Origin of the sequence: Kitasatospora sp. NPDC058184 (assembly GCF_042883725.1) — a bacterium.
Classification (GTDB): domain Bacteria; phylum Actinomycetota; class Actinomycetes; order Streptomycetales; family Streptomycetaceae; genus Kitasatospora.
Window position 1 is genome coordinate 54,974 of the sequence record NZ_JBHVVE010000003.1, and the last position, 53,517, is coordinate 108,490.

At 74.9% G+C, this 53,517-nt stretch carries 57 protein-coding genes (2 of these 57 only partly in view); 26 read left to right on the top strand and 31 right to left on the bottom strand.

What is annotated here, in order from left to right:
* The 3 genes in view from ACFVXH_RS06435 to ACFVXH_RS06445 are tightly spaced (each overlapping or abutting the next) and all read right to left on the bottom strand, a layout consistent with a single transcriptional unit that may run on beyond the window.
* Positions 1 to 472, bottom strand: partial view of a DUF6875 domain-containing protein gene (locus ACFVXH_RS06435; protein WP_387820731.1) — the 5' portion only. 218 nt of this gene lie to the left of the window's left edge; only the first 472 of its 690 coding nucleotides appear in the window; its start codon is at positions 470 to 472; its stop codon lies off the left edge, out of view.
* On the bottom strand, positions 469 to 1,197 hold the full coding sequence (locus ACFVXH_RS06440) for a hypothetical protein (RefSeq protein ID WP_387820734.1): 729 nt from the start codon (positions 1,195 to 1,197) through the stop codon (positions 469 to 471). Before ACFVXH_RS06440 ends, ACFVXH_RS06435 begins: the two co-directional genes overlap by 4 nt.
* Positions 1,194 to 2,693, bottom strand: coding sequence for a pyridoxal phosphate-dependent decarboxylase family protein (locus ACFVXH_RS06445; RefSeq protein WP_387820737.1), 1,500 nt, complete (start codon positions 2,691 to 2,693; stop codon positions 1,194 to 1,196). The genes ACFVXH_RS06440 and ACFVXH_RS06445 overlap by 4 nt, the downstream gene beginning before the upstream one ends.
* Before the next feature lie 379 nt (positions 2,694 to 3,072).
* On the opposite strand from ACFVXH_RS06445, the gene ACFVXH_RS06450 reads away from it, so the two are divergent.
* A complete protein-coding gene (locus ACFVXH_RS06450) occupies positions 3,073 to 4,581 on the top strand; it encodes a multicopper oxidase family protein (RefSeq protein WP_387820740.1) in 1,509 nt (502 codons plus the stop codon).
* Between the two features lie 68 nt (positions 4,582 to 4,649).
* Here ACFVXH_RS06450 and ACFVXH_RS06455 read toward each other — a convergent pair whose 3' ends face one another.
* On the bottom strand, positions 4,650 to 6,188 hold the full coding sequence (locus tag ACFVXH_RS06455; RefSeq protein ID WP_387820743.1) for an FAD-binding protein: 1,539 nt from the start codon (positions 6,186 to 6,188) through the stop codon (positions 4,650 to 4,652).
* Positions 6,189 to 6,251: 63 nt separating this feature from the next.
* Entirely contained in the window at positions 6,252 to 6,584 is a 333-nt protein-coding gene (locus tag ACFVXH_RS06460) for a hypothetical protein (protein ID WP_387820746.1), read from the bottom strand.
* A 252-nt stretch (positions 6,585 to 6,836) separates the two neighbouring features.
* On the opposite strand from ACFVXH_RS06460, the gene ACFVXH_RS06465 reads away from it, so the two are divergent.
* Both ACFVXH_RS06465 and pgm read left to right on the top strand, forming a co-directional pair.
* Positions 6,837 to 7,136, top strand: a complete 300-nt coding sequence (locus ACFVXH_RS06465; protein WP_387820749.1) for a YciI family protein — start codon at positions 6,837 to 6,839, stop codon at positions 7,134 to 7,136.
* Between the two features lie 144 nt (positions 7,137 to 7,280).
* Positions 7,281 to 8,921, top strand: a complete 1,641-nt coding sequence (gene pgm / locus ACFVXH_RS06470) for a phosphoglucomutase (alpha-D-glucose-1,6-bisphosphate-dependent) (protein ID WP_049656775.1) — start codon at positions 7,281 to 7,283, stop codon at positions 8,919 to 8,921.
* Between the two features lie 76 nt (positions 8,922 to 8,997).
* On the opposite strand, the gene ACFVXH_RS06475 is transcribed toward pgm, so the two are convergent.
* A complete protein-coding gene (locus ACFVXH_RS06475) occupies positions 8,998 to 10,185 on the bottom strand; it encodes an MFS transporter (protein ID WP_380781986.1) in 1,188 nt (395 codons plus the stop codon).
* Positions 10,186 to 10,319: 134 nt separating this feature from the next.
* On the opposite strand from ACFVXH_RS06475, the gene ACFVXH_RS06480 reads away from it, so the two are divergent.
* Together ACFVXH_RS06480 and ACFVXH_RS06485 are read left to right on the top strand one after the other, a co-directional pair.
* Positions 10,320 to 10,652: a helix-turn-helix transcriptional regulator gene (locus ACFVXH_RS06480; protein WP_049661305.1), complete on the top strand. Its 333-nt coding sequence runs from the start codon at positions 10,320 to 10,322 to the stop codon at positions 10,650 to 10,652.
* Positions 10,653 to 10,811: 159 nt separating this feature from the next.
* Positions 10,812 to 12,041, top strand: coding sequence for an alpha/beta hydrolase family protein (locus ACFVXH_RS06485; protein WP_387820754.1), 1,230 nt, complete (start codon positions 10,812 to 10,814; stop codon positions 12,039 to 12,041).
* A 127-nt stretch (positions 12,042 to 12,168) separates the two neighbouring features.
* On the opposite strand, the gene ACFVXH_RS06490 is transcribed toward ACFVXH_RS06485, so the two are convergent.
* Together ACFVXH_RS06490 and ACFVXH_RS06495 are read right to left on the bottom strand one after the other, a co-directional pair.
* Entirely contained in the window at positions 12,169 to 12,591 is a 423-nt protein-coding gene (locus ACFVXH_RS06490; protein ID WP_049655321.1) for a tautomerase family protein, read from the bottom strand.
* Between the two features lie 71 nt (positions 12,592 to 12,662).
* On the bottom strand, positions 12,663 to 13,364 hold the full coding sequence (locus ACFVXH_RS06495; protein WP_380744475.1) for an SDR family oxidoreductase: 702 nt from the start codon (positions 13,362 to 13,364) through the stop codon (positions 12,663 to 12,665).
* 160 nt (positions 13,365 to 13,524) lie between these two features.
* Here ACFVXH_RS06495 and ACFVXH_RS06500 point away from each other — a divergent pair, with 160 nt between their 5' ends.
* Together ACFVXH_RS06500 and ACFVXH_RS06505 are read left to right on the top strand one after the other, a co-directional pair.
* On the top strand, positions 13,525 to 14,160 hold the full coding sequence (locus ACFVXH_RS06500; protein WP_074006295.1) for a TetR/AcrR family transcriptional regulator: 636 nt from the start codon (positions 13,525 to 13,527) through the stop codon (positions 14,158 to 14,160).
* Positions 14,161 to 14,197: 37 nt separating this feature from the next.
* Positions 14,198 to 14,914 carry an HAD family hydrolase gene (locus ACFVXH_RS06505; RefSeq protein ID WP_074006296.1) on the top strand — a complete coding sequence of 239 codons (717 nt, stop codon included), beginning with the start codon at positions 14,198 to 14,200 and terminating at the stop codon, positions 14,912 to 14,914.
* Positions 14,915 to 15,023: 109 nt separating this feature from the next.
* Here the strand turns inward: ACFVXH_RS06505 and ACFVXH_RS06510 are convergent, their stop codons facing one another.
* On the bottom strand, positions 15,024 to 15,674 hold the full coding sequence (locus tag ACFVXH_RS06510) for a GNAT family N-acetyltransferase (RefSeq protein WP_074006297.1): 651 nt from the start codon (positions 15,672 to 15,674) through the stop codon (positions 15,024 to 15,026).
* Between the two features lie 138 nt (positions 15,675 to 15,812).
* On the opposite strand from ACFVXH_RS06510, the gene ACFVXH_RS06515 reads away from it, so the two are divergent.
* Positions 15,813 to 16,970, top strand: coding sequence for an acyltransferase family protein (locus tag ACFVXH_RS06515; RefSeq protein ID WP_387820761.1), 1,158 nt, complete (start codon positions 15,813 to 15,815; stop codon positions 16,968 to 16,970).
* 31 nt (positions 16,971 to 17,001) lie between these two features.
* On the opposite strand, the gene ACFVXH_RS06520 is transcribed toward ACFVXH_RS06515, so the two are convergent.
* The 3 genes from ACFVXH_RS06520 to ACFVXH_RS06530 are packed head-to-tail and all read right to left on the bottom strand — an operon-like array spanning position 17,002 to position 18,942.
* A complete protein-coding gene (locus tag ACFVXH_RS06520; protein WP_387820764.1) occupies positions 17,002 to 17,346 on the bottom strand; it encodes a hypothetical protein in 345 nt (114 codons plus the stop codon).
* 45 nt (positions 17,347 to 17,391) lie between these two features.
* The gene (locus ACFVXH_RS06525; protein WP_387820767.1) at positions 17,392 to 18,237 is read right to left on the bottom strand and encodes an alpha/beta fold hydrolase; all 846 of its coding nucleotides are present in this window, start codon (positions 18,235 to 18,237) and stop codon (positions 17,392 to 17,394) included.
* 39 nt (positions 18,238 to 18,276) lie between these two features.
* The gene (locus ACFVXH_RS06530) at positions 18,277 to 18,942 is read right to left on the bottom strand and encodes a DUF4097 family beta strand repeat-containing protein (RefSeq protein WP_387820770.1); all 666 of its coding nucleotides are present in this window, start codon (positions 18,940 to 18,942) and stop codon (positions 18,277 to 18,279) included.
* Between the two features lie 249 nt (positions 18,943 to 19,191).
* On the opposite strand from ACFVXH_RS06530, the gene ACFVXH_RS06535 reads away from it, so the two are divergent.
* Positions 19,192 to 19,935 carry a helix-turn-helix domain-containing protein gene (locus tag ACFVXH_RS06535; RefSeq protein ID WP_074006302.1) on the top strand — a complete coding sequence of 248 codons (744 nt, stop codon included), beginning with the start codon at positions 19,192 to 19,194 and terminating at the stop codon, positions 19,933 to 19,935.
* 31 nt (positions 19,936 to 19,966) lie between these two features.
* Here ACFVXH_RS06535 and ACFVXH_RS06540 read toward each other — a convergent pair whose 3' ends face one another.
* The 3 genes from ACFVXH_RS06540 to ACFVXH_RS06550 all read right to left on the bottom strand — a co-directional run bounded on the left by ACFVXH_RS06540 (position 19,967) and on the right by ACFVXH_RS06550 (position 22,259).
* Positions 19,967 to 20,530: a multiprotein-bridging factor 1 family protein gene (locus tag ACFVXH_RS06540; RefSeq protein ID WP_387820773.1), complete on the bottom strand. Its 564-nt coding sequence runs from the start codon at positions 20,528 to 20,530 to the stop codon at positions 19,967 to 19,969.
* Positions 20,531 to 20,592: 62 nt separating this feature from the next.
* Positions 20,593 to 20,820, bottom strand: a complete 228-nt coding sequence (locus ACFVXH_RS06545) for a hypothetical protein (RefSeq protein WP_387820776.1) — start codon at positions 20,818 to 20,820, stop codon at positions 20,593 to 20,595.
* A gap of 500 nt (positions 20,821 to 21,320) precedes the next feature.
* On the bottom strand, positions 21,321 to 22,259 hold the full coding sequence (locus tag ACFVXH_RS06550) for an NADP-dependent oxidoreductase (protein ID WP_387821632.1): 939 nt from the start codon (positions 22,257 to 22,259) through the stop codon (positions 21,321 to 21,323).
* A gap of 112 nt (positions 22,260 to 22,371) precedes the next feature.
* On the opposite strand from ACFVXH_RS06550, the gene ACFVXH_RS06555 reads away from it, so the two are divergent.
* Complete coding sequence (locus tag ACFVXH_RS06555) at positions 22,372 to 22,782, top strand: winged helix-turn-helix transcriptional regulator (protein WP_380744492.1); 411 nt, start codon at positions 22,372 to 22,374, stop codon at positions 22,780 to 22,782.
* Positions 22,783 to 22,902: 120 nt separating this feature from the next.
* Positions 22,903 to 23,298: a hypothetical protein gene (locus ACFVXH_RS06560; RefSeq protein ID WP_387820780.1), complete on the top strand. Its 396-nt coding sequence runs from the start codon at positions 22,903 to 22,905 to the stop codon at positions 23,296 to 23,298.
* A 25-nt stretch (positions 23,299 to 23,323) separates the two neighbouring features.
* On the opposite strand, the gene ACFVXH_RS06565 is transcribed toward ACFVXH_RS06560, so the two are convergent.
* The 3 genes from ACFVXH_RS06565 to ACFVXH_RS06575 all read right to left on the bottom strand — a co-directional run bounded on the left by ACFVXH_RS06565 (position 23,324) and on the right by ACFVXH_RS06575 (position 25,261).
* The gene (locus ACFVXH_RS06565) at positions 23,324 to 23,926 is read right to left on the bottom strand and encodes an AAA family ATPase (protein WP_074006308.1); all 603 of its coding nucleotides are present in this window, start codon (positions 23,924 to 23,926) and stop codon (positions 23,324 to 23,326) included.
* A gap of 201 nt (positions 23,927 to 24,127) precedes the next feature.
* On the bottom strand, positions 24,128 to 24,658 hold the full coding sequence (locus ACFVXH_RS06570; protein ID WP_380743006.1) for a DUF6328 family protein: 531 nt from the start codon (positions 24,656 to 24,658) through the stop codon (positions 24,128 to 24,130).
* Between the two features lie 24 nt (positions 24,659 to 24,682).
* Positions 24,683 to 25,261 carry a MarR family winged helix-turn-helix transcriptional regulator gene (locus tag ACFVXH_RS06575; RefSeq protein ID WP_380781977.1) on the bottom strand — a complete coding sequence of 193 codons (579 nt, stop codon included), beginning with the start codon at positions 25,259 to 25,261 and terminating at the stop codon, positions 24,683 to 24,685.
* Positions 25,262 to 25,310: 49 nt separating this feature from the next.
* Between ACFVXH_RS06575 and ACFVXH_RS06580 the strand changes: the two genes are divergently transcribed.
* The 4 genes from ACFVXH_RS06580 to fusA all read left to right on the top strand — a co-directional run bounded on the left by ACFVXH_RS06580 (position 25,311) and on the right by fusA (position 30,025).
* The gene (locus ACFVXH_RS06580; protein WP_387820784.1) at positions 25,311 to 26,252 is read left to right on the top strand and encodes a DMT family transporter; all 942 of its coding nucleotides are present in this window, start codon (positions 25,311 to 25,313) and stop codon (positions 26,250 to 26,252) included.
* 70 nt (positions 26,253 to 26,322) lie between these two features.
* Positions 26,323 to 26,916: a nuclear transport factor 2 family protein gene (locus tag ACFVXH_RS06585; RefSeq protein WP_387820787.1), complete on the top strand. Its 594-nt coding sequence runs from the start codon at positions 26,323 to 26,325 to the stop codon at positions 26,914 to 26,916.
* Between the two features lie 153 nt (positions 26,917 to 27,069).
* Positions 27,070 to 27,561, top strand: a complete 492-nt coding sequence (locus tag ACFVXH_RS06590; RefSeq protein ID WP_387820790.1) for a hemerythrin domain-containing protein — start codon at positions 27,070 to 27,072, stop codon at positions 27,559 to 27,561.
* A gap of 349 nt (positions 27,562 to 27,910) precedes the next feature.
* Positions 27,911 to 30,025, top strand: coding sequence for an elongation factor G (gene fusA, locus ACFVXH_RS06595; RefSeq protein ID WP_387820793.1), 2,115 nt, complete (start codon positions 27,911 to 27,913; stop codon positions 30,023 to 30,025).
* A gap of 69 nt (positions 30,026 to 30,094) precedes the next feature.
* On the opposite strand, the gene ACFVXH_RS06600 is transcribed toward fusA, so the two are convergent.
* Together ACFVXH_RS06600 and ACFVXH_RS06605 are read right to left on the bottom strand one after the other, a co-directional pair.
* Entirely contained in the window at positions 30,095 to 30,946 is an 852-nt protein-coding gene (locus ACFVXH_RS06600; RefSeq protein WP_387820796.1) for an NAD-dependent epimerase/dehydratase family protein, read from the bottom strand.
* Between the two features lie 200 nt (positions 30,947 to 31,146).
* Entirely contained in the window at positions 31,147 to 31,677 is a 531-nt protein-coding gene (locus tag ACFVXH_RS06605) for an EF-hand domain-containing protein (RefSeq protein ID WP_375874256.1), read from the bottom strand.
* A 161-nt stretch (positions 31,678 to 31,838) separates the two neighbouring features.
* Here ACFVXH_RS06605 and ACFVXH_RS06610 point away from each other — a divergent pair, with 161 nt between their 5' ends.
* Together ACFVXH_RS06610 and ACFVXH_RS06615 are read left to right on the top strand one after the other, a co-directional pair.
* Positions 31,839 to 32,675: a helix-turn-helix transcriptional regulator gene (locus ACFVXH_RS06610; RefSeq protein WP_049655543.1), complete on the top strand. Its 837-nt coding sequence runs from the start codon at positions 31,839 to 31,841 to the stop codon at positions 32,673 to 32,675.
* A 164-nt stretch (positions 32,676 to 32,839) separates the two neighbouring features.
* Positions 32,840 to 33,745 carry a neutral zinc metallopeptidase gene (locus ACFVXH_RS06615; protein ID WP_049655538.1) on the top strand — a complete coding sequence of 302 codons (906 nt, stop codon included), beginning with the start codon at positions 32,840 to 32,842 and terminating at the stop codon, positions 33,743 to 33,745.
* 49 nt (positions 33,746 to 33,794) lie between these two features.
* Here the strand turns inward: ACFVXH_RS06615 and ACFVXH_RS06620 are convergent, their stop codons facing one another.
* Positions 33,795 to 34,694 (bottom strand): LysR family transcriptional regulator, encoded by a 900-nt coding sequence (locus ACFVXH_RS06620; RefSeq protein ID WP_387820800.1) that lies wholly within the window; start codon positions 34,692 to 34,694, stop codon positions 33,795 to 33,797.
* A gap of 149 nt (positions 34,695 to 34,843) precedes the next feature.
* Between ACFVXH_RS06620 and ACFVXH_RS06625 the strand changes: the two genes are divergently transcribed.
* The 3 genes from ACFVXH_RS06625 to ACFVXH_RS06635 all read left to right on the top strand — a co-directional run bounded on the left by ACFVXH_RS06625 (position 34,844) and on the right by ACFVXH_RS06635 (position 38,790).
* On the top strand, positions 34,844 to 35,350 hold the full coding sequence (locus ACFVXH_RS06625; protein WP_387820803.1) for a hypothetical protein: 507 nt from the start codon (positions 34,844 to 34,846) through the stop codon (positions 35,348 to 35,350).
* A gap of 160 nt (positions 35,351 to 35,510) precedes the next feature.
* Positions 35,511 to 36,989 carry a multicopper oxidase family protein gene (locus ACFVXH_RS06630; protein WP_387820806.1) on the top strand — a complete coding sequence of 493 codons (1,479 nt, stop codon included), beginning with the start codon at positions 35,511 to 35,513 and terminating at the stop codon, positions 36,987 to 36,989.
* A gap of 163 nt (positions 36,990 to 37,152) precedes the next feature.
* Entirely contained in the window at positions 37,153 to 38,790 is a 1,638-nt protein-coding gene (locus tag ACFVXH_RS06635; RefSeq protein WP_387820809.1) for an alkaline phosphatase D family protein, read from the top strand.
* Between the two features lie 79 nt (positions 38,791 to 38,869).
* Here ACFVXH_RS06635 and ACFVXH_RS06640 read toward each other — a convergent pair whose 3' ends face one another.
* Positions 38,870 to 40,030, bottom strand: coding sequence for a DNA gyrase subunit B (locus ACFVXH_RS06640; protein WP_387820812.1), 1,161 nt, complete (start codon positions 40,028 to 40,030; stop codon positions 38,870 to 38,872).
* A gap of 260 nt (positions 40,031 to 40,290) precedes the next feature.
* Between ACFVXH_RS06640 and ACFVXH_RS06645 the strand changes: the two genes are divergently transcribed.
* Entirely contained in the window at positions 40,291 to 40,677 is a 387-nt protein-coding gene (locus tag ACFVXH_RS06645; protein ID WP_387820815.1) for a hypothetical protein, read from the top strand.
* Between the two features lie 149 nt (positions 40,678 to 40,826).
* Positions 40,827 to 41,099 carry a hypothetical protein gene (locus tag ACFVXH_RS06650; RefSeq protein WP_380779647.1) on the top strand — a complete coding sequence of 91 codons (273 nt, stop codon included), beginning with the start codon at positions 40,827 to 40,829 and terminating at the stop codon, positions 41,097 to 41,099.
* A 31-nt stretch (positions 41,100 to 41,130) separates the two neighbouring features.
* On the opposite strand, the gene ACFVXH_RS06655 is transcribed toward ACFVXH_RS06650, so the two are convergent.
* The 3 genes from ACFVXH_RS06655 to ACFVXH_RS06665 form a co-directional block, all read right to left on the bottom strand.
* Entirely contained in the window at positions 41,131 to 41,508 is a 378-nt protein-coding gene (locus ACFVXH_RS06655) for a nuclear transport factor 2 family protein (RefSeq protein ID WP_049660939.1), read from the bottom strand.
* Positions 41,509 to 41,853: 345 nt separating this feature from the next.
* Positions 41,854 to 42,777: a hypothetical protein gene (locus tag ACFVXH_RS06660; protein WP_387820818.1), complete on the bottom strand. Its 924-nt coding sequence runs from the start codon at positions 42,775 to 42,777 to the stop codon at positions 41,854 to 41,856.
* 153 nt (positions 42,778 to 42,930) lie between these two features.
* Positions 42,931 to 44,430: an alpha/beta hydrolase family protein gene (locus ACFVXH_RS06665; protein ID WP_387821636.1), complete on the bottom strand. Its 1,500-nt coding sequence runs from the start codon at positions 44,428 to 44,430 to the stop codon at positions 42,931 to 42,933.
* 356 nt (positions 44,431 to 44,786) lie between these two features.
* Between ACFVXH_RS06665 and ACFVXH_RS06670 the strand changes: the two genes are divergently transcribed.
* Positions 44,787 to 46,124, top strand: a complete 1,338-nt coding sequence (locus tag ACFVXH_RS06670) for a sensor histidine kinase (protein ID WP_387820821.1) — start codon at positions 44,787 to 44,789, stop codon at positions 46,122 to 46,124.
* On the top strand, positions 46,121 to 46,783 hold the full coding sequence (locus ACFVXH_RS06675; RefSeq protein ID WP_375874266.1) for a response regulator: 663 nt from the start codon (positions 46,121 to 46,123) through the stop codon (positions 46,781 to 46,783). The genes ACFVXH_RS06670 and ACFVXH_RS06675 overlap by 4 nt, the downstream gene beginning before the upstream one ends.
* 239 nt (positions 46,784 to 47,022) lie before the next feature.
* Here ACFVXH_RS06675 and ACFVXH_RS06680 read toward each other — a convergent pair whose 3' ends face one another.
* Both ACFVXH_RS06680 and ACFVXH_RS06685 read right to left on the bottom strand, forming a co-directional pair.
* The gene (locus ACFVXH_RS06680; protein ID WP_380779660.1) at positions 47,023 to 47,361 is read right to left on the bottom strand and encodes a hypothetical protein; all 339 of its coding nucleotides are present in this window, start codon (positions 47,359 to 47,361) and stop codon (positions 47,023 to 47,025) included.
* A 288-nt stretch (positions 47,362 to 47,649) separates the two neighbouring features.
* A complete protein-coding gene (locus ACFVXH_RS06685; protein WP_387820824.1) occupies positions 47,650 to 47,991 on the bottom strand; it encodes an ASCH domain-containing protein in 342 nt (113 codons plus the stop codon).
* Positions 47,992 to 48,172: 181 nt separating this feature from the next.
* Here ACFVXH_RS06685 and ACFVXH_RS06690 point away from each other — a divergent pair, with 181 nt between their 5' ends.
* Together ACFVXH_RS06690 and ACFVXH_RS06695 are read left to right on the top strand one after the other, a co-directional pair.
* On the top strand, positions 48,173 to 48,586 hold the full coding sequence (locus ACFVXH_RS06690; protein ID WP_387820827.1) for a hypothetical protein: 414 nt from the start codon (positions 48,173 to 48,175) through the stop codon (positions 48,584 to 48,586).
* A 129-nt stretch (positions 48,587 to 48,715) separates the two neighbouring features.
* Positions 48,716 to 48,901, top strand: a complete 186-nt coding sequence (locus tag ACFVXH_RS06695; RefSeq protein ID WP_387820829.1) for a hypothetical protein — start codon at positions 48,716 to 48,718, stop codon at positions 48,899 to 48,901.
* 51 nt (positions 48,902 to 48,952) lie between these two features.
* Here ACFVXH_RS06695 and dacB read toward each other — a convergent pair whose 3' ends face one another.
* From dacB to ACFVXH_RS06715, 4 genes are all read right to left on the bottom strand, one after another.
* Positions 48,953 to 50,599: a D-alanyl-D-alanine carboxypeptidase/D-alanyl-D-alanine-endopeptidase gene (dacB, locus tag ACFVXH_RS06700; protein ID WP_387820832.1), complete on the bottom strand. Its 1,647-nt coding sequence runs from the start codon at positions 50,597 to 50,599 to the stop codon at positions 48,953 to 48,955.
* A gap of 77 nt (positions 50,600 to 50,676) precedes the next feature.
* Entirely contained in the window at positions 50,677 to 51,444 is a 768-nt protein-coding gene (locus tag ACFVXH_RS06705; protein WP_387820835.1) for a DUF4097 family beta strand repeat-containing protein, read from the bottom strand.
* 72 nt (positions 51,445 to 51,516) lie between these two features.
* A complete protein-coding gene (locus ACFVXH_RS06710; protein WP_387820838.1) occupies positions 51,517 to 52,857 on the bottom strand; it encodes an FtsX-like permease family protein in 1,341 nt (446 codons plus the stop codon).
* A protein-coding gene (locus ACFVXH_RS06715) for an ABC transporter ATP-binding protein (RefSeq protein ID WP_079136449.1) crosses the window boundary here: on the bottom strand, positions 52,854 to 53,517 show its 3' portion. Its footprint extends 77 nt past the window's final position; the window shows 664 of its 741 coding nt (coding positions 78–741); its start codon lies beyond the right edge, outside the window; the stop codon is at positions 52,854 to 52,856. The genes ACFVXH_RS06710 and ACFVXH_RS06715 overlap by 4 nt, the downstream gene beginning before the upstream one ends.

Here is a 53,517-nt window from a genome sequence, read left to right on the forward strand (position 1 = left end):
CGCAGACCGGGTGGAACTGGCCGATCATCAGGCCCTGTTCGACGAACTCGTCCTTGGCCTTGCGCTGGAGCTCGTCCAGCACGGTGGAGTCCTCGCGGTCCAGTTGGGGCAGCACCAGCAGGACGGTCAGCAGCTCGCGGTCGGACTCCTCCGCCAGGTCGGCGAGCAACGCGTCGTAGTGGGCGCGCAGTTCGGCCACCAGCGCGGGCAGGTCCCCGCCGGGGGAGGTGTCGGCGACGGCGATGTGGAACAGGCCGCGGCGCAGCGAGGGCTGGGTGTAGGGGCAGACCGGGCCGCTGCGGCCGAGGTCGGGGTGGGCGGTGGTGAGGAAGGCGCGGGCCCAGGCGAGGGTCTCGGCGGCCTCGGGGCTCGCGGCGGCGCGGCCGGCGTCGATGTGCTCGGCGCTGTACACGCGCAGCGCCCCGGTGACGGCGGCGGGAGCGGTGGGGGCGACGGCGGCGGGGGCGGTCATCGGGGCCCCCGCCAGACCGGGGCCAGACGGGGTCCGCCGCCGGGCAGGGCGAGGGCCTCGCCGAAGCGGGCGAAGCCGCCGCGGGCGAGCAGGCGGGCGCCGGACGGGGAGCTGGTCTCGGCGTAGGCGGCCTGGCCGGCGGTGTCGACCTCGGTGAGGAAGGCGTGCAGCAGGGCCCGGCCGGCGCGGGTGCCGCGGGCGCCGGGGCGTACCCCGACGAAGGCGAGGTAGTGGTGGGAGCGGTGGCGCGGGTGGCGCAGGGTCTGCAGGCGGGTGATGGCGGCCAGGCGGCGGGCCGGTTCGCCGTGGCCGGCGGCGTCGATCGCCTCGGCCAGGGCGGCGGTGGCGGCGCCGTCGCGCGGGCCCGGGGCCTCCCAGTGGCCGGGCGGCAGGAACAGCAGCGCCCCCAGCGGTTCGCCGTCCGCGCCGTCGTCCGCGGCGCCGTCGCCGTCGGCCCGGTGGACGGCCAGCGCGCCCCCGTGGGCCAGGCACTGCTCGATGTGGACGCGGAAGAAGGCGGGCAGGACGCGGGCGCGGTGGCCGGGGTCGGGGAAGGCCCAGAGCATCAGCGCGTCGTCGGCGAAGGCGTCGGCGAGCGCGCGGGCCAGGGCGTCCTCCTCGCCCGGGCGGGCGGGGCGCACGACCGGCCGTACGGCGCTGTCGGCCGGCCCGGCGGGCGGTAAGGCGGTGCCCGCGGCGGCGGGCAGGGCGGTGGCGGTGGTCAACGGGCACTCTCCTCGAACGAGGGGGCGGACGAAGGGGAAGGAGCCGAAGGAGCGGACGGAACAGAGGGAGCAGAAGAAACGGAGGGAGCGGACGGAACGGAGGGAGCGGGGGCCCCGGTCGCCGAGGCGGCCAGCGCCGCCACCCGCGCGTGCAGCGGCGCCACCCACCCCTCCGCCTCCGGCTTGATCAGCACGCTGCGCAGCACCCGCGCCCCGTCCGCGTCCGCGCGCACCCCCGGGTGGCGGCGGGTGAAGTCGGCGGCGTCCACGCGCAGCACGCTCAGGTAGACGGGGTCGTGTTCGTCGGCCATGCCCTGGCGCAGCACCCGCTCGCTCGCGGCGTCGACCGCCGACAGCGCGGGCGGCCCGGCCGGGGTGGGGAAGTAGGTGACGATGTCCAGCTGCGGCCGCTGGTACAGCGTCAGCTCCGCGCTGTCCTCGATCCGCCGCGCCCAGGCGAGGGCGGCGCGCCGGCTCGCGGCCAGCCCCGCGCCCAGCCCCCGCGCGGTGAGCGGCAGCAGCTGCAGGGTCAGCCACAGGGCGGCGGCCGAGGCCCCGGCGCGCGAGCACTCCAGGCTGATCTCGCCCAGGTGCAGCTCGGCGTCGGTGAAGTAGGTGTACGGGGAGTCGTGGGCGAAGTGCCGCCCGATGTCCGGGTCGGCGAACAGCACCGCCCCGCAGCCGTACGGCTGCAGGCCGTGCTTGTGCGGGTCGACGGTCACCGAGTCGCAGCCGGCGATCGCCCGCCACGGCGCCGTGTCCACGTCGAGGGAAGCGGCCAGCGCGTCGTCGGCGGCCAGCAGCGCGAAGAACCCGCCGTAGGCGGCGTCCACGTGCACCCGCGCCCCGTAGCGGCGGGCCAGCGGAAGGATCTCGTGCACCGGGTCGACGGCGCCCGCCCCGGTGGTGCCGCAGGTGACCACCACCGTGCCGACCCGCCCGGTGCGCAGCAGCTCCTCCAGCGCGCCCACGTCCATCCGGCCCTCGGCGTCCGCCGCCACCGCGTGCCCCTGGACGCCCAGCACGTGGCACATCCGGCTGTGGGTGTAGTGGGCCTCGCGGCTGTACGCCACCCCCAGGCCCGGGTGGCTCTGGCGCGCCACGTACAGCGCCTCCAGGTTGGCGATGGTGCCGCTGCTGGTCAGGTGGCCCACGTGCGCGGGCAGGGCGAACATGGCGGCGAGGTGCGCGACGCACTCGCGTTCCATGTCGTTGGTGGCCGGCCCGCCCTCGTAGGCGTGGTTGTTGGGGTTGAAGCGCATCGCCGTCAGGTAGCCCACCACCGCCGCCGGGTGCGGCGGCTTGACCATCTGCCCGGCGTAGCGCGGATGGAAGAACGGGTAGTTGTGCTCCAGGCGCTCGGCGAAGCGCTCGAAGGCGGCCGCGAACGCCGCCTCGTCCACCAGGTGCGAGGGGTGCGGCTCCAGCGGCCCGAACCGCTCGCCCCACCGCTCGGCCACCTCGGCCGCCTTCGGCAGCCAGTACCGCAGGTCCACGCTCAGGCCCTTCCCCTCAAGTCCTTCGACAACGGGGGGCCGACGCGCGGGTGAGCAGCACGCCGGGCCCCTGGCGAGTACGAGCGTTCACCGCGTCCGAGTCCTTGAGCGTTCCTCGACCGCGTCCGCAGCCACCGTGGCCACCGCCCGCAAGGCGCCCGCAACACCCGCAGCTCACCCACCGCACCGCCCCCGGGCCCCACCCGCACCGCCCCGGCCCCCCGCCGCGGGCGGCCCCGCACCACCCCGTACGGCCGCGCGACGGCCCCAGCCGGACCCCACCGGGACCCGAGCCGCCGCTGCTGCAATCACCCCCGGACAAGGCCGCCCCACCCCACCCGGGCGAGGCCGGGGGAGCTCACGCGGGAGGAACGACGCGATGGTGACCAGACGCAGGATGATCGGCGCCGCCCTGGCGACCGGGGGAGGAGTCCTGCTCGTGCGCACCACGCTGCGCCCGGCCCCCTCCGCCGCCACCACCGCGGCCGCCGCCGCCAAGGACGCCGGCCACGCCCACCCGGCCGGCGCCGCCGTCCCCGACCCCGACGCCGGCCCCGCGCTCGCGGAGAAGTTCACCACCGCCCTGCCGCTGCCCCCGGTGCTCAGCCCCGTCTCCACCGACGGCGGCGCCGACACCTACGCGGTGACCATGCTGCGCTCCTACGCCCGTATCCTGCCCGGCCGCCGCACCGAGGTCCTCACCTACAACGGCGCCTTCCCCGGCCCCGTCATCCGCGCCCGCTCGGGGCGCCCGGTGGTCGTACGCCAGACCAACCTGCTCGACGACCCGGTCTCCGTCCACCTGCACGGCTCCGCCGTCCCCGTCGACAGCGACGGCGGCCCGATGAACCTGCTGGGCGCCGGCGCCACCCGCACCTACACCTACCCCAACGACCAGCCCCACGCGAGCCTGTGGTTCCACGACCACGCCCACCACCTGGAGTCCGAGCACGTCTACCGCGGCCTGGCCGGCACCTACCTGCTCACCGACGCCACCGAGGCCTCCCTGCCGCTGCCCGCCGGCCGCTACGACCTGCCCATCGCCCTGCGCGACGCCCGCTTCGACACCGCCGGCAACCTCGTCTACCGGATGGACGACGCCGAGGGCCGCGCCACCGTCCTCGCCAACGGCCGCCCCTGGCCCAAGGTCGACGTCGCCGCCCGCCGCTACCGCATCCGCCTGCTCAACTCCTCCAACCTGCGCTTCTTCTCCCTGCGCCTGGCCGACGGCGGCCCCATCACCCAGATCGGCTCCGACGGCGGCCTGCTGGAACGCCCCCACACCACCGACACCGTCGACCTGTCACCCGGCGAGCGCGCCGACGTCGTCATCGACTTCTCCCGCTACCGCCCCGGCACCAGCGTCGTGCTCACCAACTCCATGCCGCCCGGCCCCGCCGAACACATCGGCCAGGTCCTGCGCTTCGACGTCGGCCGCCCCGCCCCCGACCCCTCCAGCGTCCCCGACCGGCTGCGCACCCTGCCCCCGCTGGGCCCGGTGGCCCGCGAGCGCACCATCGTGCTGAAGGTCGAGGAGGGCGGCGCGGGCGTGGCCCCGCTCGGCCTGATCGACGGCCGGCAGTACGACCCCGCCCGCGTCGACGCCGCCGTCGCCTTCGGCACCTCGGAGATCTGGACGGTCCACAACGCCAACACCGACATCCCGCACAACTTCCACCTGCACCTGGTGCAGTTCCGCGTCCTGCAGCGCAACGGCGCGCCCCCCGGCCCCGAGGAGGGCGGCCTCAAGGACACCGTGCGCCTGATGCCCGGCGAGAGCGTGCGCCTGCAGGCCGCCTTCGACTCCTACCGCGGCCGCTACCCCTACCACTGCCACCTGCTGGACCACTCCGCGATGGGCATGATGGCCCAGATGGAGATCGCCTGACACCCCGGTCCCGGGGCCGCCCGCCGACACCGCGTCGGGCACGGGCGGTCCCGGGACCGGGGGAGCGGTCAGGACGCGTGGATGCCCTGCCCCGGCGTCAGGATCCCCGCCGGGTCCCAGCGGCGCTTGGCCCGCGCCACCGTCTCCCACAGCCCCCCGTAGTGGCGCCGCCAGTCCGCCCCCGTCATCCCCGGCACCGCCCCGATCAGGTACCGCTTGCCGCCCAGCTCCACCGCCAGGTCGTACAGCCGCCGGTTGCGCTCCAGCATCGCCGCCGTGTCCGAGCCCGGCCCCGGGAACGCCAGCAGGTCGAAGTGCCAGCCCACCTCCTGCCCGGGCAGCACCGCCAGCGGCGCCCGCACCTTCGAGCGCTGGTACGGGTAGAACAGCAGCAGCCCCGCCCCCAGGTCGGCGGTGGTCAGCACCTCCGCCGCCCGCGCCATGAACGCCCGCGCCGCGGACGCCGGCAGGAACACGCTCAGCCACGGCTTGGGCAGCGCCCACAGCCCCGACGCGCGCAGGTACCCGGCGAAGCCGTCCACCCGGAACGCGTACTCCCGCCAGCTCTGCTCCACCACCTCGCTCGACACCGGGCGCAGCCCCGCCAGCAGCGCCGCCCGGTCCACCGCGCCCCCGGCGTCCGCGAACGCCACCAGCTCCGCCTTGTACCGCCAGCGCGAACCGTCCTCGCTGCGCACCACGTCGCCGACCTGGAGGTCGAAGCGGCGCTCGGCCATGACCTTCTGCTGGTCGGCGAGGTAGGCGTCCAGGTCGTCGTAGTACAGCGAGAAGACGTGGGCGCGTTCGCGGACCTTCACCAGGGCGAGGGTGGCGCGCACGATGACGCCGGCCTGGCCGCCGCCGGCCAGCACGGCCTCGAACAGTTCCCGGTTGCGGGTGGGGGAGGCGGTGACCAGTTCGCCGGTGCCGGTGACGACGTCCAGTTCCAGCACGTTGTCGACCTGCATGCCGTGGCGCTGGACGCCGCCGCCGATGCCGCCGACGCTCAGCGTGCCGCCCACCGTCAGGTGCAGGTAGTCGGTGAGCACCGGCGGCACCCAGCCCGCGGCCAGGCCGGCCTCGGTGACCTGCGCCCAGGTGGCCCCGGCCTCGACGACGGCGCGCCCGGGGCGCACGGACAGGACCTTGGACAGGCCGCGGGCGTCGATGGCGACGCCGCCGCGGGGGTTGGCCTGGCCGTAGCTGGAGTGCGACTCCAGGCCGGCCTCGCCGAGCTGGGCGAGGTCGCCGCTCTGGCCGTTGACGGCCACCGGGATGCGGTGGCGGCGGGCGAAGGCGACCAGCTGCTGCACGTCGCGTACCGAGCCGGGGCGCAGGACGGCCCGGGGGGTGGCGGTGACGAGGTGGCCGAAGTCGGTGGCGAAGCGTTCCAGGCCGGCGCCCTGGAGGGTCACCGTGCCGTCCAGGGCGGGCAGTCGGGCGATGTCGGCGCCCGTGGCCGCCCCGGTCCCGGTCCCGGTCCCGGCGCCGGTGTCGGCTTCGGTGGCCCAGGCTTGGGTGGCGGTGTTCCAGCCGATGACGGCGCTGACGGCTCCGGCGCCGGTCGAGGCGAGGAGGGCGCGGCGTGACAGTCCTGACCTGCTCATATCAGAATTTCTCCGATCAGTCGTCAAATAGGGATTGTTGTACCGCAACCATCGGGTGATCACCTACTGCCCCGCACCGTCCAGCTGTTCGCGCAGGGCGGTGAGGCGGTGGAACACGGCGTTGACGAGCATCGGCCGGTACGGGTCCCGGTCGTCGTCCATCCAGGCGGTGGCCGTCGCGGCCTCCTCCAGCAGGGCCAGCCGGGCCCGGGGCAGGTCGGCCACCAGCGGGGAGCGGACCGCGTCCAGCAGGGCGTGGACGAGCCGGTGGGCGTGGACCCGCGGGTTGACCGCGAACAGCGTGCGGTAGACCCACAGCGCGTCCTCGCCGTACAGGATCCAGTCGTCGTTCAGCAGCAGCCGCACCCGTGCCCTCAGCACCAGGTCCTCGTTCATGTCGCGTGTCCCCCTTCGCCGTTCGTGAGCCGCCCACCGCCGCGTGCGGGCAGCACGCCGTGCGCGCCGGCCGCCCTGGGCAGGGCGGTGGGCGCGGGGTTCGCGGTGGGATGCGCACGAGTCTGCGGGCGCGGGGCGGGGCGCGGCAAGGCGGAAGAAGGGTGTGCTGCGTCCTACCGGAGCGTTGCCCTGAGCTGGCAGGATGGGGGTCGGCACCCTCCGGGCGCGGTGGCGGACGCTAGCCTGGGCGCCATGTTCGTACTGGAGTTGACGTACACCGCCGCCCTGGAGTCGATCGAGGAGGCGCTGCCGCGGCACATCGCGTGGCTTCAGGAGCACTACGCGTCGGGCACCTTCCTCGCCTCGGGGCGCAAGGTGCCGCGCGACGGCGGGGTGATCCTCGCGGTGGGCGGGGACCGGGCCCGGATCGAGGCGCTGGTGGCCACCGACCCGTTCGTGCGGGCCGGGTTGACGCAGTACCGGGTGACGGAGTTCCTCGCCACCACCACCGCCCCGGAGCTGGCGGCCCACCGCCAGCGGCTGCCCGGCTGAGGCCCTGCGCCCCCGTTGGTCCCCGTCCGTCCGTGGTGCCCCGGGCCGTTCGCGCGGTTCGGGGCACGGTCGCGTTCTGGCTACGATCGGTGAACACGGGGCGAGGACGTATCGCGAGTACCGACTTTCGGCGGGAGAAGACGGATGGCACACGCACGGGCCGGGCAGCCGGCGCAGCCCGGTGACCTGGTGGACGTGGCGCGGCTGGTGACGGCGTACTACGCGCTGAACCCGGATCCGCAGGAGCCCGGGCAGCGGGTGGCGTTCGGGACCTCGGGGCACCGGGGCTCGTCGCTGGACGGGGCCTTCAACGAGGACCACATCGCCGCGACCACGCAGGCGATCTGCGAGTACCGGGCCGAACAGGGCGTCGCGGGACCGGTGTTCCTGGGCGCGGACACCCACGCCCTGTCCGAGCCGGCCAAGGCCACCGCCCTGGAGGTGCTGGCCGCCAACGGCGTGCACGTGCTGATCGACGCCGCCGACGGCTACACCCCCACCCCGGCGGTCTCGCACGCGATCCTCGCCCACAACCGGCGCAGCCCGCGCGCGCTCGCCGACGGCATCGTGGTCACCCCCTCGCACAACCCGCCGCGCGACGGCGGCTTCAAGTACAACCCGCCCAGCGGCGGGCCGGCCGGCTCGCAGGCCACCAACCGGATCCAGGACCGCGCCAACGAGCTGATCCGCGAGGGCATGCGCGGCGTCAGGAAGGTCCCCTACGCGCGGGCGCTGGCGGCCGCCACCACCGGGCGCCACGACTACCTCACCGCCTACGTCGAGGACCTGCCCTCCGTCCTGGACCTGGACGCGGTGCGGGAGGCGGGCCTGCGCATCGGCGCCGACCCGCTGGGCGGCGCGTCGGTGGCCTACTGGGCGCGCATCGCCGAGACCCACCGCCTGGACCTGACCGTCGTCAACCCGCGGACCGACCCGACCTGGCGGTTCATGACGCTGGACTGGGACGGGAAGATCCGCATGGACTGCTCCTCCCCGGCCGCGATGGCCTCCCTCATCGGCCGCAAGGACGAGTACGCCATCGCCACCGGCAACGACGCCGACGCCGACCGGCACGGCATCGTCACCCCCGACGGCGGCCTGATGAACCCCAACCACTACCTGGCGGTGGCCGTCGACTACCTCTACCGCCACCGCGCCGACTGGCCCGGCGACGCGGGCGTCGGCAAGACCCTGGTCTCCTCCTCGATGCTCGACCGCGTCGCCGCCGACCTCGGCCGCGCCCTGGTCGAGGTCCCGGTCGGCTTCAAGTGGTTCGTCGACGGCCTGCTGGAGGGCTCGATCGGCTTCGGCGGCGAGGAGAGCGCCGGCGCCTCCTTCCTGCGCCGCGACGGCGGGGTGTGGACCACCGACAAGGACGGCATCCTGCTCGCCCTGCTGGCCGCCGAGATCACCGCCGTCACCGGCGAGACCCCCAGCGCCCGCTACCGCGACCTGACCGAGCGCCACGGCGCCCCCTCCTACGCCCGGGTGGACGCCCCCGCCGACCGCGAGCAGAAGGCCCGCCTGGCCCGGCTGTCCCCGGAGCGGGTCGGCGCCGGCGAGATCGCCGGGGAGAAGATCACCGCCGTCCTCGCCAAGGCCCCCGGCAACGGCGCCCTGATCGGCGGCATCAAGGTCTGTACGGAGAACGCCTGGTTCGCGGCCCGGCCCTCGGGCACCGAGGACGTGTACAAGATCTACGCCGAGTCCTTCCACGGCGACGAGCACCTCGCCCGGGTGCAGGACGAGGCCCGCGCCCTGGTCGGCGAGGTCCTGCGGGGCTGAACCCGGTACGCCCGTGCCCCGGTCCGGCGGCCTGCCGGACCGGGGCACGGGCCTCTGCCCGGGCGCAGGTCGTCCCTCAGGCGCGGGACGGCTCCTGCCGCGGGGCCGGGGCCGACGCGCGGGCGGCCCGCTCGTCGCGGGTGGTCGCCGCCGCGACCGCGCACGCGGCCAGCGCCAGCGCCGCCGCCGCGAACGGGAACCAGCGCCCGCCCAGCACCGCGATCGCCGCCGAGCCGGCCACGCCGCCGACCGCCGTCCCCAGGTACAGGGCGCTGCTGTTCAGCGAGATCAGCAGCGGCGCGTTGGCCGGGTCGATCGACGCCAGCCGGTGCGGCAGCGCCACCGACACCGCCCACCCGGCCAGCGGCACCACCACCGCGTAGGCCAGCGCCCCCGGCATGGTGAGCCCCAGCCAGGGCAGCGCGGCGAACGCGGCCGCGGCCACCGCCGAGCCGGTCAGCAGCACCCGCCGCACCCCGAGGCGGTCCACCAGGCGCCCGCCCAGCCAGCTGCCGGCCACCGACATCACGCCGCTGGTCAGCAGGACCAGGCTCAGCCGGTCGGCGTCGCCGCCGGTGGCGCCGGACACCGCGGTGGACAGGTAGATGTAGACGCTCTGGAAGGCGAGGAAGAACACCAGCGTGGTGGCGGCGGCGCCCAGCACCCGGCGCCGGCCCAGCGGCGCCAGGCGCGCCGCGAGGGTGGGGGCGGCGGCGGGGGCGGGCAGGTCGCGCAGCAGCGCCGCCAGGCCGGCGAAGGCGGCCACGCCCAGGGCGGTGACCAGCCACATCGTCATCCGCCAGTCGGCGCGCCCGATCCAGGTGCCCAGCGGCACCCCGAGGGCGGTGGCCACCGTCATGCCGCCGAGCACGGTGGCCAGCGCCCGGCCGCGCCGCTCGGGGGCGACCAGCGTGGTGGCCACCGCGTTGGCGGTCGGCGTGTAGAGGGCGGCGCCGGCCGCCGCCAGCACCCGGGTGGCCAGCAGCAGTTCGTAGGTGGGGGCGAGCGCGCTGAGCGCGTTGGCCGCGCTGAACACGACGAGCGCGGTCAGCAGCAGGCGCCGGCGCGGCCAGCGGGCGGTGAGCGTGGCCAGCACCGGGGCCAGCAGCGCGTAGCCGAGGGCGAAGACGGTGACCAGCTGGCCGGCGGCCGGCACCGACACCCCCAGGTCGGCGGAGATCGGGCCGAGGATGCCGGCGAAGACCATCGAGTCGGTGCCCATGGCGAAGGTGCCGAGGGCGAGCAGGAGCAGACGAACGGGCACGGGAGGGCCCCCCGGGACACAGGAACGGATTGTTTGATAAGCATGCAACAGTTGGACGCTCGTCAAACACTCGGGGATTGGTGGATGATTGTCAAACCATCTGTGTCCCCCAGGCGGCCCGAGGAGCGTGCGCCATGACCGACGACGAGCGGCTTCCCCAGCCCGCCACCGCCGACATCGACCTCGTCACCGTCCTGCACGCCCTGGGCGACCCCGTGCGCATGACCCTGCTGCTCAGCTACGCCGACGACGCCGAGCACTCCTGCGGCCCGCGCGACCTGGGCCTGGACCACCTCCACAAGTCGACCGTCTCCCACCACATGCGGGTGCTGCGCGAGGCCGGCGTCACCACCACCCGCGTCGCCGGGCGCAACCGCTTCGTCAGCCTGCGCCGCGCCGACCTCGACAGCCGCTTCCCCGGGCTGCTCGACGCGCTCCTGGCGGCCCAGGCGGCCCCCGCGCGGTAGGGGCCCGGCTCCGGGGAGTCGGCTGCCGCCGCGGGCCTATGTCCGCGGTCGTACGGCGCGGCGGCGGCTCCTGCCCCCGGCGGACGCGCCCGGGCGGGGCCCGGCGGCACGGTGGACGGGCACGCCGCCCGCCGACCCGATCGCCGCAGGAGCACGCCCGTGACCAGATCCCAGCCCGGCCTCCCGTCCGGCCTCCCGTCCGGCCTCCCGTCCGGCCGTCCGCTCAGCCGTCGGGGCGTGCTCGGGGCGCTCGCCCTGGGCGCCGCCGGCGCCGTCGCCGGCGGCGGGCCCGTGCGCGCCGACGCCGTACCGGCCGGCGCCGCGGGGCGGCCCTGCCTGAGCCTGCCCGCGCCCACCGGCCCCCGCCCCGTGGGCACCGCCCTGCTCTATCTGGACGACCCGGCCCGCACCGACGCCTGGGCCCCCGCGCCGTGCCCGCGCGAACTGCGCGCCCGCCTCTGGTACCCCGCCGCGCCGGGTGCCCGGGGCCCGTACGCGCCGTGGATGAGCCCCGCCGAGACCGCCCACCTGCAGGCCGACTACTTCGCCGTCCCCGGCGCCCGCGTCGCCTGGCCCGCCACCCACGCCCGCCCGGACGCCCCCGCCGACCGCACCCGCCGCCACCCCGTGGTCCTCAACTCCCACGGCTCCGGCGCCGACAGCGCCTTCAACACCGCGCTGGCCGAGGAGCTCGCCTCCCACGGCCACGTCGTCGCCGCCGTCGACCACACCTACGACGCCGGGGAGGTCGAGTTCCCCGGCCACCGCCTGGAGGTGCGCGACAAGGCCCGCGTCCAGGCGATGACCGACGCCGCGATCGTCGCCTACCGCGCCGCCGACGTGCGCTGCCTGCTCGACCGCCTGGCGGCCGGCCCGCTGCCCGCCGGCCTGGACGGCGCCCTCGACCTCGGCGCCGTCGGCATGTTCGGCCACTCCATGGGCGGCGCCACCACCGCCCACGCCCTGTATGAGGACCCGCGCATCCGCGCCGGCGCGGTCCTGGACGGCCCCCTGTTCGGCCCCGCCGCCACCGCCGACCAGACCCGCCCCCTGCTGCTGATGGCCTCCGCCTGGGACAGCCCCGCCCGCGACGCCATGTGGGACACCCTGTGGCCGCACCTGACCGGCTGGCGCCGGCGCCTGACCCTCACCCGCTCCGGCCACCTGTCCTACTGCGACCTTCAACTGCTCGTCCCCCAGGGGCAGTCCGTCTTCGCCTGGCCCGCCGACCGGCTGGAGCACTTCCTCGGCACCGGCGACCCCCAGCGCGCCGTCGCCGCCCAACGCGCCTACCTCACCGCCTACTTCGGCCTCCACCTGCGCGGCATCCCCGCCCCGCTGCTGGACGCCCCCGCGCCGCAGTGGCCCGAGATCCGCTTCGACGCGTGAACCCCCGCCGCCCGCAAGCCCGTTCGGCCCGCTGTGCGCCGCCCCGAGGCCCGGGACCGTGGCGTCTCGCGCCGACACCGCCACCGTCGGGGTCGACGGTGGCGGTGTCGGTGCGGGCGCGGACGCGTCAGTACGGGAGCGGGCGGTTCTCCCGGGCCCACAGCTTCTCGGTCTCGCTCTGCTCCGGGGGCGGGGTGAGGCCGTCGATCATCCACAGGTTCCGCGGCGTCTCGTCGACGTGGAACTCGCAGTACAGGCCGCGGTCGGTGGTGTGGGGCGCGAGGAGGGCGGCGAGCGCCTCGCGGGTGCGCCTGCGCAGGTCCGGGTCCTCGGTGTGGCGGGCGATGTGCTCGACCACAACCCGTACGGCCGCGCCGTGCGGTTCGCCGCCGACGTGGAAGGAGTCGGCGGCGACCTCGTGGAAGAGGACCACCACGTAGAACTTCGGCAGTCCGAAGCGGGTGTAGAAGCCCGTGATGTCGGTGGAGAGCTGCTTCTTCTGCCCGGGGTCATAGGTGCCGGGCGGGTGGTAGACGTGCCACAGGGGCATGGCGGTTCCTCCTGGTCGTCGGTCGGGTCGGGGCTTGCGGCGGCGGTCCTGCCGGTGGTCCTGCCGGGGTGTCAGCGGCGGCCGAGGACGGCCAGGTCGTCCACGGGGCCCGACAGGGCGGCCTTCAGGGCCCGGGTGGCGTCGTCGACCAGCACCTCGTGGTCGCCGCGCTCGACGCCGTCCAGGACGGCGCGGGCCACCTCGGCGGGCGGGATCTTGTCGACCGGGACGGCCGCGACCATCTCGGTGTCCGCGAAGCCCAGGTGCACGCCGACGACCTGCGTGCGCTGGGCGGCGAGCTCCAGGCGCAGCGAGTTGGTCAGGGACCACAGCGCGGCCTTGGAGGCCCCGTAGGCCCCGGCCCCGGCGCCCCAGGACAGCAGCGAGTGGATGTCGACCAGCGCGCCGCCGCCGCGGGCGGCCAGCACCGGGGCGAAGGCCTGGGCGATGCGCAGCGGGCCGAGCACGTTGGTCTCGAAGGTGTCCCGGACCAGCGCGAGGTCGGCGCTGAGCAGCGGCGCCGGGTACAGGACGCCGGCGTTGTTGAAGACGATGTCGACGTCGTCGGCGCGGGCCGCGAGGGCGGCCACCGAGGCGTCGTCGGTGACGTCCAGCGCGAGGACCTCCACGCGCGGGTCCTCGCTGGTGTCGGGGGTGCGGGCGGTGGCGTAGACCTTCTTCGCGCCGCGGGCCAGCAGCTCCGCGGTGAACGCCCGGCCCAGGCCCCGGCGACCTCCGGTGACCAGGGCGGTGGAGCCTTCGATCACGGTCATGGTGCATCTCCTCGCTCTCGGGGCGGCACCGGCCGTCGCCGGCGGGTGCCGCAGCATTTAGATTATTACCATCATCTAAAGGGGATGGGAAAGTGGACGCACCAAGTGGAAGCACCGACCGGACGCACCACGCGTCGTACGAGAGGGAAGGAGCCGCGGCATGCCCCGCGTGTCCCGCGCCGAGGCCGAACGCACCCGCAGCCGGGTCGTCGACCACACCGCCCGCCTGATCCGGGAGAAGGGCGCCGACCAGGTCAGCGTCCCCGAGGCGATGGCCGCCGCCGGACTCACCCACGGCGGCTTCTACCGGCACTTCGCCTCCAAGGACGACCTCCTCGCCGAGGCCCTCACCGCCGCCTTCACCGAACGGCGCGACGCCATGGAACAACTCGCCGACCAGCCGCCCGCCCGGCGCACCCCCCGCGCCGAGTTCCTCCACCGCTACCTGTCCGAACTCCACCGCGACCACCCCGGCCACGGCTGCGCCGCCGCCGCCCTCGCCGCCGACGCCGCCCGCACCGAACCCGGCACCCCGCTGCGCACCGCCTACACCGCCGGACTGCGCGACCTCGTCGACGCCCTGGCGGCCCTGCCCGAACCCGCCGAACGGCAGGAGGCGCTCGCCGACCTGTCCACCATGGTCGGAGCACTGCTGCTCGCCCGGGCGAGCCAGGACCCCGACCTGTCCGGGGAGTTCCTGGCCGCCGCCCGCCACCGCCTGGCCGTCGACGACGGATACGGGGACGGGGACGGGGACGGGGACGGAAACGGGAGCGGGGAGCCGGCGACCGCGTAGGGTCCGTACGTACGTGGACCTGGCGAAAGGACGGACCGTGCCGATCAGAGGCGTGCTCTTCGACGTCGACGACACCCTGTTCGACTACTCGGGCTCGGAACGGGCGGGCATCCTCGCCCACCTGCGCCACCTCGACCTCCTGCGCCGCGTCCCCGACCCGCAGACGGCGGTGGCGCTGTGGCGCGAGATCCTGGACGAGCAGTACGCCCGCTTCCTGGCCGGGGAGCTCACCTTCACCGGCCAGCAGCGCGAACGCGTCCGCCGCTTCCTCGCCCGCCTCGGCGAGGACACCGCCGCCATGCCCGACGAGGCCGCCACCGCCTGGTTCGCCGGCTACACCGCCCACCGCGACGCCGCCTGGACCGCCTTCCCCGACGCCGCCCCCGTCCTCGCCGCCCTCGCCCCCACCCACCGGCTCGGCATCGTCTCCAACGCCCCGATGGACCAGCAGCGCCCCAAACTCCACGCCACCGGCCTGCTGCACCACTTCGCCGACACCGCCCTCGTCGGCTCCGACCGGCCCGGCGAGGCCAAACCCGCCCCCGCCATCTTCCTGACCGGCTGCGCCCGCCTGGGCCTGCCCCCGCACGAGGTCGCCTACGTCGGCGACAGGTACGACCTGGACGCCCTCGGCGCCCGGGGCGCCGGCCTGCGCCCCTTCTGGCTCGACCGCGCCGCCTCCCGCACCCCGGTCGACGACGGCATCCACGTCCTGCACACCCTGGCCGAACTGCCCGCCGCCCTGCGGACCTGAGCCGGGGCCGCCCGGTCGCGCGGGAAGTCGGCCGGGCCGACTTCCCGCGTCGCGGGGGAGTGGGCGCGCTGCGCCGCTCGTCCCGCGCGCGGGCGTCCCGGTCGGGTGCTCAGTCGTCGAGGCCGAACAGGGCGCGGCAGCCCTCGTCCAGGCCGGTGACGGTGACCGGGGTGCGGGCGTGCCCGGCCCAGGCCTCGGGGGTCAGGCGCAGGCGCTGGGAGACCACCACCCGCCCGTCCAGGACGTCGCGGTCGATGCCGTCGCCGCGGTAGCCGAGCCGGCGCGAGACGGCCAGGGAGGAGTGGTTGTCGGCGAAGGACAGCGACCTCGCCGACCGCGTCCCCAGCTCCGCGAAGGCCAGGTGGAGCATCGCGGCGCGCATCTCGGTGCCCAGGCCCTTGCCCTGGAACTCCAGGCCGAGCCAGGAGCCCGAGACGATCTCGCGCCGCACGCCGAACTCCTTGGCGCGCATGTCCTGGATGCCCACCGGGCGCCCCTCGTGGAAGGCCACCAGGTTCAGCGCCCAGTCCTGGGCGCTCCAGCGCCCCAGCCGCCGCCAGTGCAACTGCACCACGTGCCGGGCCCGTTCGGCCGGCGGCAGCTCGCCCCACGGCGTCAGGAACGGGCGCTCCTCGGGCGGGTGGACGCCGCGGGCGGCGACGTCGGCCACCTCGGCGAGTTCGTCCTCGGTGGGCAGGCGCAGCTCCAGGCGGGGCGAGGACACGCGCAGCCCCCGCAGGGGCCAGTGGTCGATGATCATCGAGCCAGTGTGCCCAGCCCGACCGCGCCGCGCACCGCCATTTCCACCTCGCCTTCACGTCCGCCTCCGCCCCGAATCCACCTCCCGGGGGACAGCGGCGGCGGCCCGACTTGACGCGCCGTCACCTACAGTCGTGCGATGAGCGCACGAAGTGATACTCGGCTGGTCGGAGGACCGCCACCCCCGCACCGCCTGCCCACCCTCACCTCCCTGCGCTTCGCCGCCGCCCTCGCCGTCTTCCTCTTCCACGCCTTCCTCGTCGCCGACCCGCTGCACCCCGGCGCCCCGCTCGGCTTCTTCGCCGACCCCCGCCTCGCCGCCGCCCTCGCCCACGCCACCTCCAAGGCCGGCTACGTCGGGGTCTCGTTCTTCTTCGTCCTCAGCGGCTTCGTCCTGACCTGGTCCGCGCGCGAGCGCGAGCGCCCCGCCGCGTTCTGGCGCCGGCGCCTGGCCCGGATCTACCCCAGCCACCTGGCGATGTGGGCCGCCGCCGCCCTCCTGTTCGCCTGGGCCGCCCCGGTGCGCACCTGGCTGCCCAACCTCCTGCTCGTCCACGCCTACTCGCCCGACCCGGACATCAACTCCGGGATGAACATGCCCAGTTGGTCGCTGTGCTGCGAGGCCCTGTTCTACCTGCTCTTCCCGCTCCTGCACCGCGCCGTACGGTGCCTGCCCGCACGCGCCCTGCTCCCGGCCCTGGCCGCCGCCCTGCTGGCCGCCGCGGCCGTCGCGGGAGCCGACGCGGTCCTGCTGTCCGACCGGCCCCGGATCCCCCAACTGCCCGTCTCCCTCGACCAGCTGTGGTTCGGCTACCTCTTCCCGCCGGCCCGGCTGCCGGAGTTCGTCCTCGGCATGCTGCTGGCCCGCGCCGTCGCCGCCGGCCGCGCCCCGCGCGTCCCCCTGGCCGCCGCCGCCTTCCTGGTGGCGCCCGCCTACGCGCTCGCGCTCGCCGTCCCCTCGCCCTACGACTTCGTCCTGCCGATGGTCCTGCCGCTCGCGCTGGTCATCTGCGCCGCCGCCCAGCACGACCTGCGGCGCGGCGCCGGGGACCCGCCGCCGCGCCGCCCGGCCCAGTGGCTGGGCGCCGTCTCCTTCGGCTTCTACCTCTGCCAGGGCGTCGTCCTCTTCCACGGCCGCCCCCTGCTGTTCGGCGACCGCACCTACCCCGCGCCGCTCGCCGCCCTGCTGACCGTCGCCGCCTTCGGCGCGACCCTGGCCGCCGGGGCCCTCAGTCACGCCCTGGTCGAGCGCCCCGCGGTACGGCGCCTCGCCGGCCGGGCGGCGGGAGCCGGCTGAGGAGCGGCGGTACGGGCGAGGGGCGCGCCGTTCAGTCCGTCGGCCAGGCCCGCAGGTCGGCCAGGGTGAGTGTCCGGAAGCGGCCTTCGCCGTCCCCCATGACGAGCAGCTGGAACTGCTCGGGGTCCGACCAGGGGAGCCGCGCGGCGATCCGGGCGAACTCGGCGAACGGCAGGTGGTTCAGGGCGCCGCCGTAGAGGTGGGGAGGCCGCTTCGTGCCGCCCCAGGCGTGGCCCTCGGTGGAGATGTTCCGCAGGCTCCAGCGGCCGGGCAGGTCGGGGCTCAGCGGGGCGAGGCGCGCGTTGAGCTCGGCGACGACGTCGTCGTCGTCCGCCCAGCCGCCGGGGCTGAGCAGGATGGTCGTGATCGCTGACATGCCCCCATGATCGCCGCGACCACGGCAGGGCCGGCGGACGGGCCGTCAGCGGCCGGTGGCGGGGCGGTCGGGGGCGTTGAGGGCGTCGAGGGCGGTGACCTCGCGCACCGCGTCGGCGATGGCGCGGAAGTCCTTCTTCAGGATCGCGCCGTGGTTGCTGGGCACCTTCGCGCTGATCCGGATGTGCGGGTTGCGCGCGGTGACCGCCGGCAGGGCCGCGCGGATCAGCTCCTGCTCGTCGCCCTTGCTGCCCAGCGAGGTCCCCGAGGCGATCACGTACCGGGTCGGGACGGTGATGGCGTCCAGCACCGGGCCCAGTGCGGCGGCGCTGCCGATCCTGCCGAGTTCGATGTTGGACTCCGACATCTGCCGGTGGGTCATCCGCGGGGTCAGGCCGGTGGGGCGGGCCAGCGCCATGAGCGGCGCCCACCGCCGGAACTGCGTGCGGATGCGCCGCTCCAGCTCCTCGGTCAGCCAGTCGTAGGGCAGCGCGCCGTCCACCAGGACCGCGCCGACGGCGCGGCCCGGGTTGCGCGAGGCCCAGTGCGCGGCGACGAACGCCCCGTAGGACCAGCCCACCAGCAGGGCCCGCCGCACGCCGCGGGCCGCGAGGACGGCGTCGACGTCCCGGACGGCGGCCTCGAAGGAGTAGTCCGCGGAGCGCTTCGACGTCCGGCCGCGGGCCCGCTCGTCGTAGGTGATGTGCCGCAGGCCCGGGCCGAGGTCGGCGAGGACGCGCCGCCAGTAGCCCTGGGTGGCGAACTGGCCGTTGAGGTAGAGCACGGGCAGGCCGGGGCCGCCGGTGTCGGTGGCGGCCAGGGCGGTGTCGTCGACCGGCACCAGGCCGGTCCACGGGGCAGGGCCGGTCGCGGGTGCGGTGCTGTTCGTCATGGTGTCCCCCTTGGACGGGTGTCGGGCCCCGGGACGGGGTCAGAGGCTGCGGGCGGTGATGTCGCCGTGGGAGGTGGTGGCGCGGATGTCGAGCACGGTGGCGCCGTCGTTGCGCAGGGAGTTGGCGACGCGGCCGTGGCCGGTGCCGGCGTCCAGTGCGGCGCAGACCCCGGCGGCGGCGCCGACGGTGATGCTCCCGGACTGGGTGCTCAGCTCGACGGTGCCCCGGTGGGCCTCGGTGACGCGGATGTCGCCCCGGGTGGTGCTGATCCGGGCGGGCCCGCCGAGGCGGCCGACCTCGACGTCGCCGTCGACGGCGCTCAGGTGCAGGCTCGCCGCCTCGTCGACCTTGGTGTGGCGGTACGCGCCGTCGAAGGCGACGTCGCCCAGGCGGCCGACGACGCGCAGTTCGGCGGCCGCGGCCTTGCCCCGTACGGCGGAGCCGGCCGGCAGCTGGACGGTGACCTCCAGGGAGCCGGTGGGGCCGAGCAGCTGGCTTCCGGTCGCGGAGGTGACGATCCGCAGGACGCCGTCCTCGTAGGCGACGGCGGTCTGCTCGGCGGCCCGGACGTCGCGGCCCTTGCCGGGCTCGGCGGCCCGGACCTCGACGGTGGTGTCGACGCGCTCGGCGGCGATGAACCGCACGCGCCCGCCGGGGATGTCCAGGACGACGGTGACCGGGGCGGGGGTGGCGAACTTCTGCATGCTGCGCTCCTGTGCGGTTTCGTTCCATCGGTGTTTCCGACATTGGAAACGCTACGTTGCTTTCAAGATCTCGGCAACTAGTTCGTTGCGTCAAAGTAGCGTCATGGCAGGTGAATGGCGGGAAACTGTTGCAACGGACGCACAGGTAACGCAACGGACGCCACCCCGATCATTGCAATGGTCTGAAGGTGAACGCTAAGGTGGGGGCCGACCGGGAACCACACGGCCACCACCACCGAGGAGAACGCGATGCCGGGAGGCAGGCTCACCCAGCAGGAACGCCGGCAGATCGCACTGGGGCTGGCCGACAGCCTCCCCTACGCCGAGATCGCCCGACGCCTGGAACGCCCCACCTCGACCGTCACCCGCGAGGTCATGCGCAACGGCGGCCCCGTCGCCTACCGCGCCGACCTCGCCCACCGCGCCACCGAACACCGCGCCCAGCGCCGCCGCCCCGCCCCCACGGCCGGCCCACGGCCCGGCACCCACCCCCACGGCCGCGACGACGAGGCCGTGGCCGCCTACGAGGAACAGCTCACCACCGTCCTCATGGGCTCCGGCCTCAACCGGATGGGCGCCCGCGTGGTCACCTGCCTGTCCACCACCGACGCCGGCAGCCTCACCGCCGCCGAACTCGCCCAACGCCTCCAGGTCAGCCCCGCCTCCATCTCCAAGGCCATCGCCTTCCTGGAGAGCCAGAGCCTGGTACGCCGCGAACGCGACGAACGCCGCCGCGACCGCTACATCGTCGACGACGAGCTCTACTACCAGGCCGTCATCGCCAGCGCCCGCGCCAACGACAGGGTCATCGAGACCGCCCGCCAGGGCGTCGCCGTCCTCGGCCCCGGCACCCCCGCCGCCGTCCGCCTGGAGAACATCGCCCGCTTCCTCGACTTCATCAGCGAAAGCATCGTCCGCGCCGCCGAACAGGCCCGCGAAGTCCTCCACACCAAACCCGCGACGACCACCACCGGGGACGAGGCCCCGGAGTAGGACGTCGACCGCACTCCGGGGCCGTGAAGGGTCAGGCCGCCCGGCGCAGCGCGGCCTTCTCGATCGTCCGCACCCGCCGCCACGTGTACACCCACGCGTCGATGTCCCGCACCCCGCAGATCTGCAGGAAGTGCCGCACCTTCTCCATCTGCGGAAGGGACGTCGCGTTGAGCATGTCGGAGATCGTGCTGCGCCGCAGGACCTTGCCGTAGGCGGTCTGCCGCTGCTGGTGCAGCCGCGCGCTGCGCTCCTCCAGGTGGCGCAGTGACGGCTCGCCCGCCCAGACCCTGACGTCCTCCAGGCCCGCGACGAACTCCTGCACGGTGGAGAACAGCACGGGATCGGGTTCGCCGGCGGGCGGGACCGGTACGCGCCAGTCGGCGGCGGGCGGCGTCCTGGTGGGCATCCGCATACGGGTGCGGAGTTCCGCCATCGCTTCCTGGTGAAGGAGCAGCGCGCGCTGCTGGGCGCGAGCACCCACGTCCATCGCCTTCAGCAGCGCTCGCAGCTCTTCCTCCGAGGGCAGGAGGCGTCCCCGGATGATCTCGTACACGGTGGCGGCATCCATCTCGGCCCTGTGTGCGAGCTCTTCCATGGACCGCTCGGAAACGGATCGACGGTGTTTCTGCAGCTCGTGCGCGAGCTCCTCGCGTGCGGTCATCGCCGCCCCCGCACGGCCGTGCCGGAGGCCTCGACGGCGGCGGTGACGATGACGGTCACCAGCGCCTCGACGGCGTACCCGAGGACGATCAGGGCGATGACGCCGGCCAGGGCGACCGCGAGGAACGCCGCGGACAACGCGGCCCGCCGCAGGCCGGAGCCCTCGGCGGGCGGGGTGGCGGGCGGCGGCGTGCGCCGCACCGCGCATCGGAGTTCGAGCAGCACAGTGGTCCCTTCTGAACCCTCAACCCGGACGTGGGGATTGCCGTCCCCTGGGCCACCCGGCGGGTGGTTGGGCCAGATCATGCGCGGGCCGCGAGGCGTGGCGCAAGTTCCCGCCTGCGGCTCCTCCGGCGGCAACCAGGCATTGCAAGAGTCGATGTGACTGACTGTCGGGACAGATTCGGACACCATCGCCACGCCGCCGGCGCCCGCGTGTCCGAAGCCGTCCGGGACTGTCCGAGATCGTCCGGGCGCCGTCGGGCAGGCCGCCGGGATCACGCCTGCTCGGAGTGGTCCAGCGTCCGGGAGTGTCCGAAGCCGTCCGGCCGGCTTGGTCGCGGCGCCGCCGAATGCAAGAGTTGCGATCCGAGAGCCCTTCCCCTCAACCCGGACGGTCTCCCCGGGCGGAGCGCTGTTGCCGCAGCCCCGCCGTGACGCGGATCACATTGGAGAAGGCCTGCCCCCGTTCCGGGAGCAGGCCTTCTCCTCGTTCCCTCGGCCGGTCAGGGTGTCAGGAGCAGCCGCCCGCGCAGGCCTCCGGCCTCCAGGCGGCGGTGGGCGTCGGCGGCGTCGGCGAGCGGGAGGGTGTCGGCGACCCGCAGGGTGAGGTGGCCGTCGGCGGCGAGGCCGGACAGGCGGGCCAGCGCCGGGCCGTCGGCGGTGATCCACACGTTGGCGACCCGGATGCCGCGCAGGGGCACCGGGGCGCTGCCGGCCGCGACCGCGACGAAGGCGCCGCGGCCGCGTACCGCGCCCAGGGCCCGTATGCCCAGCAGAGCGGCGTCGACGGCGCCGTCGACCCCGCCGGGCACCGACTCCCGTACGGCGGCGGCCACATCGGGTGCCGTGCGCGGCACGAACCACTCGGCGCCCAGGTCGCGCACCAGCGGCTCGTCGTCCTGCCCGGCGAGCGCGACCACCCGCAGGCCGCGCAGGGCGGCCAGTTCGACGGCGAAGCCGCCGACGCCGCCCGCCGCGCCGGTGACCAGGACGGTGGAGCCGGCCGGCAGGTCGAGCAGGTCCAGGGCCTGTAGCGCGGTGAGGCCGTTGAGCGGCAGGGTCGCGGCCTGGGCGAGGGTGGCGCCGGCCGGGGCGGGGGCGAGGGCGTCCGCGTCCAGGACGACGTGCTCGGCGTAGGTGCCGAGGTCGGTGTCCAGGCGGTCGCGCAGGCCCACCACCCGCTGTCCGAGCGAGAATCGGGTCACCTCAGGTCCCACCGCGTCCACCGTGCCGGCCACGTCCCAGCCGATGCCGGTCACCGCGCGCGGGGCCATCAGCCCGGCCCCGGCGAGCACCCCGGAGCGGGTGACCGCGTCCACCGGGTTGACCCCGGCCGCCGCCACCCGCACCCGCACCTGCCCGCGGCCAGGCCGCGGCAGCGCCACCTCCACCAGCTCCAGCACCTCGGGACCGCCGAACTCCCGCACCACCACGGCACGCATCACGACACCCACCCCTCACGAATCGGCAACTCCACCCAACCTAAGGAGAGTTACTCTCCATGGGGAAGGACGCACCCGAAGGTGCGTACCGCACGGAAAGGAGAGTGGGCCGATGCCCACCACGACCGCCGCCCGGCGCCGCGCCGCCGAGGCCGCCGCCTACGACGCCTACCTCGCCTGGTGCCCGGCCCGCCAACTCCTGGACCGGATCGGCGACAAGTGGGTCAGCCTGCTCGTCTCCGCCCTCGCCGACGGGCCGCTGCGCTACAGCGACCTGCGCCGGCGCCTGGCCGGGGTGAGCGAGAAGATGCTCACCCAGACCCTGCGCGCCCTGGAACGCGACGGTCTGGTCAGCCGCACCGTCACCGCCGGGGTGCCCGCCCGCGTCGACTACGAGCTCACCGGGCTCGGGCGCGACCTGCTGCCGCTCGTCCGGCAGATCAAGGACTGGGCGGAGAGCCACATGCCCCAGGTGCTGGCGGCCCGCGCCGCGTACGACGAGGACCACCGGACACCGGAATGACCCGGGGAGACCGGGGACGGTCCGGGCGCAACCTCCGGCGGGGCGGCTCGTTGGGCGTACGGGTCGAACCGACCGGCCGGGGGCGGCAGTACGCCCCGGCCCTGACGGATGGGGACGTTCATGACCGACACCGACACCGACACTGCCGCGGACTCCGCGGTCCGCAGCGGCAGCCCGGACTCCGCGGTGGACCGGGTCGCCGACTTCTACGGCGCCTACATCGACGCCGTCTCCGACGGCACCGACGACCTGGGCGCCGAACTGCGCGCCCACTACCTCACCGAGGACTTCCGACAGCGGCTGGCGGCCTGGGAGGAGGCCAACCACGCCGACGGCGTGCTGCGCGCCCAGGACGTGCCCACCCGCTGGGAGGTGCGCTACCACGACTCCGGCGCCGGGCACCTGTTCACCACCGTCACGCTGACCTGGGGCACCGGCCCCGACGCCGGGCACACCCGGCTGGCGGTGCAGAGCGACCTGGGCACCAAGCTGATCTCGGACATCGAGGAGGGCTGACCCGCCGTCACGCCGCCCCCGGGGATCACGCCAGGGCTGCGGCCAGGCGCTCGGGCAGGGTGGCGTACGGACGGCACTCGACCACGGGCAGCGCGTGGGCGCGGGCCTGGTCGGCGAGCCAGGTGCTGTAGCGGGCGCTGACGGCTGCGCGTTCGGGCTGCGGGCCGCTGTCGGGCTCGCGGTCGGCGTAGTTGGCGCCGATGCTCCGCGGGTCGTCCTCGTGCAGGAAGACCGCGCGCACCCGCCGGCCCTGCTCGGCGGCCTCGGCGGCGGCGCGGGCGGCGGCGGCCGGGGTGAGGTAGTCGCCCTCCACGATCGCGGGCACGTCCACGGTGAGCCGGTTGCGCACGACGCCGAGCAGCGCGTCGTCCAGGGCGCGGGCGGTGGCGATCTGGAGTTCCAGGACGCGGTCGGCGCCCAGCGCGTCCGGGTCGGGCACGGCGGAGAAGTGGTGCAGGCCGGGGTGGCTGTCCGCGCTGGTGGCGGCCTGGAGGGCGGCCACGACGTCGTCGAACTCGACGACGAACGCGCCGTGTCGAACGCGCAGGAGGTCGGCGGCGCGGCTCTTGCCGAGGCCGGAGGCCCCGCCGATCAGCAGGACGTCCCACGGGATTTCGTCGGTATGCATACCGGCACGGTAAGCGGTCCGGGGCGCGGGTGGGCTCCGGGGGGTGGGGGAGACGGCCGAGGGCGCGCCTCCCGGCCCGGCCCCCGGCGCCCGGAAGCCGGCCCCGGCCCGGTCCGTGGTCCGCCGCCCGCACCCCCGGTGCGGGCGGCGGCAGCGAACGGCCGGCAGCGGACGGGCCCGTACGGCGGCGCCCGGGTCCGGTCAGGCCCCGTCGCGGCGGGCGGAGCGGCGCACCGCCCAGGGCAGGCCGAACCACAGCACGGCGAAGATCAGCGCGATGCCGCAGGTGATCGGCACCGCGAGCGCCGTGCCGAGGACGACGTCCAGGACCAGCAGCACGGCGCCGGTCAGCGCGGAGGCGAGCAGCAGCAGGCCCACCTGGGCGACGCGGACGGAGACGGCGACGATCCGCTCCTTGCCCGGGTGGCGGTACAGCCCGCGGTGCAGGGCGACGGGGGTGGCCAGGACGGCCGCGGCGACGACCGACAGCAGCAGGGTGGTGACGTAGACGTCCTGCTGGGCGTCGGTGAGCTGGGCGAAGCGCGGGGTGAAGGCGACGCCGAGCAGGAACGCGAAGACGATCTGCACGCCGGTCTGGAGCACTCGCAGCTCCTGCAGCATCGCCACCAGGCGCCGGTCGGCGCGCACGGCCGGGTTCCCCCAGCCGGGCGGGGGAGCGGAGTCGGACCGGTGGCCGGGCGAGGGGGAGTCCGGGGGAGGTGCACTGGTCATGCGTCAGCTTCCCACGGCCCGGCGTCAGGCCCCGCGCGTCGCACCGGGGTCCGCGCCCCCGGTGCCGTCCAGGCGCTGCTGCCAGACGGTGAGCAACCCCTGCAGGGCGCCGGCCTCCTCGGGGCTCAGGTGGGCCAGCAGCCGGTGCTCGTTGCGCATGTGCGCCGTGAACGCCTCGTCGATCAGGCGCCGGCCGGCCTCGGTGAGCGCGACCACGCGCCCGCGCCGGTCGTCGGCGGCCGGGCGGCGGGTGACCAGCCCGGCGCGCTCCAGGCGGTCGATCCGCTTGGTCATCGCCCCGGTGGTCACCATCGTGTGCGCGGCCAGCTCGCCCGGGGCCCGCTCGTACGGGGCGCCGGCCCGGCGCAGCGCGGCGAGCACGTCGAACTCGCCCTCGCCCAGGCCGTAGCGCTGGTAGACGAGGGTCAGCTCGGCGGTCAGGCGGGCGGCGAGGCGGTGCAGGCGCCCGATGACGGCCTGCGGGGAGACGTCCAGGTCGGGGCGTTCGCGCCGCCACTCGGCCTGGACCCGGGCGACGTGGTCCGCGGCGTCGGTGGGGTCCGCGTGGTCGGCGTGCTGTCCGTGTCCCTGTCCGTGCTCCATGGGCGCCATCCTACCCCCGATAGCTTCCCAGGAAGCTATATTGTCTTCCATGGAAGCCAATACGCGGTGGGTCCTGCTCACCGCCCTCGCCCCCGTCGCCTGGGGCGCCAACTACTGGGTCACCCACGCCCACCTGCCCGCCGACCACCCCCTGTGGGGCGCCGCCCTGCGCGCCCTGCCCGCCGGCCTGCTGCTCCTCGCCCTCGCCCGCCGCCGCCCGCACGGCGCCTGGTGGTGGCGCAGCGCGCTGCTCGGCCTGCTCAACACCGCCGTCTTCTTCGTCCTGCTCTACCTCGCCTCCCAACTGCTGCCCACCAGCGCCGCCGCCACCGTCATGGCCGCCTCCCCGCTGACCATGCTGCTCACCGCCTGGGCCCTGGCCGGCCCGCGCCCGCGCCGCGCGCACCTGGCGGGGGCGGTGGTGGGCCTGGCCGGCATCGCGCTGGCCCTGGCCGGACCCGGGGAGGGCATCGGCTGGGCCGGGCTGGGCGCCTCGGCGGCCGCGATGCTGGTCTCCTCCGTCGGCTACGTGCTGGCCGCCCGCTGGCGCGAGGGCGCCGACCCGCTCGCCGCCACCGCCTGGCAGCTGACCGCGGGCGGTCTGGTGCTGCTGCCGCTCGCCGCCGCCGTCGAGGGCCCGCCCCCGCCGGTGGACGCGCCCACCCTGCTCGCCTTCGGCTACACCACCGTGATCGCCACCGCGCTCGCCTTCGCCTGCTGGTTCGCCGGGCTGCGCCACCTGCCGGCCGGCACCGTGGGCCTGCTCGGACTGCTCAACCCGCTCACCGGCGTGCTGCTGGGCACGGCGCTGGACGGCGACGCCTTCGGGCCGCGCCAGGGCGCGGGGCTGGCGCTGGTCGTGGCGGGCATCCTGCTCGGGCGGCCGCGCGCCGAAACCGCTGTCCGTCCCGCCGCCGAGCCCGTCGCCGAGCCCGCTGCCGGGCGGGCCCGCCCAGCAGCGGACCGGGACCTTGATCTCAAGTCGACTTGAGGTCCTAGCCTCCGTGGTGCGCGACCGGACCGGGTCGCGCCGCGCACGGCGACCCCGAGGAGCAAGGGCCATGACCACCGACACCACCGCCACCGACACCACCGCCACCGCCATCGACACTATCGCCGCGAACCTCGCCGCGCTCGAACAGCGGGTCCGGGTCCTCACCGACCGCGCCGAGATCACCGGCCTCATCGACGGCTACCTGCTCAGCCTCGACACGGTGCCCCGCGACGGCGGGCGGTTCGACGAGGCGTGGGCGCGGCGCTACTTCACCCCCGACGTGCGGATCACCACGCCGGTGGGGGACCACGAGGGCATCGACGGGCTGGCCGAGTCCGAGCAGGCGACCCTCGGGAAGTTCGAGCGGACCCAGCACGTGGGCGCCAACCACATGATCGACCTGGACGGGGACCGGGCCGCGGTGCGCTGGAACGCCGTCATGGCGCACGTCCACCTCGCCTCCACCCAGCGGGCGCGCGGCGAGGAGCCCGGCGGCCGCTTCGACGTCGGCGGCACGTTCACCGGCGAGGCGGTGCGCACCCCCGACGGCTGGCGCCTGCGGAGCCTGGACGTGCGGGCCGTGTGGACGAGCGGCAGGGGCCCGCTCGTCCTGACCCCGAAGGCCGGGGCGACCCTGCGCGACCTCGCCGGCGGAGCGTGACGGCGGCCCCGGGGCACCGGCCGGGGCGTCACTTGGGCCGGGGCCCCGCCGCTTGCCCGCCGGGCGGATCACGTGATCTGCTGGCGCGAGCATCGCGTGCCGGTGACGGACCGCGTCAGGCATGGAGGTGCGCGACCGAAGGGACCGCCACCCGTGGCCTCCCCCTCCACCGGCCGTACGGCCGCCCTCAGCCTGCAACTCTCCCGCGCGCACCAGGACTTGCGCCGCCGCCTCGCCGACCTGCGCGCGAACCTCGGCCGGCCCCGCCCGCACGGCGGCGACGACCGGCTCCTCACCCACTGCCTGGCCTTCTGCACCGCCCTGACCAACCACCACCAGGGCGAGGACGACGGCCTGTTCGCCCAACTCCTGCGCGAACGCCCCGACCTGGCGCCGACCATCGCCAAACTCGTCGAGGACCACGGCCTCATCACCGGCATCCTCACCCGGGTGCGCGACCTCGCCGACCAGGCCGCCGGACGGCCCGACGCCGACCTGGAGGCGATCGGACGCGAACTCGACGGGCTCGCCGCCATCATGGACTCCCACTTCGGCTACGAGGAACGGGCCATCGGCGCCGCCCTGGACGCCGGGGTGCGCGACGACGGCTGGTCCGAACCGGTCCTGCGCTTCCGCGCACCGTAAAACCCGTCGCACCGTCCGGCCCGCCTTCCCTACACTCGCCACGCGGCCGCGCCCCGACGCGCGGCCCGAACGCGACGACCGTGACGTACGAGATGGGGAGAGGGGGCGGGCGGCCATGCCGAAGCAGAGTGCCGCCGCCCCCTCTCCCGCGTCGCGGTACGAGGTGATCCTGGTGTCCCGCCTCTCCCGGTGCCCGCTGCGCGGCCGGCACCGGAGCAGTGCCGCCACCGTCTGACACCGGCCCGTGAGGCCGTAAGCCCACCCTGTGGCAACGAATCCGACGGTCCGTCGGCACTGCCGAATCGCGCGCCCACCCACCAGCAGGACCGCCTCGAAAGGCACCCGGGCCATGCGCACCCACACCACCACCGCGAGCACCACCACCGCGAGCATCACCGCGAGCACCGCCACCACGAGCAGCACCGCCGCCGCGGCCACCGGCATCGCCGCCGTCCGCAACCTCGGCATCCTCGCCCACGTCGACGCCGGCAAGACCACCGTCACCGAGCGGATCCTCTACCTCACCGGCACCACCCACAGGCGCGGCGAGGTCCACGACGGCACCACCGTCACCGACTTCGACCCCCAGGAACGCGACCGCGGCATCACCATCTTCGCCGCCGCCGTCAGCTGCGCCTGGGCCGGGCACCGGATCAACCTCATCGACACCCCCGGCCACGTCGACTTCGCCGACGAGGTCGAGCGCTCGCTGCGCGTCCTGGACGGCGCGGTGGCGGTGTTCGACGCGGTCGCCGGCGTCGAGCCGCAGAGCGAGTCGGTGTGGCGCCAGGCCGAACGCCACGGCGTGCCGCGCATCGCCTTCGTCAACAAGCTCGACCGGGCCGGCGCCGACCTGGACGCCGCCGTCGACTCGATCCGCGAACGCCTCCACCCGCGCCCGCTGGCCGTCCAACTGCCCATCGGAGCCGAGGAGTCGTTCACCGGCGTCGTCGACCTCGTCCACCTGCGCGCCCTCACCTGGCACGAGGACGGCGCCATGGCGCACGGCCCGGTGCCCGCCCACCTCGAAGGCCCGGCCGCCGAACGCCGCCGCGCCCTGGAGGAGGCCGTCGCCGAACTGCACCCCCGGGCGCTGGAGGAGTTCTGCGCCCACGGAACCGTCGGTGCCGCCACCCTCACCGCAGCCCTGCGCGACCTCACCCGCACCGGCGAGGCCGTCGTGGTGCTGTGCGGATCCGCCTACCGCAACCGCGGCATCGAACCGCTCCTGGACGCCGCCGTCGCCTACCTGCCCTCCCCGCTCGACGTCCCGCCCACCCGCTCCGCCGACCGTACCCAGCAGCGCGACCCCGACCCCGAACAGCCCCTGACCGCCCTGGCGTTCAAGGTCACGGCCGCCCCCACCGGGCGCCTCACCCACCTGCGCCTGTACGCCGGCACCCTCCACAAGGGAGCCACCGTGCTCGACACCGCCACCGGCCGCCGCGAACGCGTCGCCCGCATCCTCACCGTCCTGGCCGACCGCCACACCGAGACCGACCACGCCCGCGCCGGCGACATCGTCGCCGTCGTCGGCCCCAAGCACACCCGCGTCGGCGCCACCCTGTGCGACCCCGACCACCCGATCCTCCTGGAGGCCCCCGTGAGCGCCGAACCGGTCGTCACCGTCGCCGTCGAGGCCCGCCGCGCCACCGACACCGACAAGCTGGCCGCCGCCCTCGCCCGGCTCGCCGAGGAGGACCCCTCGCTGCGCGTGGCCACCGACCCCGAGACCGGCCAGCGCACCCTGTCCGGACTGGGCGAACTGCACCTGGAGGTCGCGGTGGAGAAGGTCCGGCGCGACAGCGGGATCGAGGCGGTCGTCGGCCGCCCGCGCGTCGCCCTGCGCGAGGCCCTCGTCGAGGGCGTCACCGGCTTCGTCCACCGGCACGCCAAACAGGACGGCGGCGCCGGCCAGTTCGCCCACCTCGTCCTCGACGTCCACCCCCTGCCGGACGGCGCCGAAGCGGAGTTCGCCTTCGCCTCCACCGTCACCGGCGGCCGGGTGCCGCGCGAGTACGTGCAGGCCGTCGAGGCGGGCTGCCGCGACGCCCTGGCCGAAGGACCGCTCGGCGGACACCCGGTCACCGGCGTCGCCGTCACCCTCACCGACGGGGCCACCCACCCCAAGGACTCCTCCGAGCTCGCCTTCCGCACCGCCGCCCGCCTCGGCCTGCGCGAGGCCCTGCGCGCCTCGCGGATGCACCTGCTGGAACCGGTCGCGGAGGTGACGGTCACCGTGCCCGAGGACGCGCTGGGCACCGTCCTCGGCGACCTCGCCGCCCGCCGCGGCCACGTCCGCTCCACCGACCCCGGCCCCGGCGCCACCGCCCGGGTGGGCGCGCTGGTCCCGCTCGCCGAACTGTTCGGCTACGCGGGCCGCCTGCGCGGCCGCACCCAGGGCCGCGGCACCTTCACCACCCGCCCGGCCGGCTACGCCCCCGCGCCCACGCCCGCCGGCTGAGCCCGCCGCCCGGCCCCGCCGTCCCCACGGCGGGGCCGGGCCCGCCTTCCCACGGCGGGGCCGGCCCCGTTACAGCGCCCCGGCGTCGGCCGCCGCCCACGCCGACGGGTACAGCGGACGCCAGCCCAGCTCCCGGCGCGCCGCCGCCGTCGACACCTGCCCCTCCCACGGGTCGAACGGGGCGTCCGGCGAACCACCGGGGTGGACCCGCCCGTTGAGCGCGTACAGGTCCCAGGCCGTCAGCGGCGCGTCGTCGCCGACGTTGTACGCGCGCCCCTCGACGCCGGGCACCGTCACCGCGCGCCACAGCGCCCGCGCCACGTCCGCGTGGTGCACCACCGCCAGGCGCTGGTGCGCGGGCCAGTGCGCCGCCCAGTTCAGCGACTGCGCCAGGTGCGGATCGCCGTCCCCGTACACGAACGCCAACCGGGCCACCACCAGCGGCAGTTCGTCCCCGAGCGCGCGCAGCCCCTCCTCCGCCCGCGCCTTGGACGCCGCGTACACCCCCCACGCCGGATCCGGCGCCGTCCGGTCGCCCTCCACGGCGGGGCGGCCCAGCCCCCGCCCGTACACCAGGTTGGTACTGGTGTGGACGAACCGCGCGACCCCGGCCTTCGCCGCCTCCCTCCCCAGCGCCACCGCCGCGTCCCGGTTGACCGCCCACGCCGTCCCGTCCGGCACCCCGCGCAGCGCCGCCGCCACGTTCAGCACCACGTCGGCCCCGTCCAACGCCCGCGCCCGGTCGCCCTGTTCGCACAGGTCGCCGACCACCACCTCCACCCCGTCCAGGCCCCGCGCCCTCGCCGCGTCGCGCACCAGCACCCGCACCGAGGAGCCCTCCGCCCCCGCCCACCGCACCAGCCGCGGCACCAGCCGGCTGCCCACCGAACCCGTCGCGCCCGTCACCAGGATCTTCGCCATCGCCCGTCTCCTCCAGGGAGTCGCTTCCTCCGACGCCCACCACCCTGCCCGCGGCGCGAGGGGCGCGGCAGAGACCTCCCGATCCAGGGACCGCCGATCCCCGGCTGGGGCCACGGGGCGCCCGGGCGGGCTCCCGGCCGCCGACACCTGCCGACGCCCGCACCGACCGCCGACGCCCGCACCGACCGCCGGGAGCCAGGTCAGCGGACGGCGGGCTCCCGCGGGCCGGGGCGGCCGTCACCGTAGGCGCCGGCCATGGGGGAGGAGCCGGTGGTGAGGAAGTCGTGGATCGCCACCAGGTAGACGGCGCGCTCCACGGTGCCCTCGCCGCCCGTGTCGAGGGCGTCGAACGCCGCGGCGGCCCCCTCCGGCGGGTTGCCGCTCGCCGCGCGCAGCCGGGCGAACTCCCCTCGGGTCACACGCCCGTCGCCGTCGCCGTCGGCGAGGTCGAACAGCGAGCCGAGCGCAGGCCGACAGGTCTCCTCGAAGGCCTCGTGACCGGCCCAGGCGCGGTACTCCTCGAAGGTGACGCCGCCGTCCCCGTCGCCGTCCATCTGCCGGAAGACCTCCTCGTGGGTCGCGCGGGCCGCGGCCACCAGCGGGTCGTGCGGGCCGCGCCCGAAGGCCGAGGCCGCCCGGTCGACCCGGGCGAGGTACTCGTCGTGGGAGATCACGCCGTCGCCGTCGGTGTCCAGCATCGCGAAGATACGGCGCTTCGCCTCGTCCGACATCCCGTCACCATCCGTTCTCTCAGGGGAAGTTCTGCCGGTCCACGCTACCGGCGGGACACGCGCGGGCCGGGAAGGCGCGGCGCGGGAGCCCGGCGTCCCGGCAGCCGGGGACCGGCGATCCCTGGCTGCGCCGCGCCCCGGCGGGCCATGCTGGGGGCATGATCGACCGAACGGCGCTGGCCGACTTCCTCACCCGGGCCCGGGCCCGGCTCACCCCCGCCGACCTCGGGCTGCCGCCCGGGGCGCGGCGGCGCACACCCGGACTGCGCAGGGAGGAGGTGGCACAGGTCGCCGGGCTGTCCGTCGACTACTACGCGCGCCTGGAACAGCGCCGCGGCCCCCAGCCCTCACCGCAGCTGCTCGCCGCCCTGGCCCGGGCCCTGCGGCTGAGCGAGGACGAACGCGACCACCTGTTCCGCCTCGCCGGGCACGAGCCCCCGCGCCGGCACGGCCCGCTCGGCCACGTGCGCCCCGGACTGCTGCTCATCCTCGACCGGCTGCACGACACGCCCGCCCAGGTGGTCTCCGACCTCGGCGACGTCCTCGCGCAGAACGCCATGTCGGCCGCCCTGTTCGGGGACCACACCGCCCTGGCGCCCGAGCGCCGCAACCTCCTGCTGCGCTGGTTCACCGACCCCGGCACCCGCACGCTGTTCCCCGCCGAGGACCACGAGGACCTCGCCCGCGCCCACGTCGCCGCCCTGCGCGCCGCCCGCACCGCCCGCCCCGGCGACCGCCGCGCCGCCGAACTCCTCGACGAACTCCTCGCAGACAGCAGCGAGTTCACCGCCTACTGGGAACGCCATGAGGTCGCCCGGCGGCGCAGCGGCCGCAAACGGCTCCTGCACCCGGTGGTGGGGCCGCTGGACCTGGAGTGCGAGGTGCTGGCCGCCGGCGGCGAGGACCAGCTGCTGCTGGTGCACACCGCCGCGCCCGGCAGCGACTCCGCCTCCCGCCTGGAACTGCTGCGCGTCGTCGGCGCCCCCGCCCCCGCCTGACGCCCGCACCGGCATCGGAAGGCCCCGCTGCGCGACGAGGCGGGCCGGGGCCCGTAGGCTGGGCCGGGCCGTGACGGCACAGACCGTCACCAGAGCGCACAAAGCGACCGACCGACAGATCGACCGATCGCCAGAGACCGACAGAAGCGGGCAGGCAGGGGCACATGCAGTTCGACGACCAGGGCGACCTCGACACCTCGCAGGTGGACGACCGGCGCGGCATCCCGGGCGGGAAGGTCGCCATCGGCGGCGGGGCCGTGGGCCTGCTCGCGGTGCTGTTCGCGGTCGTCCTCGGCGTCGACCCGCAGCTGCTGGGCCTGTCCTCCGGCTCCGGCTCCTCCAACTCCTCCACCGGCACCCGCACCGCCGGCGAGGTGCAGCAGGCCTGCAAGACCGGCGCCGACGCCAACAAGCGCCAGGACTGCCGGATCGTGGCCGTCACCAACAGCCTCCAGGAGTTCTGGCGCACCGAGCTGCCGCGCGCCGCCAAGATCCCGTACAAGAACGCCGAGACGGTGCTGTTCACCGGCCAGGTCTCCACCGCCTGCGGGCCGGCGACCTCGGCGGTGGGCCCGTTCTACTGCCCCGGCGACAAGAAGGCCTACTTCGACCTGGGCTTCTTCAACGAGCTGTCCGCCCGCTTCGGCGCCAAGGGCGGCCCGTTCGCCGAGTCCTACGTCGTCGCCCACGAGTACGGCCACCACATCCAGACCCTCACCGGCGCCATGCAGAAGGTCGGCAACGACCGCCAGGGCGCCGCCAGCGGCTCGGTGCGCCTGGAGCTGCAGGCCGACTGCTACGCCGGGGTGTGGGCGCACCACGCCACCACCACCCCGCAGGCCTCCACCGGCCGTCCGCTGATCGCCTCGCTCACCGACCAGGACATCGCCCAGGGCCTGGACGCGGCCGCCGCGGTCGGCGACGACCGCATCCAGCAGCAGGCCACCGGCCGGATCAACCCGGAGGCCTGGACGCACGGCTCCGCCGAGCAGCGCAAGGCCTGGTTCACCACCGGCTACCGCGGCGGCGACTTCGCTCAGTGCGACACCTTCTCGGCCGCCAAGCTCTAGCACCACCGCCCGCGAGGACCGGCCGCGACGTCCGCCCGCGGGCCCGTCGTCAGAAGCCCCGCTGCGCCTGCCCGCTCCGCGCCCAGTCCCAGCCCGCGATCGCCTCGCGCAGCCGGATGGCGCCGGCGGGCAGGCGCGTGTCCGCGGCCCAGAACAGGGTCAGGGAGCGCCGGCAGTCGGGGTCGTCGACGCCGACCCACACCAGCGGCAGGCGGGTGGCGGTGCGCCGGGAGAGCGCGGGCACCAGGCCGATGCCCAGGCCCGCGCTGATCAGCTCGGCGATGGCGCCGGCCTCGTCGCTCTCGCAGACGATCCGCGGCTCCAGGCCGCGGGCGGCGAACAGCCGCTCCAGCAGGCGGCGCTGCCAGTGCCCGGGGCGGGCGGCGATGAACGGCTGGTCGGCGAGGTCGTCGACGCCGACCGCGGTGCGCCCGGCCAGCGGGTGGCCGGGGGCGACGGCCAGCCCCACCTCCTCGTCCAGCAGTAGCACCGACTCCAGGCCCTCGGCGGTGATCGGCTGGGAGACGACGGCGAGGTCGACGTCCTGGGCCCGCAGCCGCCGGGCCGTCTCCCGCGCGGGCAGCTGGTGCAGTTCGACCTCCACCCCCGGGTGGCCGCGCTTGAACGCGGCCAGCGGCCCGCTGAAGGCCAGGAAGGTCTCCGAGGCCAGCCGCACCGTGCCCAGCCCCTGCCCGGCGGCCTCCGCCACCGCCCGCCGTCCCGCCTCCAGCTCGCCGAGCGAACGCTCGACGTAGCCGCGGAACAGCTGCCCGGCCGCGTTCAGCCGCAGCCGCCCGCCGCGCTCGAACAGCGGGGTGCCCAGCTCGGCCTCCAGCCGGGCGATGGAGCGGCTCAACGACGGCTGGGCGACGCGCAGTTCCTCCGCCGCCCGGCTCAGGTGCTCCAGCCGCGCCACCGCCAGGAACTGCGCGAGCGTGTTCAGGTCCACGAAAGCCCCCATGCCCCAGCGGTCATAACGCCATAGCACTATTGATCTTAGACAGGATAGCCGGGCGGACATAGCGTCAGGGACGGGCCGCACACCGCCCGCAGCGGTGCGCCGGCCCGGACGCCCTGTACGAGGAAGGACCCCGCGCCATGGCCACCGCCGCCCACCAGACCCCACCGGAGCCCGAGGCCCGGTCCGCCACAGGGGAGCGGACCGGGCCGCGAGCGGGGACCGACCCGGGGGCGGGGGAGCGGGCCGGGCCCGCCGGACGGACCCTGCGCGCCGTGGCCGCCGTCCACACCGCCGCCGCCTTCGGCCAGCCCGTCTTCGCCGGCGTCTACCTCAGCGGCGACTACGACGCCCTGGGCTGGCACACCGTCGGCGCCAACGCCGTCACCGCCCTCGGCTACCTGCAGCTGGTCGCCGCCCTCGTGGTGTGGATCCGGCTGCGCCGCTCCTGGCCGGCGGCCGCCACCCTCGCCGCGGTCGCGGCCGAGACCGCGCAGTACGTCGCCGGAACGGAAGGCGCCCTGTGGCTGCACCTGCCGCTGGGCGTGGCGACCATCGCCGGCCTCGCCGTGCTCACCACCGCCCTGTGGCGCACCCCGCTGCCCCCGCGCCGGCCCCTCCGCCGGGAGGACGACGACCGCGCCTGAACCCCACGGCAACCTGACGCGCCGTCAAATCCTCGGCATCGGCGGAGCGTTCGGCCTGCTCGCCACCGCCTCGCTGGCCGGCGCCGCCGCCCTCGCCCGCCGCCCCGCCACCACCGGCGCCGAACTGCGCAGCGCCGCCGCCCTGCCGCCCCCCTACCAGGTGCCGCTGCCGCTGCCCGCCGTCGCCAGGCCCGTCTCCACCGACGGCGGCACCGACCGCTACGAGATCGTCCAGCGCGAGACCAGCGCCGAGATCCTGCCCGGCCTGCGCACCCCGCTGTGGACGTACGGCGGCTCCTTCCCCGGCCCCACCATCGAGGCCCGCCGCGGCCGGCCCGTCACCGTCACCCACCGCAACGAACTGCCGGTGCCCACCGTCGTCCACCTGCACGGCGGCCGCACCCCCGCGGACTCCGACGGCTACCCCACCGACCTCGTCCTGCCCGCCGCCTGGCCCCAGACCCCCCAGACCATGCCCGGCATGCCCGGCATGCCCGGCATGGACGGCGCGGGCGGCCACGGCGGCGGCACGGGTACGGGCATGACCGACCCCCGCGCCGTCACCAGCCGCCTGCGACGCGACTACACCTTCCCCAACGACCAGCGCCCCACCCTGCTCTGGTACCACGACCACCGCATGGACTTCACCGCCCCCGCCCTGTGGCGCGGCCTCGCCGGCCTGCACATCGTGCGCGACGACGCCGAGGACGCCCTCGGCCTGCCCGCCGGCCCCCACGAGATCCCCCTGATGATCACCGACCGCGCCTTCACCGCCGACGGCGCCCTGACCTACCCCTCCCTCGACCCCGCCCTGCGCGACCGCCCCGGCGTCACCGAACCCCACCTCGCCGGCGTCCTCGGCGACGTCGTCCTCGTCAACGGCGCCCCCTGGCCCGTCCACGAGACCGACGCCGCCCGCCACCGCCTGCGCCTGCTCAACGCCTCCAACGCCCGCCACTACGAACTCGAAGCCCGCACCGAGGACGGCCGCCGCCTCGACCTCGTCCAGATCGGCGCCGACCAGGGCCTGCTCGCCGCCCCCGTCACCCACCGGAGCCTGCCCATCGCCCCCGCCGAACGCTACGACCTCGTCGTCGACTTCGCCGCCGCCCCCGTCGGCTCCCTGGTCCGGATCGTCAACCGCCTCGGCACCGGCCGCACCCGCGACGTCATGGCCTTCCGCATCGCCCGCCCCGCCCCCGCCGACGACAGCCGCATCCCGCCCCGCCTCGCCACCGACCTGCCCGACTGGCGGCGCGAAGACGCCGTCCGCACACGGGACTTCGCCTTCCGCGCCGGCCGCATGAACGGCGGCCACGGCTGGCTCATCGGCGGCCGCCCCTTCGACCCCGCCCGCACCGACGTCACCGTCCCCCTCGGCGACACCGAGATCTGGCGCCTGATCGCCGACGTCCACCACCCCGTCCACCTCCACCTCGTGGGCTTCCGCATCCTCACCCGCGGCGGCAGACCCCCACTGCCCCACGATGCCGGCCTCAAGGACACCGTCTCGCTGCGCCCGGGGGAGTCCGCGGAGATCATCACCCGCTTCGACGGCTACCGCGGCCGCTACCTCTTCCACTGCCACAACGCCGAGCACGAGGACATGGGAATGATGGCCAACCTGGAAGTCGTCTGATCCCTTTCACCCCTGTTCGGGGGGATCCGCCGGAACTGCCGGACCTTCACGGCTCTCGCACCGGATGATCACTCTGCTGCCGGAATCCCGACCCCCGCCGTACCGGGCGGTCCACTCCAATTCCCTTCGCACACCCCCCGAGCAGCGAAAGGCCACCACCCCCATGACCCGCCCCGACGACCACCCCACGCCCGACCGGATGCTGCGCGAGGCCGCCTCCCGCCTGGACCGGCGCCGCTTCCTCACCGTCACCTCGGCCGCCGCCGCGCTCGCCTTCAGCGTCAACCTGCCCTCCGCGCACGCCGCCGACAACGAGATCGCCCCGCGCGCCATCGGCGGCGATCCCTTTACCCTCGGCGTGGCCTCCGGCGACGCCACCTCCGACGCCGTCGTGCTCTGGACCCGCCTGGCCCCCCGCCCGCTGGAGCCCGGCGCCGGCCTGCCGCCCACCGGCTCCGTCCGGGTCGGCTGGGAGATCGCCCGCGACGAGAAGTTCCGCCGCGTCGAGCGCCGCGGCACCGCCCGCGCCCACGCCGAGTTCAACTACGCCGTCCACGTCGACGTCGACGGCCTCGACGCCGCCCGCACCTACTGGTACCGCTTCACCGTCGGCACCTGGGCCAGCCCCGTCGGACGCACCCGCACCGCCCCGCCGCGCGGCCGCAAGCTCGACAGCGCCCGCATCGCCTTCGTCTCCTGCCAGGCCTACGAGGACGGCTACTTCACCGCCTTCCGCCACCTCGCGGGCGAGGACCTGGACGCCGTCTTCCACGTCGGCGACTACATCTACGAGTACGGCATCGACGCCGCCGGCGGCGACCGCAAGTACACCGACCGCACCCTCGCCGCCCACTTCAACCACGAGACCACCACCCTCGAGGACTACCGGCTGCGCTACTCCCTCTACAAGAACGACCCCGACCTCCAGGCCGCCCACGCCGCCCACCCCTGGTACGTCACCTGGGACGACCACGAGGTCGAGAACAACTACGCCGCCGGCATCCCCGAGAAGAACCAGGACCCGGCCCCCTTCGTCGCCCGCCGCGCCGCCGCCTACCGCGCCTACTGGGAGAACCAGCCGCTGCGCATGCCCCAGCCCCGCGGCACCGAACTGACCCTCTACCGGCGCGTCCACTACGGCCAGCTGGCCCAGTTCGACATCCTCGACACCCGCCAGTACCGCGACGACCAGGCCAACGGCGACGGCTGGCAGTACCCCACCCCCGAGTCCGACGACCCCAAGCGCACCCTCATGGGCGCCACCCAGGAACGCTGGTTCGCCGACGGCCTGCGCCACTCCAAGGCCACCTGGAACGTCATCCCCCAGCAGGTCGTCTTCTCCCGCCGCAAGAACACCACCGCCGAGCGCTCCAAGCTCTCCATGGACGCCTGGGACGGCTACCCCGCCGCCCGCGAGCGCTTCCTGAAGGCCGTCGACCAGTCCGGCGTCAAGAACCTGGTGCTGCTCACCGGCGACGTCCACGTGGCCTACGCCCTGGACGTCAAGCGCGACTTCAACGACCCCAACTCCCGCACGGTGGGCGTGGAGTTCGTCGGTACCTCGATCAGCAGCGACGGCGACGGCGAGGAGAAGCCGTCCAACTGGGGCAACCTCATGGCGGCCAACCCGCACATGAAGTTCTACGACGGGCGCCGCGGCTACACCGTGCTCACCCTGGACCGCCACCGGGCCCGCGCCGACTACCGCGTCGTCTCCCACATCACCCGCCCCGGCGGCACCCTGTCCACCGCCGCCTCCTTCACCACCGAGGCCGGCAACCCGGGCATCCGCCCGGCCTGACAGGGCCCTTGGCCCCCCGGTCCCGCCGCCTTGAGGGAGGCGGCGGGGCCGGGTGCCGCTCAGGCGGGCCGGGTGCTGCTCAGGCGCCCCGGACGAGGCGTTCGACGACGGCCGCGGCCTGCTGCGGGTGCTCCTCCAGCCAGGCGTCCAGGTGGCGTCGGACGGCCTCGGCGACGCAGGCGCGCACGGCGGTGTTGCCGAGCACGTCCAGGGTGGAGCCGTGGAACTCGGGCTCGTCGAGCTTCACCGACACGACCGCCGTCAGGCCCGCCCAGGCCTGCCCGGCACTCAGGCCGGGTTCCGCCGGGGCCGGCCGGAGCCGCTTGCGCGCGTACGCGTCGAGCGCGGCCGCCACCCCGTCGCGGAAGCCCGCCTCGTGGGTGCCGCCGCGCGGGGTGGGCCGGCTGTTGGCGAAGCTCCGGACCCGCTCCTCGCCGCCGGCGCGCCAGCGCAGGGCCACCTCCACCGTCCCCGCCATCTGCGGGTCCTCGCCCTCGAAGGCGACGGTGTCCGTGGCGGCGGGCGCCGCGTCCCGGTTGTCGAGGAATGCGACGAAGTCCTGTGCCCCGCCGGGGGAGTGGAACCGCTCGGACCTGGGCTCGCCGGGCCCGCGCCGGTCGGTCAGTGAGATGTCCAACTCGCGGTTCAGGAAGGCCAGTTCACGGAATCGGTCCGCCAGGTCGTCGAAGGAGAGCAGCGCTGTCCCGAAGACCTCGGCATCCGGCCAGAAGGTGAGGACGGTCCCGCTGCCGGTCGCCGGGCCCGCGTCGGTGAGCGGGGTGACGGCCGTGCCGCGCGCGTACTCCCGTTCCCAGCGCACCCCCTCGCGCCGCACCTCGGCCGTCATCCGGCTCGACAGGGCGTTGACGGCGGCCGGGCCCGCGGCCCAGTGCCCGAGCGCCACGTCGCGGCGGCCGCCACCGGGCCCCGCTCCGGCGTTCAGACGGGTCAGCAGGGTGTCGAGGTCGGGCTCACCGGTGCCCTCCGCCCCGCGGACGGGGACGCCCGGGCCGTCGTCGGCGACGCGCACGCCACCGTCGGAGGTGAGGGTGACCTCGACGCGGCCGGCGCGTCCGGCCAGGACCTCCCTCACCGCCCGGTCGGCGACCTCGAACACCAGCTGGCGCAGGCCGCGCTCACCGGTCGAGCCGATGTACATCCCGGGCCGCTTCCGTACGGCTTCCAGGCCCTCCCACACCTGGATGCGGGCGGCCTCGTACCCGGTCTTCTCCTCGTTCACGATGTCCCCTCCGAAGGTGTCCGGCAGAGCTCAACAGCCTAGGCGAATTTCGGCATAATGCCAGGTCAGAGCCTGTTTGCCGAGGGCGCAGGCGGGCGCGTGAGCGCCTGCCCGCGGGCGCCCGCCGCAGGGGTCCCGGACGCCCGCCGGAGCGCGGCCCCGCCCCCGCCGGGGCCGCGTACGGGGCCGTTCCAAGCGCTCCCGAGGTCCCCCGATCCAAGTTCTTCGCGCCCCGCCCGCCGGCGGACCCCGGCAAGCCGGTGTACCTGCGGCCCGCCATCGTTGGCCTGCTCGTCCCGGCGGTCCTGATCCCGCTGATCGTCGTCATGGCCAAGCGCGACCCCGAGTTCGCCGAGGCCGGCGACTGCATCCACAACAACAACCCGATCACCGCCGCCCTGCCCGGCGTCGTCGACAGCAACCCCGACATCGACGTGGTCCCCTGCTCCGACCCGAAGGCCGAGGCCCGCGTCGTCGGCCGCGAGGACGACACCACCGACGGCGAGAACGCCTGCCGCAAGTACCCCACCGCCGACGGCTACTTCACCTCCAAGCACGGCAGCGACAAGTACACCCTCTGCCTGCAGAGCCTGGAGACCCCCAAGCAGCCGAAGCCGACCACCATCTTCGGCCCCGTCAACCCGTAGCGAGGCGCCGCCCCGGGTCCCTCGCCGTACTCGGCCGGCCGATCCTTCGCCGAACGGCCCGGCGCCGGGCCGTTCGCTGTCACCGGGGGCGGTGGGCAGGGGAGTCGGGGGTGTATGTTCGCACCCAGCCGTCCAGAAGGGCGAAGGCCATGGGGATCTCCACGCACGCGATGGTGCCGCCGCTCCTGGTGGCCGCACTGGTCCTGCTCGCCGTCAGACTGGCCCGACGGCACCGCGCCGGTGCGCCCGTAGCGCTGCTGCCACGGTCACGTCCGGCCCGCGCCGTCGCAGCGGCCGTCATCGCCCTGGTGATGCTCTCCGGAGCGCTGACCGGGGACCCCTGGTCGGCGGTCGTCCCCGCCCTCACGCTCGGCGGCCTGACCGGCGCCCTCGTGGACCTCCGCTACGGCTCCCCGCGCTGACGCCCGCCCGCGGCGCTGCCCGGGCGGTTCGTCAGGAGGCGGACGGCTCGATCTCCCCGGCGAAGACGATGACCTGGTCGATGAGGCTCCGCCGCAGATGGACGACGTCCGTTCCCGCCAGGCGGGGGCCTCCGTCCGGCGTGGTGAAGACCCACTGGTAGCGGGCCCACTCGCCGGGCATGTCCACCGCTGAGCAGCGCGTCATCGTGCCGGTTCCCGCCGGGTGGCGCCGGATGTCCAGCACGAACTGCTCGACCGCCGCGATTCCCTCGCTGCGGCCCAACGGCCCCCAGAAGACCACGTCGGAGGTCAGGGCCTGGGAGAGCAGGGCCGTCACATAGGTGTCGTCCGAGGCGTTGAACGCGGAGATGAACGTGTCGATCGCGGAGCGTGCCGTCTCTTCCTGCATACCCCAGTAATACCAGCCGCTGCGCGTACGGATCAGGAAGAGGGCGAGTACCAGGACGGCAGTACCCACGCGGCACCCCGTGCCGCCTGGGCTTCCGCCCTCGATCCGCACGCCGCCGCCCCGGTGTCGAAAACCGGGGTGGCGCTGGACCCAGTGGGTGACCAACCGGCTTTCCGCGGAGGACTCGGCGGTCCGTCCCGTGATGGGACCGCATGCGCCGCACGCCCGCCGGAACCGCGCCACCGGGCTCCCCGCCCGCGCAAATCCCCGGTGGGGAGCGGTACATGGCCTCCAGGGTGTTCGCAAGGGTTCCGGCAGGGGGCGGAGCGGCACACGCCTCCGGGCTCAGCGGCAGGTGACAAGGCCGCCCGGGTGCGGGCCGGCCGCCCGGGCGGCCCGCAGCGCCGCCCTGGCACGGGCCGCGCCGGGGCGGGTGGCGGCCTCGCCGCCGCCGACCGCGACGGGGCGGGGGGCGAGGCCCGCGCAGGGGCCGCAGATGCCGGGTTCGGGCACCGGGTCGTGGCACGCCGCGCACTCGGCGTACCGAAGTGCCCCGGTTCGTACGGTGCTTGGGGCGGGCGGCAGCTTGTGCTCCAGGCGGTGGCGGAGGACGGCGACCGCCGAGTGCATCGGGGCGGGCAGGCCCGGCAGCAGGGCCTGGGCGAGGTCCGCGGCGGTGCTGCCGCGTTCCAGCCACCGGGCGACCAGGGGCGCGAGTGCGCGGGCTTCGGCCTCGCCCAGGCGCAGTCGCGGCTCGGGACGGATCACCCGGAACAGCGTGGCGACCGCCTCGCGGAGCTGCTCGTCGGACTGCCCGCCCGGCCGCCCGTCCGCTTGCCCGTCGGGCGGTCCGTCGGGCGGTTCGGAGGGCGATTCGGCGGGGAGGGAGGGTTCTTGGTGCCGGTCCTTTGAAAGGGTGTCAGCGCGGCCGGCGCTCGCTCCACCGGGGACCGGGCGGGTGGTACTCGGCGCTGCGGCCCGAGGGACGTCGTAGACGTGGGTCTCGGTGATGATCGTGCCGTCGGGCAGGCGGATCTTCTCGACCCGGTAGTACCCGGCGTCGGCCAGCTCCTTCAGGGCCCTGCGGACCGCGCCGCGCCCCTGGGGGCTGGTGTCGGCCATGTGCCGGCCGTCCTCGCGCCAGCCGTCGGGCCGGGAGAGGAGGTCCGCGAGCAGGCCCCGGGCGGTGTAGGAGAGCCGTCGGTACTGGAGTACGGCGTTGGGCAGCACGGTGAAGTTGCGCACGGGGGCGCTACGATGGACGCGCATCGGGAGTGTTGGCTCCTGTTGCCGGACCCCGGGGTGTTAGCGCACCGCCGGGGTCGCCTGTTTTCGGTTGGATTACGGAACGTACCACAACGGTCACGCACAGAACGGGCGTTCGCGACAACTGCCCTGACGGGGGCCCTTCGTCACCCGGCGTCAGCCGGGGGTGCCCGGGCGGTGGACGGTGAGGTCGCCGTAGGAGCGCAGGGCGCCGGCCGGGTCGCCGGGCTTGTCCCGCAGGACGGAGTCCAGGAAGGCGAGGGTGGCCGCGGCGACGGTGCGCGGGCCCCCGGTGCGGCCCAGGGTGCCGACGAGCGAGGGCACCGGCGGCAGGTACAGGGGGCCGTCCATGAAGGTGAGGTGGGCGGCGCCGGGGACGGTGAGCCGGTAGCTCGGCGCGGTGCTGGAGTCGAGCGCCTCGGTGAGGCGGGGCAGGTAGCGCGGGTCGCTGTCCGGGGTGATGGCCTGGGTGAGCGCGAGCGTCGGCCGGTCGAGGGCGGGCGTGGTGGGGCCGTGGGGGTAGCCGTCCAGGTCGACGACGGCGGCGAAGCGGCGGTCCTGCCGGGCCGCCTGCAGGGCGGCGGCGCCGCCCATGGAGTGGCCGGTCACCGCGACCCGGCCGGTGTCCAGGCGTCCGGTCAGCGGGTCGGCGATCCCGCCGCGCTCCAGGGCGTCCAGCTGGGTGAGGACGAAGCCGAGGTCGCCGGCCCGGACGGCCGTCCAGCCGGCCGCCAGCTCGTCGTCCTTGTCCCGGTCGCCGCTGGAGGCGGTCTCGGTGCCGATCGTCCGGCCGTCGGCGAGGACGACGGCGGCGGAGTCGTACGGGTGGTCGAGGGCGGCCACCACGTAGCCGTGGCTGGCCAGTTCCTCCGCCCACGCGGTGTTCTGGGTGCGCACCCCGCCCGACCCGGGGGAGAACAGCACGACCGGGAACCGCTCGCCGCCGCCGGCCACCGGGGCGTCGAAGACCGAACGGCTGCGGGCGCGCGGGACACCGTCGACCAGGAAGCCCGGCAGGCCGACGCCCCGGGCGAGGGCCCCGGAGACGGTGCGCGCCTCCTGCGCGGTGCGTCCGAGGTACTGGGCCCGCTGCGCGCCCGCGGGGATCTTCCCCGCGGGGTACCAGAGTTGGACCACGACGGTGCGCAGGTCGTTCGGGTCGGCGGTGAAGGTCTCGGGGCGGTGCGGGTCGGTCCACTGCACCACGCGGGTGCCGACCGCGAAGCCGCCCGACGGCTCGGGGAACACCGGCACGGGAAAGGCCCAGGCGGCCACCGGGCCCGTGGCGATCAGGCCGACGCAGGCCGCCGACCCCGGCAGCGCCAGCCACCAGCGGGCCCGCCACGCCGGCCGTCCGGTACGGCGGCGCAGCGGTCGCAGCAGGGGAGCGAGGGCGAACGGCGAGGCGAGGGCGGCGCCCGCCAGGACCGGCAGCAGCTGCCAGCGGACGCCCGCCGCGCCCAGCGCGATCGCGCACGGCACGAGGACCGCCCCCGCCGCGATCGTGGCGCGCGGGCGGGCGGCGGGGGGAAGCCAGCGTGCCGTCACCAGCGCGAGGGCGGCCAGCAGGGCGAGGATTTCCAGGGGGGACATGGGCAGTCCCGGGATGATCTCGGTCACCTGGCCATGCTCGGCGCCGGGCGCGCGCCGCCGCATCGGCCACCGGTCGCCGCCGCGTGCCACCAGGGGTGCGGTCCGCGGCGGTCCGGGTACGACCGCGGTGGCAGCCGGGCGGGCCGGAGCGGCGGGCGCGCTGCGACCACGGGAGGTGGCGGGACTCCTCCTGCGGTCGTATGCCGGCGCGGGGCGATCAGACGGTGGGCTCATGCGCCGCGCGGGGCCGGCGGCCTACCGTGACAGGGCCGCGGTACGTGCCGGGGCGGCGGCACGCACCCGGGGCCGCGCAGGCGTACGGTCCCCGTGCCCGACGTGCCCGACGTGCCCGACGTGCCGGACGTGCCGGACGTGCCGGACCCGGGGCCGCCTTGACGCCGAATCGACAGGGACGTGCGATGACCGAGGCGGCCGCCGAACCCGGCCACGCCCACCGGAACCAGGCGCCGGTGCGCGTCCGCGTGCGGGCCCGGTGGGCGAGGACAGCCGCACGGCTGACCGGCTACGCCGACCTCGCCTGCGCACGAGCCGCACGAGCCGCACGAGCCGCGCGACCGCTGAGAGTCGCCGCGCGCTGGCGCTCCCGGCTGCCGCCCACCGCGTGGGACGCCCTGCTGGCGACGCTCCTGCTCCTCAACGTCGCGACCACCCGCGCGCCGCACGAGCTGCCGGTGGCCGCGGCCCTCACCGCCGCCCTCACGCTGCCCCTGCTGTGGCGGCGCCGGGCCCCGCGCACGGTGTTCGCCGCCGTGGCGGCCGCGGCCCTCGTCCAATGGCTGGCCGATGTCCAACTGCCCGCCGACGTCGCCCTGTTGGTGGCCCTCTACACGGTGGCGGCGAACTCGGGCCGGCGCGGCACGCTCGTCGCCGGCGCCGCCGTGGAGGCCGGGGCAGTGCTGGCCTGCCTGCGCTGGTCGACGGACGGCGCGTTCCTGACCCCCTTCGTCGCGGTCACCGCGCTGGCCGTCGCCGCCGCCGTCCTCGGCGTGAACGTGCGCACCACGCGCGCCTACCTCGCCGCCCTGGAGGAGCGGGCCGCACGCCTGGAACACGAACAGGAACAGCAGGCGCGACTGGCCGTCGCCGAGGAACGGGCGCGCATCACCCGGGAGATGCACGACATCGTCACCCACAACCTGTCCGTCATGGTCGCGCTCACCGACGCCGCCGTCTACGCCCAGCACCGGTCGCCCGACAAGGCCGCCACCGCGATGCTCCAGATCTCCGAGACCGGCCGGCAGGCCCTGACCGACATGCGCCGCTCGCTGGGCGTCCTGCGCACCGACGAACCGGACGCGCGGCGCCACCCGCTGCCCGGCATCGCCCAACTGGCCGCCCTCGCCGACCAGATGGGCGCCGCCGGGCTGCCCACCGGCCTCGACGTCCACGGCGGCCACGCCCACATCCCCGCCACCGCCCAACTCACCGTCTACCGCCTGGTACAGGAAGCCTTGACCAACACCCTCAAGCACACGCCCGCCGGCACCCGCGCGACGGTCCGGATCCACTGCGCGGCCGCGACCGTCACCGTGGACGTCACCGACACCGGCCCCCACCCGCCCCAGCCCGCCGCCGCCACCGCTGCCGTCGTCGTGCCGCCCGGCCACGGCATCCCCGGCATGCGCGAACGCTCGGCCGCCTACGGGGGCACACTGCACGCCGGACCGCTTCCCGACGGCGGCTGGCGGGTCCACACCCGCCTCCACCTCGACAGCGCCGGAGCGCCGCCCGCATGACGATCCGCATCCTGATCGCCGACGACGAAGCACTCCTCCGGATGGCCTTCAGCACCGTCCTGGAAGCCCAGCCCGACATGGCACCGGTCGGCGAAGCCGCCGACGGCGCCCAGGCCGTACGCCTCGCCCGCGAACTGCGCCCCGACGTCGTCCTCATGGACGTCCGGATGCCCGGAACCGACGGCATCGAGGCGACCGGGCAGCTCATCGCGGCCTCCCCGCAGAGCAGAGTGCTCATCCTCACCACCTTCGACCTGGACGAGTACGCCTTCGCCGGACTCAACGCCGGAGCCTCCGGCTTCCTGCTGAAGAACGCCCGCCCCGAGGAACTCCTCACCGCGATCCGCAACGTCGCCGCGGGCGACGCCGTACTCTCCCCGCGGATCACCCGCCGCCTCCTGGACAACCTCCGCCCGCACATCCCCGACGGCCGCGACCCCGACCACGACGAGCGACTGAACCGGCTCAGCACCCGCGAACGCGAGGTACTCGTCCAGGTCGGCCGCGGCCTGTCCAACACCGAGATCGCCGCCACCCTGCACCTCGCGGAGGCCACCGTGAAGTCCCACCTGGGCCGCATCCTCCACAAGCTCGAACTCCGCGACCGCATCCAGGCCGTGGTCCTCGCCTACGAAACCCGCCTCATCCACCCGACATGACCCGCCCCCCGGTTGCCGGGCCGCGCCCCTGGCAGTGGGGCCGGCTGGAGGCGTGCGGCGCGGACACCGAGCCGCTCCGGGCGGTGTCCACCACCCCGCAGGACCGGCACGCGACTCCCTGGGGCAACCCGTACGGCACCTGCCGCCGGGGTCCGGTAGGAAATCGACTCAGGAACCGCGCCGGCGTCGGCTGCGCCGCGACTGCCGCGGCCCGACAGGGTCCACAGCCAGGGCCTGGCCTACCGCGACGAGCCGTCGAAGCGTTCGAAACCCGTCTCCATGTCACCGCGGAACGTCAGTGCGTCAAGGCCGATGCCGAGTGCGCCGAGCAGGATCCCCAGTGCCGCGTCGGCGTCCGGCTCGGACCGGCTCACCCACACGAACGTGCTCGGTTCGACCCCGCCTTCGAGCCGGCTGAGCGCGAAGTCCACGCGCTGGATGCGGAACATGGCGACATCGACGGCTCCCAGATCTTCCCAGCTGCGTTCGACTGTCAGCCGCAGGCGGGCCGCCAGTGCCTCCAGCGGCGGCTTCAGCCCTGCCACAAGCCGGAACGAGGCGGCCGCGTACTCCCACATGCCCTCTTGGAAGGCGGGGTTCTTCCCGGTGTAGTACGGGGGGCTCGGCGCCGGTTGCCAGTCCGGCTCCGGCCCTGGTACCTCGAACCCGGCCACAATCCCGCCTTCCGTCTGAACACCTCTTCGAGCGTCACGGTATCCGAAGAGGAACGCGCCAGGGGTGCGGGCGCCGAGCTCCTTGACGGCCAGGGCCGGGCCGGCGGCGTACTCCTCGGGGAGGTGTCATCCGCCGCGCGCAGGAAGTCGGCCCGGCCGACTTCCTGCGCGGCGAGGCTGGCCGTCCCCTGGTTACGGGGTGAGTCGCAGGTGGATCGCGAGGACGCCGAGCTGCTCCTTCTCGGGTGGGTAGATCTCGCGGCAGGCGGTGAGGAGTTCGGCCCGGCTCATCCCCTCGGAGCCGATCGCCTCCGGGGCCTCGGTGTCGAGCATGGCGTCGAAGTCCGGGTACTCCGCGACGCTGGTGACGATGGTGCGGCAGTGGGCGTCGCCGGATTCGAAGACGAGGGTCTGTCCCGGATGGATCCTGCGCATGCTGGGGTAGCCGACGCGTACCTCGATGGTCTTGGTGCCGGCGGAGATCAGGTCGAGGTAGGGGCGGCGGATCCGGATGACGCGTTCCTGGTCGGGCATGGGGCAGGTGCTCCGCTTCTATGCCGAGGTGGGCAGGGACAGTTCGGCTGGGTGTCCGGGTAAGGCCTTTCCCGGGGTGTCGGACCTGGGCCCCCGACGGCGAAGGGCGGTTACTGCACTTGATCGGGCTATGGTGGTAACCACCTGACAGGTGAGGGATGGTTCCGGTAGATCTGTGCGCGTGAATGACTCCACGCCCGAGGGTGACGAGCCCGCCTCCTTCGTCGAGAACGCGAAGAGCCTGTACAGGAAGCACAAGCCGAAGATCACCGCCATCGGCGGTGCAGTCTGCGTCGTGGCCCTCGCCATCATCGTCACCAGTCTCGCCGAGGGGCGGGACTCCGAGGATGCCGAGGGCCAGGAGCAACTCTCCGCCCCCGAAGCTACGGACCAGACTCGTTGGTCCTCCAGCGACTATGACCGCGACCCCTTCCTGCGAAGGCTCCCTGCCGGTCAGCATGCCAGTGAGGAGGCCAACGCGAGGTACAAGGAATTGACGGGTAACAACCTTCCGCCTGGTTACACCTTGGTTCGCCGGTGGTTCTTTCCGAAGGACTCCTCAGAGGATGAGACCCCCGGCGAAGCCGCAGCCTGAGCGAAGGCACTGTCGCATCTCATTCCTGTGCGGTGCTGACGGACGCCCTGCAGAACGTCTTTACCGTCGCTGACCTCCGGAAATCTGCGAAGCTGGGGGTGCGTGCCATTGCTCGGACCGATCGGCCGGATGACGGCCCTGGACAACCTGCCGTCCACCGCGCGGCGCCGGCGCGTCAAGGCCCGCAGCCGCGAGAACCCGACGAGCACGTACGGGCCGAACGCGGGAGAACGCCCGCAAACCGCCCGGACCCATGCCTTTTCCGTCGAGATCCACGTCATGGAAGACGGGCCTGCAGCACGCCGCCGCCGGTAGACGCAACGGCGTTGGAGTCCCGGTCGTCTTCGAACCAGGTCAGGATGGCCTTCACGCCTTGGGCGACGTGTAGATGGTGGCGGCCATCGCTCCCAGTTGCTTGTTGGCCTTGAGCGCGAGGTCGATGGCATCGCTCACGGAGTCGCTGGGCACCGGAATGTTGTTCACGTAGATCGCGAAGGCGTAGCGGTGGCCGTCCTTCGCATCGATGTAGCCTGCGAGCGCCTTCGTGCCGAGGGCCAGCTTGCCCTGGTAGGGGCTGACCAGGGTGCCGGTCTTCGCGCGGATGTGTCCTGCGGCGGGGTCGGTGCGGTCGATGACGTCGGCGAGCGAGCCGTCGACGCCCATGTTCGGCATGGAGTCGTAGAAGACGTCGAAGTCGTCCTGTCGTGCCAGGTGCCGCAGCAGCGCCACCTGGGCGGTCGGCGTCGCCTTGTCGCCGGGGAGGCCCTGGGCGTCGACGAGGCTCACCGAGTTCGGGTCCACGCCTGAGCGGGCGAGGAACTCCTTCTCGGTCTTCATGCCGTCCGCATAGGTTCGTTGCCCGTTGTGTGCTGCCATCAGCGGCGGCAGCAGGTTCGCCCCGAGGTTGTGGCTGACCTTGTTGATCAGCTTCGCGTACTCCTTGAAGGGCGGAGAGGTGTAGGTCGCCGATACGGGCAGCGAGTTCACTTCCGCCGACGGGGGGAGCCTGCTGTCGGGGTTCGCTCCCAGCGAGGGGGCGGACACGCTGACGCCGTTCCTGGCGAGTGCCTCGATGAGGACGGTGCGGGCGAACGCCGCCGGGTCGGGGACCTGGTAGGTCGTCACGAAGGGGGCCTTCGCGTCCGCGGGCACGGAGCCCCGGACCCGGATGTGACCAGGGCTCACGCTTTCGGTCGTCACCGCCGGTTTGGTTCCGGCGGGTGTGGTCGTCACCTGCGCGTCGACGCCGAAGGCGGCCGTCTTCGGGCGCCAGTCGACCTTGGCCGGCTCGCCGGGTGCGCCCGGCGTGATGAGCACGTCGATCAGGTTGTCGTTGACGATGGTCGGGGTGACCGGTATCCCGCCGATCGACACCGGATCCCAGAGTCGGTTGTCGATCACCACGTCGCCGTCGACGTGGCGGACTCCGCTGGCCGCGACCTGTCTGGCCAGCTCGTTGACGCCCGCCAGCGGGTCCTCTTCGGTGATGGTCGCCATGCCGGGGACGGCGTTGGCGTCGTAGTGGTCGAAGTCGGGGACGTCCAGTCCGCCTGACGCGGTGGTCCGCCCGCCGAGTGCCAGGTCGCCGTTGCCGACCAGGATGAGGTCGCCGGAGAGCCGCCCGTCCGCGGAGACCGTACCCGAGTGCACCACGGGCGTACGGAAGCGATGGTCGTCACCCAGGACGTCGAGCGCGGCACCGACCGCGAAGGTCTTGGCCGTCGAACCGGTCATGAACTGGGAATCGGCGCCCTTGGACTGGACGACCTTCCCGGTCTGCAGGTCGGCGACCTGCAGGCCCCACTGGCCCGACGACCACGGCGCGGTGCTCATGAGCTTCTGCAGGTCGGCGCTCACCCGTGCGGCACCCGGTGCGGGAGAGGCCGAGTCGTCCGTGGAGTCGTGGGAGCACGCCGTCATCGCCACGGCGGCCGTCATCGAAGCGGCGAGCGCCAGGGCGGTACGCCGCCGTACCCGAGGGGCCTTGATTCCGGAGAGGGAGTTGCTTGGCATTCGTTCTTTCCTGTTCGACTTTCCTGTTCGGCTTTCGCGCTCGATCGAAGGCTTCCGGCCTGGTTGCCGCGCGGCGGTCAGGGCTTCCCGCCCTTGCCGATGGCGATGCTGCCGTTGCGGGTCCGGACGGCCACGGAACGGCCGCTCGCGTCGTCCTTCGCGACGTTCACGGTGACGTCGCCCTTCTTCGCGGCCGTGCGGACCGCGTACGTCGAGTCCGGCAGGCCCAGCTCGACGTCGCCGTCCTTGCTCTGCACGTCGACCAGGTCGGGCACGGCGGCCAGGCGCAGGTCGACGGTGCCGTTGCGCGAGGTGACGCTGACGGACCGGGCGGAGATCCCGTCGCCCTTGATGCTTCCGTCGCCGCCTTGCAGGGCCAGCTTGGCTCCGTGGAGGTCCGACAGCCGGACGTCGCCGCCGGCGGTCCGGGCCGAGAAGTCCGTGGTGAAGCCGGTGGCCTCGATGCGCCCCTTGCCGCTCTCGGCGGTGACGGCGACGGCGCGCGGCACCTTCACGGTGTACTTCGCGCCGCAGCCCACCGAGATCCCCGTGCAGTCCAGCGAGAGTGTGAGCGTGCCCCCTTCGAGCTGCCAGCCGGACCCCACCTCCCCGCCGACCTTCCTGCCGCTGACCCGTCGTTCCACCTGAACGTCCTCGATGTCGGCGGCCACCAGCGCGAGGTCGGCGGAACCGGAGTCGACGGTCAGGCTGCCGCCGGAGAAGTCGAAGGACTTCGATTCCACGGTCGCGTCGGTCGAGGCGCCGTCCGTGGTGCAGGCCGTGGCGGCGAGGCCGAGGAGGGCGGCTCCGCCGAGGGCGAGAAGCGTGCGGGTGGTCGGTTCCATCGGGTTCTTCCTTCGTCAACGAGCATGGTGGTGCGGGTTCCCGCGCCCCGGTTCACGAGCGCAGTGCCCGGTTCACGAGCGCAGCGCCCGGACCGCGACCGTGCGCGACACCCGGGCCGCCTGCAGGACCAGCGCGAGGCAGGTGGTGACCAGCGTCGCGGCGGCGAGCGCCCCGAGGGTGGCCCAGGGGAGGCCCGCCAGGACCCGGACGGCGTCGGTCCGGGCTCCGAGGGCGGTGGTGAGGCTCGACACGGCGACGAACAGCGCGCCGAAGACGATCGCCGTCCCCGCGTAGATCGCCCCCTCGTAGACCATCGACCGGGTGACCACGCCCGGCCGCGCACCGGCCACCGTCACGACGGCGCAGTCGCGGGCGCGCTCCCGCCCGACGAGGGCGATCACGGCGAGGCCCCCGACCCAGGACACGACGAAGACCCAGCCCAGCACGACCAGGATGTTGTCCAGCCCGGCGTTGCCTCCGGGCATGACCTTCCCCATCACCATGAAGAGGCCGACGAACGACAGGGAGAGCGCGAAGGGCAGCACCGTGGTGACGCTCCTCGTCGCGCGGGCCCGGCACGACTGCACGGCCAGGTGCCAGGCGACGCCGCGCGAGGGCACCAGCGCCGTCCAGAGCCTCATCAGCGGGGTGAGCACCCACGGCCCCATCAGCAGCAGCAGGCAGAGGAGGAAGAGGTTCCCGGCGAACGCGAAGGCCGTCCGCTGGGCGAGCCCGCCCTCGAGTTCGAGGCCCAGGCCGGGGATCCACATCCCGACCACGCCGGCGAGCAGGCACAGGGCGAGGCCGCCGCGGGCGACGCCCGGCCGCGCCGGGGGGTCGGAGAAGTCCCGGAAGGCGCGCATCTCCGGCGTCCTGGCGGCCCGCCGGGTGACGCCCCAGCCGCCGAGCAGGCACGGAACCAGTCCGAACAGCACGCTCACGCCGACGTACCAGAACCGGAACCCGGCCGCGGCCCCGTGCAGTTCGAGGCCCGTCCCCTTCCACTGCGCGAGGGCGACACCCGCGACCAGCAGGGCGAGCGGTGCGGCCAGCACGCCGGCCACCGCGCCCAGCACCACCGTCTGCGTCCGCAGGACGAACCTGACCCGGTGGCGCGGAATCCCGAGGATCACCCACAGGGCGTGCTCGCGCCGCTGGGTCGTCAGCGTCAGGCCGACCGCGGAGGCGACGACGCCCACGGCGGCGAGCACGGTGAAGAAGACGATGTTGCCGCCGAGGGCGATCGACGCGGAGACCATCCGTGCGTCACCCGCCGCCCGCGCCGCCGAGACGGCGGTGAACATCGCGATGGCCGAGCCCGCCGAGCACGCCGCGCCGACCGTGGCGCACAGGAGCGTCCACCACCACATCGACGCCTGCAGGCGGATGTCCGACAGCACGAGCCGGATCACGACTCCTCCCCGCCCGCCTCGTCCGCCGACTGCGCCGCGAGGACGGCGTCGCCCACCGCGCGGGAGTCGCCACCGGGGATGACGGCGTGTACCCGCCCGGACCCCATCACCACGACCTGATCGGCCCGCGCGGCCGCGTGGGGGTCGTGGGTGACCATGAGCACCGTGCTCCCCTGCGCGGGAAGCGCCTGCAGCCAGTCGAGCACCACATGACCCGACTTGAGGTCGAGCGCACCCGTCGGCTCGTCGGCGAAGACGATCCGCGGCTGGTTCGCCACCACCCGGGCCACCGCGACGCGCTGGCGCTCGCCACCGGAGAGGCGGTCGGGGCGTCGCCGCGCGTGCTTGGCGATGCCGAGCCGCGCCATGGCGTCCTCGACCCGGGCCCTGGGCACCCGGCGGCCGGCGAGCCGCGCCGGCAGGGCGATGTTGTCCTCGACCGTCAGCGAGCTGACGAGGTTGTACTCCTGGAAGACGAAGCCGATGTTCTCGCTGCGGAACGCGGCCTGCTTGCGGGGGCTGAGCGAGCGGACGTCCGTCCCGAGGATCTCGACGGACCCCGCGGTCGCCCGCTCCAGCCCGGCCGTGCAGAGCAGGAGCGTCGACTTGCCCGAACCGGAGGGGCCGACGACGGCGGTCAGCCGGCCTTCGGGAATCTCC

Excerpts from the sequence above, each read along its gene's own strand:
- dacB (WP_387820832.1), bottom strand. The coding sequence starts at position 50,599 with ATGCCAAGCAACTCCCTCTCCGGAATCAAGGCCCCTCGGGTACGGCGG.
- ACFVXH_RS06495 (WP_380744475.1), bottom strand. The coding sequence starts at position 13,364 with ATGACCGTGATCGAAGGCTCCACCGCCCTGGTCACCGGAGGTCGCCGG.
- ACFVXH_RS06600 (WP_387820796.1), bottom strand. The coding sequence starts at position 30,946 with ATGGCGAAGATCCTGGTGACGGGCGCGACGGGTTCGGTGGGCAGCCGG.
- ACFVXH_RS06480 (WP_049661305.1), top strand. The coding sequence starts at position 10,320 with ATGACCGACGACGAGCGGCTTCCCCAGCCCGCCACCGCCGACATCGAC.
- ACFVXH_RS06615 (WP_049655538.1), top strand. The coding sequence starts at position 32,840 with ATGCAGTTCGACGACCAGGGCGACCTCGACACCTCGCAGGTGGACGAC.
- ACFVXH_RS06515 (WP_387820761.1), top strand. The coding sequence starts at position 15,813 with ATGAGCGCACGAAGTGATACTCGGCTGGTCGGAGGACCGCCACCCCCG.
- ACFVXH_RS06695 (WP_387820829.1), top strand. The coding sequence starts at position 48,716 with ATGACGGCCCTGGACAACCTGCCGTCCACCGCGCGGCGCCGGCGCGTC.
- ACFVXH_RS06460 (WP_387820746.1), bottom strand. The coding sequence starts at position 6,584 with ATGAACGAGGACCTGGTGCTGAGGGCACGGGTGCGGCTGCTGCTGAAC.
- ACFVXH_RS06555 (WP_380744492.1), top strand. The coding sequence starts at position 22,372 with ATGCCCACCACGACCGCCGCCCGGCGCCGCGCCGCCGAGGCCGCCGCC.
- ACFVXH_RS06585 (WP_387820787.1), top strand. The coding sequence starts at position 26,323 with ATGACCACCGACACCACCGCCACCGACACCACCGCCACCGCCATCGAC.
- ACFVXH_RS06565 (WP_074006308.1), bottom strand. The coding sequence starts at position 23,926 with ATGCATACCGACGAAATCCCGTGGGACGTCCTGCTGATCGGCGGGGCC.
- ACFVXH_RS06530 (WP_387820770.1), bottom strand. The coding sequence starts at position 18,942 with ATGCAGAAGTTCGCCACCCCCGCCCCGGTCACCGTCGTCCTGGACATC.
- ACFVXH_RS06540 (WP_387820773.1), bottom strand. The coding sequence starts at position 20,530 with ATGGAAGAGCTCGCACACAGGGCCGAGATGGATGCCGCCACCGTGTAC.
- ACFVXH_RS06635 (WP_387820809.1), top strand. The coding sequence starts at position 37,153 with ATGACCCGCCCCGACGACCACCCCACGCCCGACCGGATGCTGCGCGAG.
- ACFVXH_RS06535 (WP_074006302.1), top strand. The coding sequence starts at position 19,192 with ATGCCGGGAGGCAGGCTCACCCAGCAGGAACGCCGGCAGATCGCACTG.
- ACFVXH_RS06660 (WP_387820818.1), bottom strand. The coding sequence starts at position 42,777 with ATGCGCGTCCATCGTAGCGCCCCCGTGCGCAACTTCACCGTGCTGCCC.
- ACFVXH_RS06685 (WP_387820824.1), bottom strand. The coding sequence starts at position 47,991 with ATGCCCGACCAGGAACGCGTCATCCGGATCCGCCGCCCCTACCTCGAC.
- ACFVXH_RS06510 (WP_074006297.1), bottom strand. The coding sequence starts at position 15,674 with ATGATCATCGACCACTGGCCCCTGCGGGGGCTGCGCGTGTCCTCGCCC.
- ACFVXH_RS06665 (WP_387821636.1), bottom strand. The coding sequence starts at position 44,430 with ATGCGGCGGCGCGCGCCCGGCGCCGAGCATGGCCAGGTGACCGAGATC.
- ACFVXH_RS06520 (WP_387820764.1), bottom strand. The coding sequence starts at position 17,346 with ATGTCAGCGATCACGACCATCCTGCTCAGCCCCGGCGGCTGGGCGGAC.
- ACFVXH_RS06450 (WP_387820740.1), top strand. The coding sequence starts at position 3,073 with ATGGTGACCAGACGCAGGATGATCGGCGCCGCCCTGGCGACCGGGGGA.
- ACFVXH_RS06655 (WP_049660939.1), bottom strand. The coding sequence starts at position 41,508 with ATGCAGGAAGAGACGGCACGCTCCGCGATCGACACGTTCATCTCCGCG.
- ACFVXH_RS06500 (WP_074006295.1), top strand. The coding sequence starts at position 13,525 with ATGCCCCGCGTGTCCCGCGCCGAGGCCGAACGCACCCGCAGCCGGGTC.
- ACFVXH_RS06705 (WP_387820835.1), bottom strand. The coding sequence starts at position 51,444 with ATGGAACCGACCACCCGCACGCTTCTCGCCCTCGGCGGAGCCGCCCTC.
- ACFVXH_RS06650 (WP_380779647.1), top strand. The coding sequence starts at position 40,827 with ATGGGGATCTCCACGCACGCGATGGTGCCGCCGCTCCTGGTGGCCGCA.
- ACFVXH_RS06625 (WP_387820803.1), top strand. The coding sequence starts at position 34,844 with ATGGCCACCGCCGCCCACCAGACCCCACCGGAGCCCGAGGCCCGGTCC.
- ACFVXH_RS06550 (WP_387821632.1), bottom strand. The coding sequence starts at position 22,259 with ATGCGTGCCGTGGTGGTGCGGGAGTTCGGCGGTCCCGAGGTGCTGGAG.
- ACFVXH_RS06580 (WP_387820784.1), top strand. The coding sequence starts at position 25,311 with ATGGAAGCCAATACGCGGTGGGTCCTGCTCACCGCCCTCGCCCCCGTC.
- ACFVXH_RS06570 (WP_380743006.1), bottom strand. The coding sequence starts at position 24,658 with ATGACCAGTGCACCTCCCCCGGACTCCCCCTCGCCCGGCCACCGGTCC.
- pgm (WP_049656775.1), top strand. The coding sequence starts at position 7,281 with ATGGCACACGCACGGGCCGGGCAGCCGGCGCAGCCCGGTGACCTGGTG.
- ACFVXH_RS06455 (WP_387820743.1), bottom strand. The coding sequence starts at position 6,188 with ATGAGCAGGTCAGGACTGTCACGCCGCGCCCTCCTCGCCTCGACCGGC.
- ACFVXH_RS06675 (WP_375874266.1), top strand. The coding sequence starts at position 46,121 with ATGACGATCCGCATCCTGATCGCCGACGACGAAGCACTCCTCCGGATG.
- ACFVXH_RS06670 (WP_387820821.1), top strand. The coding sequence starts at position 44,787 with ATGACCGAGGCGGCCGCCGAACCCGGCCACGCCCACCGGAACCAGGCG.
- ACFVXH_RS06605 (WP_375874256.1), bottom strand. The coding sequence starts at position 31,677 with ATGTCGGACGAGGCGAAGCGCCGTATCTTCGCGATGCTGGACACCGAC.
- ACFVXH_RS06575 (WP_380781977.1), bottom strand. The coding sequence starts at position 25,261 with ATGGAGCACGGACAGGGACACGGACAGCACGCCGACCACGCGGACCCC.
- ACFVXH_RS06680 (WP_380779660.1), bottom strand. The coding sequence starts at position 47,361 with ATGTGGGAGTACGCGGCCGCCTCGTTCCGGCTTGTGGCAGGGCTGAAG.
- ACFVXH_RS06465 (WP_387820749.1), top strand. The coding sequence starts at position 6,837 with ATGTTCGTACTGGAGTTGACGTACACCGCCGCCCTGGAGTCGATCGAG.
- ACFVXH_RS06560 (WP_387820780.1), top strand. The coding sequence starts at position 22,903 with ATGACCGACACCGACACCGACACTGCCGCGGACTCCGCGGTCCGCAGC.
- ACFVXH_RS06525 (WP_387820767.1), bottom strand. The coding sequence starts at position 18,237 with ATGACGAACAGCACCGCACCCGCGACCGGCCCTGCCCCGTGGACCGGC.
- ACFVXH_RS06490 (WP_049655321.1), bottom strand. The coding sequence starts at position 12,591 with ATGCCCCTGTGGCACGTCTACCACCCGCCCGGCACCTATGACCCCGGG.
- fusA (WP_387820793.1), top strand. The coding sequence starts at position 27,911 with ATGCGCACCCACACCACCACCGCGAGCACCACCACCGCGAGCATCACC.